Annotated in this window: 79 protein-coding genes, 1 tRNA gene and 2 pseudogenes (2 of these 82 cut by a window edge); 42 read left to right on the top strand and 40 right to left on the bottom strand. The window is 68.4% G+C overall.

From position 1 onward, the window contains the following. Both MNOD_RS17050 and flhA read right to left on the bottom strand, forming a co-directional pair. Positions 1 to 954: the 5' portion of a cation diffusion facilitator family transporter gene (locus MNOD_RS17050; protein WP_043751449.1), read on the bottom strand. The gene continues 24 nt to the left of window position 1, outside the view; only the first 954 of its 978 coding nucleotides appear in the window; its start codon is at positions 952 to 954; the stop codon falls past the left edge of the window. Positions 955 to 1,035: 81 nt separating this feature from the next. Further along, positions 1,036 to 3,150, bottom strand: a complete 2,115-nt coding sequence (gene flhA, locus MNOD_RS17045; protein ID WP_015930179.1) for a flagellar biosynthesis protein FlhA — start codon at positions 3,148 to 3,150, stop codon at positions 1,036 to 1,038. Positions 3,151 to 3,494: 344 nt separating this feature from the next. Here flhA and MNOD_RS17040 point away from each other — a divergent pair, with 344 nt between their 5' ends. Both MNOD_RS17040 and MNOD_RS17035 read left to right on the top strand, forming a co-directional pair. Beyond that, the gene (locus MNOD_RS17040) at positions 3,495 to 3,884 is read left to right on the top strand and encodes a hypothetical protein (RefSeq protein ID WP_015930178.1); all 390 of its coding nucleotides are present in this window, start codon (positions 3,495 to 3,497) and stop codon (positions 3,882 to 3,884) included. A 73-nt stretch (positions 3,885 to 3,957) separates the two neighbouring features. After that, positions 3,958 to 4,518 (top strand): annotated as a pseudogene (locus tag MNOD_RS17035) (hypothetical protein); the annotation flags it as partial. Between the two features lie 541 nt (positions 4,519 to 5,059). On the opposite strand, the gene MNOD_RS17030 reads toward MNOD_RS17035, so the two are convergent. Beyond that, positions 5,060 to 6,310 carry a hypothetical protein gene (locus MNOD_RS17030; RefSeq protein WP_157091489.1) on the bottom strand — a complete coding sequence of 417 codons (1,251 nt, stop codon included), beginning with the start codon at positions 6,308 to 6,310 and terminating at the stop codon, positions 5,060 to 5,062. A gap of 162 nt (positions 6,311 to 6,472) precedes the next feature. Here MNOD_RS17030 and MNOD_RS17025 point away from each other — a divergent pair, with 162 nt between their 5' ends. Beyond that, positions 6,473 to 6,682 (top strand): hypothetical protein, encoded by a 210-nt coding sequence (locus MNOD_RS17025; RefSeq protein WP_015930174.1) that lies wholly within the window; start codon positions 6,473 to 6,475, stop codon positions 6,680 to 6,682. A gap of 168 nt (positions 6,683 to 6,850) precedes the next feature. On the opposite strand, the gene MNOD_RS17020 is transcribed toward MNOD_RS17025, so the two are convergent. Next, positions 6,851 to 7,243, bottom strand: a complete 393-nt coding sequence (locus MNOD_RS17020; RefSeq protein ID WP_043751447.1) for a response regulator — start codon at positions 7,241 to 7,243, stop codon at positions 6,851 to 6,853. A 422-nt stretch (positions 7,244 to 7,665) separates the two neighbouring features. Here MNOD_RS17020 and MNOD_RS17015 point away from each other — a divergent pair. Together MNOD_RS17015 and MNOD_RS17010 are read left to right on the top strand one after the other, a co-directional pair. Continuing rightward, positions 7,666 to 7,755: transfer RNA gene (locus MNOD_RS17015), tRNA-Ser, on the top strand. Positions 7,756 to 7,865: 110 nt separating this feature from the next. After that, positions 7,866 to 9,128 (top strand): tyrosine-type recombinase/integrase, encoded by a 1,263-nt coding sequence (locus tag MNOD_RS17010; protein WP_015930172.1) that lies wholly within the window; start codon positions 7,866 to 7,868, stop codon positions 9,126 to 9,128. On the opposite strand, the gene MNOD_RS43480 is transcribed toward MNOD_RS17010, so the two are convergent. From MNOD_RS43480 to MNOD_RS41530, 30 genes and pseudogenes are all read right to left on the bottom strand, one after another. Beyond that, positions 9,068 to 9,277, bottom strand: a complete 210-nt coding sequence (locus tag MNOD_RS43480; protein WP_244424754.1) for a helix-turn-helix domain-containing protein — start codon at positions 9,275 to 9,277, stop codon at positions 9,068 to 9,070. The two genes, MNOD_RS17010 and MNOD_RS43480, sit on opposite strands and share 61 nt — an antisense overlap. 43 nt (positions 9,278 to 9,320) lie before the next feature. After that, a complete protein-coding gene (locus MNOD_RS17005) occupies positions 9,321 to 9,956 on the bottom strand; it encodes a hypothetical protein (RefSeq protein WP_015930170.1) in 636 nt (211 codons plus the stop codon). 188 nt (positions 9,957 to 10,144) lie between these two features. Next, complete coding sequence (locus MNOD_RS17000; RefSeq protein ID WP_015930168.1) at positions 10,145 to 10,453, bottom strand: hypothetical protein; 309 nt, start codon at positions 10,451 to 10,453, stop codon at positions 10,145 to 10,147. Further along, positions 10,443 to 10,697: a hypothetical protein gene (locus MNOD_RS16995; RefSeq protein ID WP_015930167.1), complete on the bottom strand. Its 255-nt coding sequence runs from the start codon at positions 10,695 to 10,697 to the stop codon at positions 10,443 to 10,445. The genes MNOD_RS17000 and MNOD_RS16995 overlap by 11 nt, the downstream gene beginning before the upstream one ends. After that, entirely contained in the window at positions 10,694 to 11,026 is a 333-nt protein-coding gene (locus MNOD_RS16990; RefSeq protein ID WP_015930166.1) for a hypothetical protein, read from the bottom strand. Before MNOD_RS16990 ends, MNOD_RS16995 begins: the two co-directional genes overlap by 4 nt. Then, the gene (locus MNOD_RS16985) at positions 11,016 to 11,357 is read right to left on the bottom strand and encodes a hypothetical protein (protein ID WP_015930165.1); all 342 of its coding nucleotides are present in this window, start codon (positions 11,355 to 11,357) and stop codon (positions 11,016 to 11,018) included. The genes MNOD_RS16990 and MNOD_RS16985 overlap by 11 nt, the downstream gene beginning before the upstream one ends. Positions 11,358 to 11,359: 2 nt before the next feature. Beyond that, positions 11,360 to 11,512, bottom strand: coding sequence for a hypothetical protein (locus MNOD_RS48090; RefSeq protein ID WP_015930164.1), 153 nt, complete (start codon positions 11,510 to 11,512; stop codon positions 11,360 to 11,362). Continuing rightward, positions 11,505 to 11,984, bottom strand: coding sequence for a hypothetical protein (locus MNOD_RS16980; RefSeq protein ID WP_015930163.1), 480 nt, complete (start codon positions 11,982 to 11,984; stop codon positions 11,505 to 11,507). The genes MNOD_RS48090 and MNOD_RS16980 overlap by 8 nt, the downstream gene beginning before the upstream one ends. Before the next feature lie 3 nt (positions 11,985 to 11,987). After that, entirely contained in the window at positions 11,988 to 12,542 is a 555-nt protein-coding gene (locus MNOD_RS16975; protein ID WP_015930162.1) for a hypothetical protein, read from the bottom strand. A gap of 49 nt (positions 12,543 to 12,591) precedes the next feature. Then, positions 12,592 to 12,915 (bottom strand): hypothetical protein, encoded by a 324-nt coding sequence (locus tag MNOD_RS16970; protein ID WP_015930161.1) that lies wholly within the window; start codon positions 12,913 to 12,915, stop codon positions 12,592 to 12,594. Between the two features lie 4 nt (positions 12,916 to 12,919). After that, entirely contained in the window at positions 12,920 to 13,054 is a 135-nt protein-coding gene (locus tag MNOD_RS49990) for a hypothetical protein (protein WP_280113496.1), read from the bottom strand. A gap of 525 nt (positions 13,055 to 13,579) precedes the next feature. After that, positions 13,580 to 14,062, bottom strand: a pseudogene (locus MNOD_RS49150) (DNA cytosine methyltransferase); the annotation flags it as partial. Next, positions 14,059 to 14,487: a hypothetical protein gene (locus MNOD_RS16960; protein ID WP_015930159.1), complete on the bottom strand. Its 429-nt coding sequence runs from the start codon at positions 14,485 to 14,487 to the stop codon at positions 14,059 to 14,061. The pseudogene MNOD_RS49150 and the gene MNOD_RS16960, both read right to left, overlap by 4 nt. Then, positions 14,487 to 14,927: an ASCH domain-containing protein gene (locus MNOD_RS16955; RefSeq protein ID WP_015930158.1), complete on the bottom strand. Its 441-nt coding sequence runs from the start codon at positions 14,925 to 14,927 to the stop codon at positions 14,487 to 14,489. Before MNOD_RS16955 ends, MNOD_RS16960 begins: the two co-directional genes overlap by 1 nt. Continuing rightward, on the bottom strand, positions 14,927 to 15,646 hold the full coding sequence (locus MNOD_RS16950; RefSeq protein ID WP_015930157.1) for an ASCH domain-containing protein: 720 nt from the start codon (positions 15,644 to 15,646) through the stop codon (positions 14,927 to 14,929). The genes MNOD_RS16955 and MNOD_RS16950 overlap by 1 nt, the downstream gene beginning before the upstream one ends. Then, positions 15,646 to 15,843 (bottom strand): hypothetical protein, encoded by a 198-nt coding sequence (locus MNOD_RS16945; protein WP_015930156.1) that lies wholly within the window; start codon positions 15,841 to 15,843, stop codon positions 15,646 to 15,648. Before MNOD_RS16945 ends, MNOD_RS16950 begins: the two co-directional genes overlap by 1 nt. Continuing rightward, positions 15,843 to 16,250, bottom strand: a complete 408-nt coding sequence (locus MNOD_RS16940; protein ID WP_015930155.1) for a hypothetical protein — start codon at positions 16,248 to 16,250, stop codon at positions 15,843 to 15,845. Before MNOD_RS16940 ends, MNOD_RS16945 begins: the two co-directional genes overlap by 1 nt. Before the next feature lie 2 nt (positions 16,251 to 16,252). Next, positions 16,253 to 16,699: a hypothetical protein gene (locus MNOD_RS16935; protein ID WP_015930154.1), complete on the bottom strand. Its 447-nt coding sequence runs from the start codon at positions 16,697 to 16,699 to the stop codon at positions 16,253 to 16,255. A gap of 10 nt (positions 16,700 to 16,709) precedes the next feature. After that, positions 16,710 to 17,168 (bottom strand): hypothetical protein, encoded by a 459-nt coding sequence (locus MNOD_RS16930; RefSeq protein ID WP_015930153.1) that lies wholly within the window; start codon positions 17,166 to 17,168, stop codon positions 16,710 to 16,712. 3 nt (positions 17,169 to 17,171) lie between these two features. Beyond that, a complete protein-coding gene (locus MNOD_RS41535; protein WP_015930152.1) occupies positions 17,172 to 18,083 on the bottom strand; it encodes a recombinase RecT in 912 nt (303 codons plus the stop codon). Beyond that, positions 18,080 to 19,030, bottom strand: coding sequence for a YqaJ viral recombinase family nuclease (locus MNOD_RS16920; RefSeq protein ID WP_015930151.1), 951 nt, complete (start codon positions 19,028 to 19,030; stop codon positions 18,080 to 18,082). The genes MNOD_RS41535 and MNOD_RS16920 overlap by 4 nt, the downstream gene beginning before the upstream one ends. Continuing rightward, positions 19,027 to 19,338 carry a hypothetical protein gene (locus MNOD_RS16915; RefSeq protein ID WP_015930150.1) on the bottom strand — a complete coding sequence of 104 codons (312 nt, stop codon included), beginning with the start codon at positions 19,336 to 19,338 and terminating at the stop codon, positions 19,027 to 19,029. Before MNOD_RS16915 ends, MNOD_RS16920 begins: the two co-directional genes overlap by 4 nt. Continuing rightward, the gene (locus MNOD_RS16910) at positions 19,335 to 19,853 is read right to left on the bottom strand and encodes an HNH endonuclease (RefSeq protein WP_015930149.1); all 519 of its coding nucleotides are present in this window, start codon (positions 19,851 to 19,853) and stop codon (positions 19,335 to 19,337) included. Before MNOD_RS16910 ends, MNOD_RS16915 begins: the two co-directional genes overlap by 4 nt. Next, positions 19,853 to 20,617 carry a type I restriction-modification system methyltransferase subunit-like protein gene (locus MNOD_RS16905; RefSeq protein WP_015930148.1) on the bottom strand — a complete coding sequence of 255 codons (765 nt, stop codon included), beginning with the start codon at positions 20,615 to 20,617 and terminating at the stop codon, positions 19,853 to 19,855. The genes MNOD_RS16910 and MNOD_RS16905 overlap by 1 nt, the downstream gene beginning before the upstream one ends. Before the next feature lie 2 nt (positions 20,618 to 20,619). Further along, positions 20,620 to 20,895 (bottom strand): hypothetical protein, encoded by a 276-nt coding sequence (locus tag MNOD_RS16900; protein ID WP_015930147.1) that lies wholly within the window; start codon positions 20,893 to 20,895, stop codon positions 20,620 to 20,622. After that, a complete protein-coding gene (locus MNOD_RS49145; protein ID WP_015930146.1) occupies positions 20,892 to 21,263 on the bottom strand; it encodes a hypothetical protein in 372 nt (123 codons plus the stop codon). Before MNOD_RS49145 ends, MNOD_RS16900 begins: the two co-directional genes overlap by 4 nt. Continuing rightward, complete coding sequence (locus tag MNOD_RS16890; RefSeq protein ID WP_015930145.1) at positions 21,263 to 21,676, bottom strand: hypothetical protein; 414 nt, start codon at positions 21,674 to 21,676, stop codon at positions 21,263 to 21,265. The genes MNOD_RS49145 and MNOD_RS16890 overlap by 1 nt, the downstream gene beginning before the upstream one ends. Then, entirely contained in the window at positions 21,676 to 21,933 is a 258-nt protein-coding gene (locus MNOD_RS16885) for a hypothetical protein (RefSeq protein ID WP_015930144.1), read from the bottom strand. Before MNOD_RS16885 ends, MNOD_RS16890 begins: the two co-directional genes overlap by 1 nt. A 518-nt stretch (positions 21,934 to 22,451) precedes the next feature. Then, positions 22,452 to 23,348, bottom strand: coding sequence for a hypothetical protein (locus MNOD_RS46750; RefSeq protein ID WP_157091487.1), 897 nt, complete (start codon positions 23,346 to 23,348; stop codon positions 22,452 to 22,454). Between the two features lie 167 nt (positions 23,349 to 23,515). Next, complete coding sequence (locus MNOD_RS41530) at positions 23,516 to 24,178, bottom strand: LexA family transcriptional regulator (protein ID WP_015930142.1); 663 nt, start codon at positions 24,176 to 24,178, stop codon at positions 23,516 to 23,518. A gap of 82 nt (positions 24,179 to 24,260) precedes the next feature. On the opposite strand from MNOD_RS41530, the gene MNOD_RS16875 reads away from it, so the two are divergent. Then, complete coding sequence (locus MNOD_RS16875) at positions 24,261 to 24,500, top strand: helix-turn-helix domain-containing protein (RefSeq protein WP_015930141.1); 240 nt, start codon at positions 24,261 to 24,263, stop codon at positions 24,498 to 24,500. A gap of 45 nt (positions 24,501 to 24,545) precedes the next feature. Here MNOD_RS16875 and MNOD_RS46745 read toward each other — a convergent pair whose 3' ends face one another. After that, positions 24,546 to 24,869 (bottom strand): hypothetical protein, encoded by a 324-nt coding sequence (locus MNOD_RS46745; protein WP_157091486.1) that lies wholly within the window; start codon positions 24,867 to 24,869, stop codon positions 24,546 to 24,548. Positions 24,870 to 24,962: 93 nt separating this feature from the next. Here MNOD_RS46745 and MNOD_RS16870 point away from each other — a divergent pair, with 93 nt between their 5' ends. The 8 genes from MNOD_RS16870 (at position 24,963) to MNOD_RS46735 (ending at position 28,952) form a co-directional block, all read left to right on the top strand. Further along, positions 24,963 to 25,229: a hypothetical protein gene (locus MNOD_RS16870; protein WP_015930140.1), complete on the top strand. Its 267-nt coding sequence runs from the start codon at positions 24,963 to 24,965 to the stop codon at positions 25,227 to 25,229. Then, positions 25,216 to 25,374, top strand: a complete 159-nt coding sequence (locus MNOD_RS46740; RefSeq protein ID WP_015930139.1) for a hypothetical protein — start codon at positions 25,216 to 25,218, stop codon at positions 25,372 to 25,374. Before MNOD_RS16870 ends, MNOD_RS46740 begins: the two co-directional genes overlap by 14 nt. Next, a complete protein-coding gene (locus MNOD_RS16865) occupies positions 25,371 to 25,850 on the top strand; it encodes a hypothetical protein (RefSeq protein ID WP_015930138.1) in 480 nt (159 codons plus the stop codon). The genes MNOD_RS46740 and MNOD_RS16865 overlap by 4 nt, the downstream gene beginning before the upstream one ends. Before the next feature lie 576 nt (positions 25,851 to 26,426). Further along, complete coding sequence (locus MNOD_RS16860; RefSeq protein WP_043748875.1) at positions 26,427 to 26,852, top strand: hypothetical protein; 426 nt, start codon at positions 26,427 to 26,429, stop codon at positions 26,850 to 26,852. A 107-nt stretch (positions 26,853 to 26,959) separates the two neighbouring features. Next, positions 26,960 to 27,382 (top strand): hypothetical protein, encoded by a 423-nt coding sequence (locus MNOD_RS16855; RefSeq protein ID WP_015930136.1) that lies wholly within the window; start codon positions 26,960 to 26,962, stop codon positions 27,380 to 27,382. Positions 27,383 to 27,385: 3 nt separating this feature from the next. Continuing rightward, positions 27,386 to 27,904, top strand: coding sequence for a RuvC family protein (locus MNOD_RS16850; protein ID WP_015930135.1), 519 nt, complete (start codon positions 27,386 to 27,388; stop codon positions 27,902 to 27,904). Further along, positions 27,901 to 28,545: an HNH endonuclease signature motif containing protein gene (locus MNOD_RS41525; protein ID WP_015930134.1), complete on the top strand. Its 645-nt coding sequence runs from the start codon at positions 27,901 to 27,903 to the stop codon at positions 28,543 to 28,545. The genes MNOD_RS16850 and MNOD_RS41525 overlap by 4 nt, the downstream gene beginning before the upstream one ends. Further along, positions 28,542 to 28,952, top strand: coding sequence for a hypothetical protein (locus MNOD_RS46735; RefSeq protein ID WP_015930133.1), 411 nt, complete (start codon positions 28,542 to 28,544; stop codon positions 28,950 to 28,952). The genes MNOD_RS41525 and MNOD_RS46735 overlap by 4 nt, the downstream gene beginning before the upstream one ends. Here the strand turns inward: MNOD_RS46735 and MNOD_RS16835 are convergent. Further along, positions 28,883 to 29,740, bottom strand: coding sequence for an IS5-like element ISMno12 family transposase (locus MNOD_RS16835; protein ID WP_015927380.1), 858 nt, complete (start codon positions 29,738 to 29,740; stop codon positions 28,883 to 28,885). The genes MNOD_RS46735 and MNOD_RS16835 overlap by 70 nt on opposite strands. Here MNOD_RS16835 and MNOD_RS16830 point away from each other — a divergent pair. The 11 genes from MNOD_RS16830 (at position 29,739) to MNOD_RS42375 (ending at position 38,629) form a co-directional block, all read left to right on the top strand. Next, the gene (locus MNOD_RS16830) at positions 29,739 to 30,146 is read left to right on the top strand and encodes a hypothetical protein (protein WP_050783353.1); all 408 of its coding nucleotides are present in this window, start codon (positions 29,739 to 29,741) and stop codon (positions 30,144 to 30,146) included. The genes MNOD_RS16835 and MNOD_RS16830 overlap by 2 nt on opposite strands. A 2-nt stretch (positions 30,147 to 30,148) precedes the next feature. Then, entirely contained in the window at positions 30,149 to 30,490 is a 342-nt protein-coding gene (locus MNOD_RS16825; protein WP_015930132.1) for a hypothetical protein, read from the top strand. Next, entirely contained in the window at positions 30,483 to 30,671 is a 189-nt protein-coding gene (locus MNOD_RS16820) for a hypothetical protein (RefSeq protein ID WP_015930131.1), read from the top strand. The genes MNOD_RS16825 and MNOD_RS16820 overlap by 8 nt, the downstream gene beginning before the upstream one ends. Further along, entirely contained in the window at positions 30,668 to 32,107 is a 1,440-nt protein-coding gene (locus MNOD_RS16815) for a replicative DNA helicase (protein WP_015930130.1), read from the top strand. The genes MNOD_RS16820 and MNOD_RS16815 overlap by 4 nt, the downstream gene beginning before the upstream one ends. 3 nt (positions 32,108 to 32,110) lie before the next feature. Beyond that, positions 32,111 to 32,632 carry an endonuclease domain-containing protein gene (locus MNOD_RS16810; protein WP_015930129.1) on the top strand — a complete coding sequence of 174 codons (522 nt, stop codon included), beginning with the start codon at positions 32,111 to 32,113 and terminating at the stop codon, positions 32,630 to 32,632. Next, positions 32,629 to 33,198 carry a hypothetical protein gene (locus MNOD_RS46730; RefSeq protein WP_015930128.1) on the top strand — a complete coding sequence of 190 codons (570 nt, stop codon included), beginning with the start codon at positions 32,629 to 32,631 and terminating at the stop codon, positions 33,196 to 33,198. Before MNOD_RS16810 ends, MNOD_RS46730 begins: the two co-directional genes overlap by 4 nt. A 367-nt stretch (positions 33,199 to 33,565) precedes the next feature. Next, positions 33,566 to 34,000, top strand: a complete 435-nt coding sequence (locus tag MNOD_RS16805; RefSeq protein WP_015930127.1) for a Ros/MucR family transcriptional regulator — start codon at positions 33,566 to 33,568, stop codon at positions 33,998 to 34,000. 105 nt (positions 34,001 to 34,105) lie between these two features. Further along, positions 34,106 to 34,642, top strand: coding sequence for a transcription termination/antitermination NusG family protein (locus MNOD_RS16800; protein WP_015930126.1), 537 nt, complete (start codon positions 34,106 to 34,108; stop codon positions 34,640 to 34,642). A 153-nt stretch (positions 34,643 to 34,795) separates the two neighbouring features. Further along, positions 34,796 to 35,176, top strand: a complete 381-nt coding sequence (locus MNOD_RS16795; RefSeq protein WP_015930125.1) for a hypothetical protein — start codon at positions 34,796 to 34,798, stop codon at positions 35,174 to 35,176. Next, positions 35,133 to 36,605, top strand: a complete 1,473-nt coding sequence (gene terL, locus MNOD_RS16790) for a phage terminase large subunit (RefSeq protein ID WP_015930124.1) — start codon at positions 35,133 to 35,135, stop codon at positions 36,603 to 36,605. Before MNOD_RS16795 ends, terL begins: the two co-directional genes overlap by 44 nt. Continuing rightward, positions 36,605 to 38,629: a phage portal protein gene (locus tag MNOD_RS42375; protein ID WP_015930123.1), complete on the top strand. Its 2,025-nt coding sequence runs from the start codon at positions 36,605 to 36,607 to the stop codon at positions 38,627 to 38,629. Before terL ends, MNOD_RS42375 begins: the two co-directional genes overlap by 1 nt. Here MNOD_RS42375 and MNOD_RS43470 read toward each other — a convergent pair. Next, positions 38,586 to 39,547, bottom strand: a protein-coding gene (locus MNOD_RS43470) for an IS630-like element ISMno11 family transposase (RefSeq protein ID WP_076611772.1) whose coding sequence is annotated in 2 segments (ribosomal slippage) — positions 38,586 to 39,208 and positions 39,208 to 39,547 — 963 coding nt in all. Because the reading frame shifts where the segments join, the coding sequence is not laid out codon by codon here. The genes MNOD_RS42375 and MNOD_RS43470 overlap by 44 nt on opposite strands. A gap of 124 nt (positions 39,548 to 39,671) precedes the next feature. Here MNOD_RS43470 and MNOD_RS16770 point away from each other — a divergent pair. From MNOD_RS16770 to MNOD_RS16695, 16 genes are all read left to right on the top strand, one after another. Beyond that, positions 39,672 to 40,034 (top strand): PBECR3 domain-containing polyvalent protein, encoded by a 363-nt coding sequence (locus tag MNOD_RS16770; RefSeq protein ID WP_210161793.1) that lies wholly within the window; start codon positions 39,672 to 39,674, stop codon positions 40,032 to 40,034. A 141-nt stretch (positions 40,035 to 40,175) separates the two neighbouring features. Further along, complete coding sequence (locus MNOD_RS16765) at positions 40,176 to 41,396, top strand: DUF2213 domain-containing protein (protein WP_015930122.1); 1,221 nt, start codon at positions 40,176 to 40,178, stop codon at positions 41,394 to 41,396. 53 nt (positions 41,397 to 41,449) lie between these two features. Beyond that, on the top strand, positions 41,450 to 41,893 hold the full coding sequence (locus tag MNOD_RS16760; protein WP_015930121.1) for a structural cement protein Gp24: 444 nt from the start codon (positions 41,450 to 41,452) through the stop codon (positions 41,891 to 41,893). Between the two features lie 60 nt (positions 41,894 to 41,953). Further along, complete coding sequence (locus MNOD_RS16755) at positions 41,954 to 42,907, top strand: DUF2184 domain-containing protein (protein WP_015930120.1); 954 nt, start codon at positions 41,954 to 41,956, stop codon at positions 42,905 to 42,907. Positions 42,908 to 42,965: 58 nt separating this feature from the next. Then, positions 42,966 to 43,307, top strand: a complete 342-nt coding sequence (locus tag MNOD_RS16750) for a hypothetical protein (RefSeq protein ID WP_015930119.1) — start codon at positions 42,966 to 42,968, stop codon at positions 43,305 to 43,307. 3 nt (positions 43,308 to 43,310) lie between these two features. After that, complete coding sequence (locus MNOD_RS16745) at positions 43,311 to 43,694, top strand: DUF4054 domain-containing protein (RefSeq protein ID WP_015930118.1); 384 nt, start codon at positions 43,311 to 43,313, stop codon at positions 43,692 to 43,694. Further along, a complete protein-coding gene (locus MNOD_RS16740; RefSeq protein ID WP_015930117.1) occupies positions 43,694 to 43,948 on the top strand; it encodes a hypothetical protein in 255 nt (84 codons plus the stop codon). Before MNOD_RS16745 ends, MNOD_RS16740 begins: the two co-directional genes overlap by 1 nt. Continuing rightward, complete coding sequence (locus MNOD_RS16735) at positions 43,948 to 44,319, top strand: hypothetical protein (RefSeq protein ID WP_015930116.1); 372 nt, start codon at positions 43,948 to 43,950, stop codon at positions 44,317 to 44,319. The genes MNOD_RS16740 and MNOD_RS16735 overlap by 1 nt, the downstream gene beginning before the upstream one ends. Next, positions 44,319 to 44,549, top strand: a complete 231-nt coding sequence (locus tag MNOD_RS16730) for a hypothetical protein (protein ID WP_015930115.1) — start codon at positions 44,319 to 44,321, stop codon at positions 44,547 to 44,549. Before MNOD_RS16735 ends, MNOD_RS16730 begins: the two co-directional genes overlap by 1 nt. Continuing rightward, complete coding sequence (locus tag MNOD_RS16725; RefSeq protein WP_015930114.1) at positions 44,549 to 45,556, top strand: phage minor head protein; 1,008 nt, start codon at positions 44,549 to 44,551, stop codon at positions 45,554 to 45,556. Before MNOD_RS16730 ends, MNOD_RS16725 begins: the two co-directional genes overlap by 1 nt. A gap of 92 nt (positions 45,557 to 45,648) precedes the next feature. Beyond that, positions 45,649 to 46,104 (top strand): hypothetical protein, encoded by a 456-nt coding sequence (locus MNOD_RS16720; protein WP_244424753.1) that lies wholly within the window; start codon positions 45,649 to 45,651, stop codon positions 46,102 to 46,104. Between the two features lie 25 nt (positions 46,105 to 46,129). Next, positions 46,130 to 46,333: a hypothetical protein gene (locus MNOD_RS16715; RefSeq protein WP_015930112.1), complete on the top strand. Its 204-nt coding sequence runs from the start codon at positions 46,130 to 46,132 to the stop codon at positions 46,331 to 46,333. After that, on the top strand, positions 46,324 to 46,758 hold the full coding sequence (locus MNOD_RS16710; RefSeq protein WP_015930111.1) for a DUF4128 domain-containing protein: 435 nt from the start codon (positions 46,324 to 46,326) through the stop codon (positions 46,756 to 46,758). Before MNOD_RS16715 ends, MNOD_RS16710 begins: the two co-directional genes overlap by 10 nt. A gap of 78 nt (positions 46,759 to 46,836) precedes the next feature. Beyond that, the gene (locus MNOD_RS16705) at positions 46,837 to 47,313 is read left to right on the top strand and encodes a hypothetical protein (RefSeq protein ID WP_015930110.1); all 477 of its coding nucleotides are present in this window, start codon (positions 46,837 to 46,839) and stop codon (positions 47,311 to 47,313) included. 35 nt (positions 47,314 to 47,348) lie between these two features. Beyond that, a complete protein-coding gene (locus tag MNOD_RS16700; protein ID WP_015930109.1) occupies positions 47,349 to 47,738 on the top strand; it encodes a hypothetical protein in 390 nt (129 codons plus the stop codon). Positions 47,739 to 47,818: 80 nt separating this feature from the next. Continuing rightward, the gene (locus MNOD_RS16695; RefSeq protein WP_015930108.1) at positions 47,819 to 48,118 is read left to right on the top strand and encodes a phage tail assembly chaperone; all 300 of its coding nucleotides are present in this window, start codon (positions 47,819 to 47,821) and stop codon (positions 48,116 to 48,118) included. A 21-nt stretch (positions 48,119 to 48,139) separates the two neighbouring features. Here MNOD_RS16695 and MNOD_RS16690 read toward each other — a convergent pair whose 3' ends face one another. The 3 genes from MNOD_RS16690 to MNOD_RS46725 all read right to left on the bottom strand — a co-directional run bounded on the left by MNOD_RS16690 (position 48,140) and on the right by MNOD_RS46725 (position 49,182). Continuing rightward, positions 48,140 to 48,433, bottom strand: a complete 294-nt coding sequence (locus tag MNOD_RS16690) for a helix-turn-helix domain-containing protein (protein WP_015930107.1) — start codon at positions 48,431 to 48,433, stop codon at positions 48,140 to 48,142. A gap of 5 nt (positions 48,434 to 48,438) precedes the next feature. After that, positions 48,439 to 48,801, bottom strand: coding sequence for a type II toxin-antitoxin system RelE/ParE family toxin (locus MNOD_RS16685; RefSeq protein WP_015930106.1), 363 nt, complete (start codon positions 48,799 to 48,801; stop codon positions 48,439 to 48,441). Positions 48,802 to 48,939: 138 nt separating this feature from the next. After that, the gene (locus MNOD_RS46725; protein WP_157091485.1) at positions 48,940 to 49,182 is read right to left on the bottom strand and encodes a hypothetical protein; all 243 of its coding nucleotides are present in this window, start codon (positions 49,180 to 49,182) and stop codon (positions 48,940 to 48,942) included. Between the two features lie 199 nt (positions 49,183 to 49,381). On the opposite strand from MNOD_RS46725, the gene MNOD_RS16680 reads away from it, so the two are divergent. Next, on the top strand, positions 49,382 to 49,521 hold the start of the coding sequence (locus MNOD_RS16680; protein ID WP_198157611.1) for a phage tail length tape measure family protein. 3,142 nt of this gene lie beyond the right edge of the window; 140 of the gene's 3,282 nt are visible here — the first part of the coding sequence; the start codon lies at positions 49,382 to 49,384; its stop codon lies off the right edge, out of view.

Raw genomic sequence — 49,521 nt, 5'->3', positions numbered from 1 at the left:
CGCGCAGGCCGGTCCGCCTGCAAGCTCCACCTGCAGGGTGACATGCGCGATGCCGAAGCGCTCGCGCAGCACCTGCGCGCACTCGCCGAGGAACGAGTTGCCGGGGTGGCCGCCCGGCATCACCAGGTGGGCGGTGAGCGCGGTCTCGGTGGTGCTCATCGACCAGACATGCAGGTCGTGGACCTCGGCGACGCCCGGCCGCTCGGCGAGGCAGAGCCGCACGGCGGCGGGGTCGATGCCCGGCGGCACGGCGGCGAGCGACATGGTCACGCTGTCGCGCAGCAGCCCCCAAGTGCCGGCGACGATCACCGCCACGATCACGAGGCTCACCAGCGGGTCGACCCAGCTCCAGCCCGTGAGCACGATCACGATGCCCGCCAGCACCACGCCCGCCGAGACGGCGGCATCCGCCACCATGTGCAGGTAGGCGCCCCGGATGTTGAGATCGTCCCTGCGGCCGGAGGCGAACAGCCACGCGGTGATGCCGTTGATGGCGATGCCCACCAGCGCGACGGTGATCACGGTCGGGCCCGCGACCGGCGGCGGGTTCGCGAAGCGCTGCAGCGCCTCCCAGGCAATGGCGCCCACCGCCACGAGCAGGAACACGGCGTTGAACAGGGCGGCGAGGATCGAGGAGCTGCGAAGCCCGTAGGTGAACCGCGCCGAAGGGGCCCTCCGGCCCAGCACCGCCGCCGCCCAGGCGACGACGAGGCCGAGCACGTCCGAGAGGTTGTGCCCGGCATCGGCGAGCAGCGCTACCGAGTCGCTGACGATGCCGAACACCGCCTCCACCAGCACGAAGCCAGTATTCAGCGCGATGCCGATCGCGAAGGCCGTGCCGAACCGCGCGGGCGCGTGGACATGCGCGTGGCCCGCATGGACATGCGGGTGGCCATGCCGATGGCCGGGGTGATCGTGACCATTGTGGTTGTGGTGCGCGTGGTCGTGTCCCATGCCGCCGAGATAGAGCGTCACGCAGCGTCAGACGAGCGCTGCCGCGGGGCGTGCGGCGGGAATCCCGCGGAGCCCACCCGGTCAGACCGATCCCACGGTCTTCAGCCGCGCCCGCGGATGGATCTCGGCCTGGCTCATCACCGGCGTCTCGCGCCGGAAGCGCTCGATGATCGAGCGCACGAAGGGCCGGGCCTGGACCGAGGTGACGAGAACCGGCATCTCGCCCATGCGGGCGGCCTCCTCAAAGCGGTCGCGGACCGTGGTGACGAAGTCCGAGAGCCGGGAGGGCTGCATGGCGAGGTGGCGCTCGTCCCCCTGGCCGATGATCGATTCGAGGAAGGCGCTCTCCCAGGCGGGCGAGAGGGTGATGATCGGCAGCACCCCGCCCGGGCCCTGGTACTGGGCGCAGATCTGGCGGCCGAGCCGGGCGCGGACATGCTCCACGATGTCGCGCGGGTTCTTCACGTGGCCGGCCACCTCCGCGATGCCCTCGACGATCGTCCCGAGGTCGCGGATCGAGACGCGCTCGGCGAGAAGGTATTGCAGCACCCGCTGGATGCCCGTCGTGGCGATCTGGCTCGGCACGATCTCCCGGAGGAGCTCGCCGTGCTCCTTGGGCAGCTCCTTGAGGAGCTTCTGCACCTCGACGTGGTTGAGGAGCTCGGCGACATGCGCCTTGATCACCTCGGTGAGATGGGTCGAGACGACGGTCGCCGCATCCACCACCGTGTAGCCGCGCAGCTGCGCCTGATCCCGCAGGGAGGCGTCGATCCAGGTCGCGGGCAGCCCGAAGGTCGGCTCCAGCAGGTGCTGGCCGGGGAGCTGCACCTGCCCGCCCATCGGGTCCATGGCCATGTACTGACCGGGGAAGATCTGGCCGGTGCCCGCTTCGATCTCCTTGACGCGGATGATGTAGGTGTTGGCGTCGAGCTGGACGTTGTCGAGGATGCGCACCGAGGGCATCACGAAGCCGAGCTCCGCCGCGAGCTGCCGCCGCAGGGCCTTGATCTGCTCGGTCAGCCGGTCCTGGCCGCCCGGGCCGTTGACGAGGGCGATAAGCGCGTAGCCCATCTCCAGCTTGAGGTCGTCGAGCCGCAGCAGGTCCGAGACGGTCTCCTCCTCAGGAGCCGCGGCCGCGCCCGGCGCTGCGGCCGCCTCCGGATCGGCCGCCTTCGGCAGCCTTGCGATGCGCCGCGCGAGGAAGGCCGCGCCGCCCGCGAGGACCAGGAAGGGCAGCATCGGGATGCCGGGCAGGAGCGCAATCAGCAGCATCACCGCCGCCGACATGCCGAGCGCCTTCGGGTAGTTGGCGATCTGGCGCCCGAGCGCCCGGTCGGCGGCCCCGCGCACGCCCGCCTTCGAGACGAGCAGGCCCGCTGCCGTCGAGACGATGAGGGCCGGCACCTGGCTCACCAAGCCGTCGCCGACCGTGAGGAGCGTGTAGGTCTTCGCGGCGGCGGAGAAGCCCATCCCCTGCTGCATCGTGCCGATGATGATGCCGCCCACCACGTTGATGGCCGTGATGAGGAGCGCCGCCACAGCGTCGCCGCGCACGAATTTCGAGGCGCCGTCCATCGCCCCGAAGAAGGCGCTCTCCTCCTCCAGCGCCTGACGGCGCGCCCGCGCGGTCTTCTCGTCGATGAGCCCGGCCGAAAGATCCGCGTCGATGGCCATCTGCTTGCCGGGCATCGCGTCGAGGCTGAAGCGCGCCGCGACCTCGGCGATCCGCCCCGAGCCCTTCGTGATCACCACGAAGTTCACGATGATCAGGATCGCGAACACGATGATCCCGATCAGGAAGTTGCCGCCCATCACGAAATGGCCGAAGGCCTCGATGACCTGGCCCGCTGCCGCCGTGCCCTCGTGGCCGTGGCCGAGGATCAGGCGCGTCGAGGCGAGGTTCAGCGCCAGCCGCAGCATCGTGGCGATGAGCAGCACGGTCGGGAAGACCGTGAATTCGAGCGGGTTCTCGATGAACAGGCCCGTCATCAGGATCAGCACGGACAGGATGATCGAGACCGCGAGCAGGAGATCGAGCAGGAGCGCCGGCAGCGGGAAGATCAGCACCACGAGGATGCCCATCACCGCGACGGCGAGCACGAGGTCGCTGCGCTTGGTCAGGCCGACGAGATCCGCTCGCGTCGGCACAGCGAAGGCGCGCATCGCCTCGAGCCCCGTCGCCTTCGCCTCGCTCATCGGCCCCCGCATCCCGACTGACACTCGGCAAGATCTGCCGGGTGCATGGTGAAGGATCCGTTAAGGGTGCCTGCCGGCGGCTTTCCTCCGCCCGCGCGCCGCAGCATTCCGCATCGATCATCTCGCGATCATGCGGCCCTGCTCTTCGCTGCTCCGCAACATTCAGAATTCAAGAGGGTGCCGTGTCGCAACAAAAAACAAGCACAAACCCGGAACCAGGACGGTCAAGTTTGGAATAGAGTCGTTGAACGACGTGCTTGCGCTGCGGGAGACGGCAAAAAACGGAACCAAGCGGCGGCGTAACGATTGAGACGGTACGCAAACAGGCAAACATCGAGGAGATCATGCGCACCACCCTGATCACTGTGGCGACCCTGAGCCTGCTCGGGGCCGGGATCGCGCAGGCCCAGACCACCGTCACCGGCGAGCCGGCGCGGGATGCCAAGCCCAGCACCCAGTCGCAGGGGCAGGAGGCCGTCACCCGGCCGAACACCGACACGGTCGACAAGAACGATCCCAGCACCACCGGCACGCTGACCAACGCCAAGCTCGAGCCCGGCGCCAACAGCTTCACTGAGGGGCAGGCCCGCAGCCGCCTGGAGAAGTCCGGCTTTACGGAGGTCAAGGATCTCAAGAAGGACGACCAGGGCATCTGGCGCGGCAGCGCGATGCAGGCGGGCAAGCCCGTCCAGGTCGGCCTCGACTTCAAGGGCAATGTCGCCGTCACGCAGTGACGCTGGCAGCGACGCAGGCTGCAATGGCTGACGCTGTCCGATTCTCTCGATTCCTCACATGATGGAGCGCCCCATGGCGACCCGTACCCTTTCGGCCCTGTTCGATTCCTACGATGACGCCGCCACCGCCGTGCGGAAGGTGGAGGCGGCCGGCGTGCCGCATTCCGACATCAGCATCGTCGCCAGCAACGAGGGCGACCGCTACTCGCGCCATGTCACGACCGGCCATGTCACGACCGACACTGGCGAGACCGCCCACAAGGCCTCGGACGGGGCAGCAGCGGGGGCGAGCATCGGCACCGTGCTCGGCGGCGGCGCGGGCCTGCTCACCGGCCTCGGCCTGATGGCGATCCCGGGCGTCGGCCCCGTCGTGGCGGCGGGCTGGCTCGTCTCGACGCTTGCCGGCGCCGGCGTCGGCGCGGCGGCGGGCGGCATCATCGGTTCGCTCACCGGCGCGGGCCTGAGCGAGGACGAGGCCCACACCTATGCCGAGGGCGTGCGCCGCGGCGGCACCCTGGTGACGGTGCGCGCCGACGATGCCACCGCCGACCGCGTCGCGGATATCCTGAAGGAGCATGGCTCGGTCGACCTCGACCAGCGTGCCCAGAGCTGGCGGAGCGAGGGCTGGAGCGGCCGCCACGACACGACCGGATCCTTCAGCAACCCCGCCCCGGTGGCGGGCGGCGAGATCGGCAGCACCGCCATCGGCGCGGCCGGCTCGACCACCACCGGCCTCAACACCGGCGCGGGCATCCCGACGGGCGGCATGCCCTACGCGGCGGGCGCGCCGCCGGCCGCCCAGGCGATCGACGCGGCGGTGGAACGCGACGGGCTCGCCGGCACCACGCGCGAGCGCCATACCGGCATGGAGGACGAGCTGCCACCCGCCCGCCGGCCGGCCGAGACCGACCGCCGCTGATCCGCGGTCACATCGGGAGGTCCGGCCGGGGGGCGCCCCGGCCGGACCTTCGCGCGTCCGGGGCGGGGATCAGCGCGGCCCGTACTGCATTGCCCCGTGACCGAGGGGCTAGTTCTCCGGCTTCACCTCCACGAGGCTGATCAGCACGTCTTCCGGGCGCAGTCCCGGATCGCGGGCCCGGAGCTTCGGTGCTGTGATCGTGCGCGCCCAGGACGACCGGCGGGAGATTCGCCCTCTGGCGCGCCGCACCGCGCCCTCAGGCGCGCTCGAGGTCGGGAGCGCGTTCGGCCTGCCGCCGCTCCCATCCTCCAAGGTGGTCCTGCATGCGCAGCCGCAGGCGCCGCGTATCCGCGGCGCCCTGACGGTCATTGTCTCGGCTTTCCATGCGGCGTCGGCCGGGTAGGGGGCGAGGCCAGATCCAGCGGCCGATGGCGGTTCCGAGCCGCCGGCACAGCAGGGCGGCGCCGAAGAGCCACGCCGCGCCGAGCCAGAGGGCCTGGAGGAGCGTCAACGCGACCGATCCCAGCACGAGCGCCGAGCGGCCGAGCAGGGCGAGGGCGGCGCGGCTGCGTGGGCCGAGCCGCTCCGAGAGGCGGCCCGCCCGGCGCAGGTCGTCGGCGCTCTCGGCCACCGAGAGCGCCTGGAGCGTGCCGCGCGTCCCGATCCGCGCCTGGAGCGCGGCGGCTTCCTCGCCGAGGCCACGCAGGGTCCGCAACGCCCCGGGCCGGAGGGCCGCCCGCACCGTCGTCTTGGCGGCCGTCAGATCGAGACGACCGAGGGCGGCAAGCGCGCCGCCGACCGCGCGGGAATCGACGAGGCCGTGCGTCGTGCGCGCGAGCGTCGCCTGGAGCGGCTTCGAGAGGCGCCCGGTGCGGGTCGCGAGCTTCAGGGCCGTCGCACCCGCATGGGCAGGCACGCTCGCAGCGGCGCCGGTGCCGAACGACGCCACCGTGACGCCCGTGAGCGCGAGCCCGACCGCCGAGAGGCCGAGCAGCACCTCGTCGTAGGGCTCTTGACGCAGGAGCTTGCCGCCCTCCGTCCAGAGGTCGCGCAGGTCGCCGTAGCCGACGAGGTCTCCGGCCAGCGCCCCGGCGAGGCCCGGCAGGCCCTCGCCCCGGCCGGTGGCGAAGCCCCGTGCCGCGTCGGCGACGCCGCGGCGGAGCGCCTCATCCTCCGCGGCAGCCAGGGCCGTGCGCCGCTCGGCCGAGACCGGCATGCCCTCGGCCTCCGCCACCGCCACGAGGCTTCTCGCCAGATCCGCGTCGCCGGCCGCGAGAGCGGCGTCGAATTCGGCGCCGAGACGCTCGGGCGTGGCGACGCGCCGCAGCCGGATCGCCGCGAGATCCGCGGGGTCCTCCGCGGCTGCCCGCAGCTGCCACGCGGTCCAGGCTTCCGGCAACACGGCGGGGCCGGCCGCGACCAAGGCCATGGCGCCTGCGAGCAGGGCGGCGCCCGCGACCATCCTGCGCGGATGCGGGCTGGCGGGCAGTGGCAGGGCGCACGGCATCGGGAGCGGCATCCGGAACGGTCCTCCGTTCCCGACAGATAGGTGTCCCGGAGCGCGGCCGCACGTGGCGCGGCCGCAACGACGGCGGGCCGCCCTCTGCCCGGCCCGGGATCGCGCGGCGGTCTTTACGGCAGCTTAACCCTGCGAGCGCCGAATGCGCCCATGCCGCACGATGCTTCCCCCTCAACCGACCTCTACGATCCGCTGGCGGATGCACGGGCGCTCCACGCCCGCATCGAGGCCCTGCGCGGCGTGATGCGGCTGCAGCTGCGCGCCCTCGACGGCCTCGAACGGCGGCTGACGCCCCTGCGCCCGGACGGACGGGAGGGGGCGGCACGGCTTCGCGCGCTCAAGGGGAGCGGGAAGCTGTAGGGGGTGTCGCAGCCCCGGGCGGTTTAAGCAGGGGAGCGGATGGCGGGAGCGTGGTGGACCTGCCCGAGATGCCGCAGGCCCGGTCGCGCCGACTGCGTCAGGCGGCGCTCGGCCTTGGCCCGGCCGGAGCACCCGCCGGGCTGTGGCTCGACGAGGCCGTGTCCGGCCTCACCCCCGCCCCATCACGGTCCTGAGCACGTCCAGGATATCGTCCCCGCGGCAGGGCCGGGCGACGAACTGCGCCTCCTGCGGCATCCGGTCGGGATCCGGCTTGGCGCGGCCGGACACGATCACGACCGGCAGCCCGGGGCGCAGCTGGACCGCGGTGCGTGCGAGATCGAACCCGTCCGTCTTGCCCGACAACTCGACGTCGGTGATGAGCGCAATGATATCGGGTCGGCTCTCCAGCAGGCTGATGGCCCGCTCGGCGGAGGCCGATTGCAGGGTCTCGAAGCCGGCCCCTTCGAGCACGTCGCTCAGATCCATGATGGTGAGGGCCTCGTCCTCCACCACCAGCACCACGGGCCGCTCGCCCGGCAGGCTCTCGGTCTCGTTCCCCACGGTCGACTCCCTCACGCGCTCGGCCCGTCCGGCCGGCACGCCCGGCGGGCGATCCATGCGGAGGGCAGGCTGACTCTGTGCCACCACCGATCCACCGCCGCGCCGCGCCGGCCGATGATCGAAACGAGGAGCGGCTCGTGCCGGTTGCAGGCCGCTGCCGCCCGGAGCCGCCGCCCAAGCGTGCGGCCCGGTCGCCTCGGCTCGACGAGGTGACCGGACCAAGGTCGGGCGGTCGGGCGGAGATGTCCAGTCCGGAGCCGATCTGGACTCCTGGCGGAGCGGCAGACCCGTGGCGCGATCGCCACAGCCGGGGCGCCGCCAGGGACGATTCCGACTGCACTCCCGCTTGCACCCGCCCGCGCGCCCCGCTAGAGGACTGCGTCCTGTCAGCGCTCGCTTCCAGCTAAGGCGCCGGCCGGGATGGAGAGGTGGCCGAGTGGTTGAAGGCGCACGCCTGGAACGCGTGTATACGGGCAACCGTATCGAGGGTTCGAATCCCTCTCTCTCCGCCAACAGTCAATTCACCATCATTCACTGACGGTGACCGACCGCACCCATCCCCTTGCAGATCAGCCACATAAGGCCCAATACCGTGCACCGACGGTGATGGTTCGGCACCACAATGGTGGGGCGCCGATGGGGCGAATGGTGGGGTGCGGTGGGGCGGGAGGTCAACAAGCTCTCGGCGCGGCGTGTCCAGACGCTGACGGAGCCCGGTCGGCACGCGGACGGCGGCGGCCTCTATCTTGTCGTCGATCCGGCCGGCGGCAAGCGCTGGGTCTTTCTCTATCGGATGGCCGGCAGGCGCCGCGAGATGGGCCTCGGGCCTGTCCTGTCCGTGCCGCTCGCCCGCGCCCGCGAGCTCGCCGCTGAAGCCAGGGCACAGGTCGCTGCTGGGGTCGATCCAATCGACGCCCGGCGCGCCCCACCAAGCGATGAGCCGCCACCCCACCGGATCACATTCGCCGAGGTCGCCGAGGTCTACATGACCGATCGCGAGCGGGCGTGGCGCAACGCCGCGCACCGCCGGCAGTGGCGCCAGACGCTCGAGGTGCAGGCGGCATCGCTCTGGGCGATGCCGGTCGCGGATGTCGACACGGAAGCCGTGCTGGCGGTGCTGCGACCGATCTGGCACACCAAGGCCGAGACGGCGCGCCGGCTGCGCGGCCGGATCGAACGCATCCTGGATGCCGCCCGGGTGGCAGGGCACCGCGGGTCCGAGAACCCCGCCCGGTGGAAGGGACATCTCGACGTCCTGTTGCCGCGAGCCGGTAAGCTCCAGCGCGGGCATCACACCGCGCTCCCATATAAGGAAGTGCCGGCCTTTGTTGCCGAGATCCGCCAGCGCGAGGCGCAGACCGCGCGTGCGCTTGAGCTGCTGATCCTCACGGCGGCCCGGTCCGGCGAGATCCGCGGCATGACCTGGGCCGAGGTGGATCTGGCGGGCGCGCTCTGGACCGTGCCGAAGGAACGGATGAAGGCGAAGCGGCCGCATCGCGTGCCGCTCTGTGCCCGCGCTGTCGAGATCCTGTCCAAACTGCACATGGAGTCCTCGGACGAGGACGGCCTGATTTTCCCAAGCCGCAATGACACGGCGCTGTCCGACATGGTGTTCGCGGCCCTGCTACGCCGAGCCAAGCACCCTGACATCACCGCTCATGGCTTCCGGTCGTCATTCCGAGATTGGGCGGCGGATGAGACTGACCATCCGCGCGAGGTGATCGAAGCGGCCCTGGCGCACATGGTGGGAGACGCCACCGAACGGGCCTACCGCCGCGGCGACGCGCTCACGAAGCGCCGCCGGCTGATGGATGATTGGGGCGCCTATGTCTGCGGCGGAGCATCCACGGCCGAGCCGCCAATGAGCGCGACCAGATCGCCGTGAGGGATCACGGTTGCGCGGCCGATCTTGCTGGAGCGCAGCTTGCCCTCGCGGATCAGCTTCCAGATCATGGAAGTGCTGACCCCCACCATGCCGGCCGCATCCTCAACCCGATGGGCCAGTGGCGTGATGGATGACTGCGCGCGCTTCACGGATCGCTCCTGTATTGGTGTTTCTCTCTGGCTGGGGATGCGCTCAGCCCTGCGCATGGGGTGGTTCTCCTCTGTCCTGCAGACCTCCCGCTCCTGCCGCGGGAGCGGATGGGGAGAGGGCGGCGCGGAGTTGGCGGGCCGCCTCCCGGATGTCCTTGGCGGCCTCCCGGCTTCGGGCGGCGACGGCCTCGGCGGTGATGTCCAGTCCGCAGGCCACCCGGGCAGCGGCAGCGGCCAGCGCGACGTGAGTGGTGGGCCTTGAGCGCATCTCCTCCGCGTTCGAGGCGGGCCGCTCGACGCGGGCCTCAGCCAGTGTGCGGATGCGGCGCCCCTCGCGGTCGTAACGCAGCTCTTCCGAGATGTACGGGGCCGGGCTGATCGTGTCTGTGCTCGGGGCGGGCCGCGCGGCGTCGATCATCGCGCGGTAGGCGGCGTAATCGCTGCGGTCCTCGCCAGTCTCGCCGGGCTCGGTCGAACCGGTGTTCTTCACCCGCCAGAAGGCGGCGATCATCTCGACTGTCGGCTCGCGCATGGCCGCGAGGGCGACCCGCGCATCGGGAATGAAAAACGACCAGATCGGGCGCAGCCGCCCATCGGCGCAGGGAAAGCACTCGTTGATGTCGTCGTGGCCGCGCTCTGTCGCCAACGCGCGCGCCACCCGCTCTACCATCTCACTCACGCTCGCCTCCCGTGCTCGGGGCGGCGAGGGCGGCGCGGCGAGCATTTCTGCGGGCACGCTTGGCCTCGGCTGCGGCCCTGTCAGCGGCAATGGCCTTCGGGCTCGGTGCGGTTCGACAGGGCTGCCGGGCGCCCTCACGTTCTATGAGAGCGCCGAGTGCGAGGCCGAGCACGGTCCGGATAGGGTCATCACGCATCGCGCGCCTCCTGGCTCGGGGCGGAGAGGGCAGACAGGGCGGCCTCGTAGGCTCGCTGCTGCGCGTCCCACTCGGCGACCTCGGCAGCATCTCCGACGTTGCCGCAGTCACACCGCTCGCAGTCACAGGGGCGCTCGCCGGTCGGCTTGAGGGCGGCAGCAACAGCCGCTTGAGCCACCCGCTGCCACACCGCCTTGCCCTCGGGCGGGAGGTCGTTCCAGGCCGGCGCCGCACCGCACGGCCCGAGCGTCATGTCGGCAAAGCGCGCCTCGTAGGCGGCGCGGGCGGGATCAACCGACACGGGCGCCTCCCTCGATGCCCGCGGCGGCCTCGATCGCCTGGGCCTTGATCCGCCGCCACAGGCGCACCGAGGCGGGCGTGCGGCTGTCCATGCGCCGGACGGCCCGGCGGTAGGCCTTGCGCCGCCGGGCGGGGATCCCGCTCCAATGCTCCTGGCAGAGCCATTCGCTCGCGCCCCAGGGCTGGAGCTTGCTGGCGTCTGTCATGCGCCGGCAGAACGGGACGCAGCAGGCGATGCGGATCATGGGCAGGCCTCCTCGGTCGACGAGGAATCCGACTTCACCATCGCGAAGCGGCCCGCAGCTTCGTTGCGCATCAGCCACCGCGCGAACGGCCGGCAGTTGATGACGGGCCGGTAGACGAGGCCGTCGAGCTGGTTGAACGGCTCCACAGTGCAGACGCCGGCGGCTACGAGCTCGTCGAGGGCGGCCTTTCCGCGTTCAGTCATGCGCGAGGGCGTCTTGAAAGTGAGCGTGCCCTTGCCCGGCTGCATGAAGCCGAAGTGGCCACCAGCCACGGCCTTGGCGTCGTCGCTGAGGCCGGAGAGGTGCGCGGGGATGCGCTCACCCGACATGGCGCACCTCCGGCATCTGGCCGAACAGGTCTCCCGTGCGGCGGCAGGGTCGCGCACGGCGTGGCGGAGGCGGGCCATTGTCGTGAGCCGTGCAGATCGGCTGCCCATCCCCGCCGTACCGCCACTGGTGCGGGTAGCCGCGCTCGCTGATGTCATGAGCCATGGCCCGCAGCGGGATCCGGCAGCGCGGGCGCTTGCGGCAGTCCGAGCACCAGGCGGCGGCGAAGATGTCGCCCTCGGTGCCGTTGCTGGGGCGGTAGGGCTCGCCTGCGCGATCAGAAAGGCGCGAGGCGTGCTCGGGCGGATAGATGGCGCGTAAAAGCTGAGCCACGGTCACACTCCCACCGTTGCCCCGCCGCGCCCGGCAGCGAGGTCGAGCCAATCGGCCATCACCGCCGCCGGCATCCGCCAGACGGTGGCGATCAGCAGTTCGACGGTCGCGGCAGCGATGCAGATGAGGTCGAGGAGGGAGAGACGGTCAGGCATGACTCACCTCCGCGGCCGCGGCGAGCGGCGCGGTCCGCCTGGTCGCGAGCGCCCGAACCACCTCCTCAAGCGAGATGCAGATGTCGGTGGCGAGGAGCGCCATCAGCTCGGGCTCCTCGCCATCCTGGGTGAGGATCAGGCACCGCTTGCCGGCGCCGCAGAACCAGCCGGCCTCCAGATGGGCGGAGCGCCCGCATGGCAGGACGAGGACGCAGGTGTCCGCCCACTGCATGCCCCGCAGGTCACTGACGAAGCCGCGGGCGGCGATCGGGTGCGTGGTCAGCAGGCGCCGGTACTCCGCAGCCGACCATGCCTCCCAATTCGGGTCGATCTCCGACCACGCGAAGCCCGGCACGCCATTGAAGGGGTTGCGGAAGTCGTAGACCTCGTGGCCCGCCGCGCGCAGTGCGGCGACGACCGCCGGCTGCTTCGGGTTGCGCCAGGACGAGGCGACGTAGATGCGACGGGACACTGGTCAGGCTCCTGCGGATGAGGGATCGGGGCGCCCTGATGGCGGGGTGAGGCGGGAGAGGGCGGCGGTCGCGAGATCGGGCGGCCAAGCCCAGATCTTCATGCGGCGCCCAGGACGGCCGGTGCGGGTGTCCGGTCCGCCGCCACCGCCCTTGCCGAGCAGGAGCCAGCCATCGAACCGGTAGAGGTCGCCCGTATGCAGGGCCTCGTCCTGATAGGAGACGGCGAGATCCCGCCCGTGGACCGCCGCCACGGCGGGGAAGATCATCTCGCGCCAGAGCCGGAGCATGGGCCGGCAGAGATCGCGGCGCGCCGCGCACAGGCGGGCAAGCTCGACGCACCGCGCCCGCGAGATGCCGGTCCGCCCAATCGTCTCGCGCACCGTCTCGCCAGCGGCAGTGACCGCGACCGGCTCGCCGTGTTCGAACAGGGCGTGATGTGCCTCGATTGCGTAGCTCGGGCGCGTGTAGGCGCCCATGCGATGACCCCAGCGGGTCAGGAGCCGGTTGAGGTCGGTCCGGTCGATGGCCTCGATGTGCGCGAGCGGAGGGACGAGCATCACGGCCGCTCCCCACCCTCTGCGCACAGGCCTGTGAGGCGGGCAGAGGTCATCGCACCAGCCCCTTGTCCCGCGCGAAGTCGAGCCACGCACAAAGCACCGTGCCGGCAAGCTCGTTGTCCGTCTCGCTCGCATGACAGGCGCGCTCGTATCCCTCGGCGCGCTCGATCTCGGAGAGGCACCATGCGCGCTGCTCATCCGTCATCGGCGGCAGATGTCGCCGGTCGCGATAGGCGCGCAGCGCCTTCTCGGCGGCTATACAGGCGCACAGGTCGAGGCCGAGATCCGGGTCGTAGCCCATGCCGGGACACCGGCAGGGCAGAGAGTCGCCGAGGACGTCGAAGGGCGTGGGCGCGCGGGCAGCGGAGGTCATCGGCTCACTCCGCAGCGAAGAGGGGGAGATCGGCGCCGGGCGCGGTGGCGTAGCCGGCGCTCAGGTCGAGGACGGTGGCGATGAACTCGGCCGCGACCTGCGCGACGATCGCGTTGCCGTAGGCGCGCAGGCGTCCCACTCGGGCGGGAGCCCCATGAGCCAGCGGGAATGTGCCGGGTTCAACTGGCCGGGCTTTCCCATCTCGGCAGGGGATCCACTCGGCGTCGGACCAGAATGAACGACCTGGTTGTTGAGCTGCTCGCCCTTCTTGCCACCGCCCCGCTCCGAGAAGCTCTTGGCGTTCGCGTGCCGATAGTCCCGGGCTGCCGGGGTGGCCCACGAGGCGCAGTGGTTCAGGGTTATGTTCCGGGTCGTGAAGTCCGGCCCCGGGTGCCGGAGCGCGTCCGTGCGCGTCGGCGTGGGCCAGGAGGCCAGTTTGGCCTCGCTGTTCAGACCAATCCCCCGCTTCCCGTCCGGCTGACGAGCCCCATTGGCGTTTGAGGAAATCGGCGTCGACCAAGCGGCCAGGAAAACCGCATCCTCCAAGCGGCTCTTGTGGTCGAGAGCCCGCTCCGGGTTGCCGGTCGCGTGCCCAGCTTCCACGCTCCGCGGCGTGGGCCACGAACCAGGAGCGCTGTCTGATGTGGGGCGCGCCGACGCCTGCAGCTGGCAGATCCGCCGCCGCAAAGGCGTAACCCGCACTCTCCAGGTCAGCCGAAACAAGGTCGAGCCATGCGAGCCCATCCGTGCTCGCAACCTGCTCTCCAAAGACGACTGCAGGACCGCACTCGCGGATGAGGTGGAACCAGGACGGCCACAGATGCCGCTCGTCAGCAAACCCATCTCCGCGGCCTGCCGTGGAGAAAGGTTGGCAGGGACAGGAGCCGGTCCAGACGGGCCGGTGCGCCGGCCAGCCAGCAAGGCCGAGAGCATAGTCCCAGACGCCGATCCCCGCGAAGAAGTGGCAGCGGGTGTAGCCGGCGAGGTCGCTGGGTCGGACGTCCCGGATGTCCCGCTCGTCCACGTCTCCGGGCGCAACAAGTCCGGTGGCGATGAGGTTGCGGATCCAGGCCGCGGCATACGGGTCCACCTCGTTGTAATAGGCGCGCCTGCCCGCGAAGCTGTCGATCACGAGATGGCTGCTCATGCGGCCCTCGCTGCGTCGAGGGCGTCTTCGCGCTCCCACTCGGCGACGAGCGCGTCCACGTCGACCGGCTCGGTGCCGGTGATGGCTTTGGTGCGCCACCACTCCCGGTCCGTCATGGTCGCCGGGCGCTCGCCCCAATGCACGAGCTGCCACAGCGTCTCCCACGCGGTGCGCTCGTTCCACTCGGGTTCGTAGTAGCCGGATACCTCGCCGGTCATCGGCGTGCCGGGCAGCGGGTGCCACTGGTGGTCGCACCTCCGAAGGTCGTCGTCTCGCTTCGGGCAGCCGCAGCGGATGACGAGCCCGTGATAGTTCTCACACCGTTCGGCGAGGAAGATGTCCGAGATCTGGTCGGCATAGTGCTTGGTCAGGATCTCGGCGGCCTGCTTGCTCTTCTTCTTGAGGATGCGGAGGGTCATAGGCATCAGGCGGCCCTTCCCGTCTGGAGGGCGTCGAGAACTTCGCCCGGCACGTCGAAGAAGCCGAGCTGGCCGCGGCAGGGCACGAAGGGCAGCGGTCGCGGATTGGTGAGCACGAAGCCGATGGGTCCGAAGAACCACGGAGACCCGCTGTCACGAACGCAGTCCGTGATGTCGACGACACCCACGATGCCGCCGCGGCGCATCCCGTTGTGCACCCGCGCCCGGCGGCGCAGGACGGTTTCGCGGTCCTGGCGCGAGATGGCGTCGAGCAGGTCCATCGCATCGTCCCACTCGTCGTCCGTCATGCCCTTTGCGGCATGGATCAGGACCGGGCCGCGGTAGCGGGTCGACCAGGAGCGGTTCTCGACGTCCTTGCCGTGGTGCAGGATCAGGTGTGCCCAAGGCTGCCGGATCGAGAGGGCCTTGGTCGGGAGGCGGTCCATCACGCAGCCCTCCCGATGTCGATCGCGTCGATGTTCTGCTGGATGACGCGGAAACTACTGGCACAGATCCATGGATTATCCGCCCAGGACTTGGCGCCGTTGATGCTCTCCCAGAGAGAGCGAAAGCTCTCGCGGAAGATGCGCTCCTCCGGCACGTAGCCGGGTCGCCCTTCGAGCGTCCCCCAACCGCAGAGCCACTTGTCGGGCGCGCTGTAGTCGCGGACGGCAAGCGCATGGTCCCAGAGATCGTGCTCGCAGCCCTCGGCTCGGGCGTCCTCCTCGCTGATGTCCTGCAGCCGCTCGACGCGGACGTCCGTGACGATCAGGGTGAGGCGCGAGGCCCACCGCGGCATGTGGATCGGCGAGCGATCCTTGATCCCAAGGCGCTCATCGGTTGCGGCGTACCGGATGCCGCACCAATTCGGCTTGCCGCCCGGGTTGATGTTGCGCGGCGGGATGCCGTCGTAGATGTTGCCGACAGCCCAGGTCTCCCGGACCCAGAGGCGGTCTCCGACCTGCCAGGGCAAGCGGAGCCGCTCGATCGGCAGTTCGGCGTCCTGCAGGAAGTGGCACCACTGCCCTTGATGCAGGCGGACCTCTCGGCCCTCCTGGTGCACCCACTTGTTCATGGGTTTGCAGAGGCGTCGCGTCTGCGTCTTCCGGCCGGCGAGGAGCGCCCTGATCATGGGCGCGCTGAAGATGATGGGACGATCGACCATCAGACCAGCCCTTTCTCGACAGCGACCCGCTCGGGCAGGGTGATGGTGGCGAGGCCGGGCATCGGATCGTCGCGGACGATTTCCACGACGCTCTTCGGCAGCCACACGGCCTTGCTCTTGTCGCCCTCGTGGACGAGCACGGCGAGGTCCGTCTCGCGGGCGATCTCAACGGTGAGGTCGACGAGGTCGGAGCGCATCACCGCACCTCCGCCGCCATCGCGACCGCGACGGGTCCCATCACCGTCCCGGGCCGCCGCATCACCGGCCAGTGGGACCTCACCGGGACCGCGCTGCGCGGCCGGACCAGCTCCGCCGCCCGGCTCTGGCGGATGGTCACCTCCTCGCCGCGCTCCAGCGCTTCGAAGATCGGGAGCAGCTGGTCAGCGTGGCGCTCGACCAGCGCGACGAGCCCCGCGATCGCGACCATGTCCCGCGCCTGCGCCTCGGTGTGCGCCGCTGCGACCCGGGTATGTGGCAGGCAGTCGTCTGCGCCCGCCACGAACCGGGCTGCGAGGAGGGCAACGTCACCCTGGTTGCGCGCCGCGATATCGGCGGCAAGGCGCAGCGAGGGGATGTCGAGTTCGCGGAGATCAGCAGCGCGCATGGTCAGGCGTCTCCCGGGATGGCGACGAGGCGGAGGGAGCCGCCCCAGATCGTTTCGACGTGCAGGTGCAGAGGGGCGAGCACCGCGTTGGCGCGGCGCACGAGCTGGGATTGCCGGGCATCGCTCATCGGCTTGCCGGGGCGGGCCGCAGCCATGGCCTCGGCGCGGCTCACCGCCAGCCCGACCCGCTCGCTGAACAGGAAGGCGAGCAGCTCGAACGTGCCGACGTGACGGAGGTCGAGGCGATGCCGGCCGCACCGGACGCAGCGATAAGCCTTGTCCAGCACCACGGCGCCGGGGTTGGCGAGCGCGGTGTCGTAGCCGCAGGCCTCCACGATGATGATCGTCGGCAGCGGTAGGACAGGCCGCTCGGCCGCCTCGCGCGCGGCGTAAGTGCGGCGCGAGCGGATGTTGTGGCGGTCGGTCTGGAGCGCGGTGGTGCTGAGCATCGCCGGGCCCTCAGAACGGCAGGTCGCCGGACTCGTCGCCGCGAGCTTCGTGGAGCGCAGTCCGGATGAGGTTGCGCGCCGCAAAGGCGTGCTCGATGCCGGGAGGCTGGCGGGTTGGATCGTCGCCGAGAGCCGCCCGAAAGCCCTCGCACCAAGCCAGCAGTTCCGACATCGCGGCCGTGAGCCGCTCGGCTTGGACGATGGTCATGCGGATGACGGCGAGCGGCTCGGTGGTCAGCGCCGGCTCCTCGCGCCGCGGGACGCAAGGCGCCTCCTCGGCCGCCACCGCGCGGACCTTGCTGATGCCGTAGGGCGCGGATCGGATTTCGGGGTGGGTGAGCACACCCACCATGCCGAGGAGCTCGTCCCACGCGAGGCCCGTGGCGTGCTGGGTGTTCTCGCCGTTCCCGATAGCGAGGTTGAAGTGCCTCGAGTCGTCGGCCGTGATCGTGATGGGGAGGGCGCGCATCGGTCAGGCCTCCCACCTGGACGAGCGGCGGCCCGTGCGCATGTCGCTCAGGGCGTCGTTGCCCGGGAAATCGTCTGCGGCGCCGCCCAAGGCCGGGTCGTGCCAGTCGCCGCTCTCGCCGACGTCGGCGCCCTGCGCGCCGGTTTCGGGCTCATCCTCGGCCGGAGCTGTCGCCGGGCCATTCCCGGGGGCCTCGGTATCGGTGAAGGCGTCCACAGCAGCCGAAGCGGTCGGCGGTGGGGCTGCAGCGAGCGCGTCGAGTCGCCCGGCCAACCCCCTAGGCGTGACATCGCGGGCCTGATCCGGCCCGCGCGGCGCGACCTCGATCTCGTCGTCCGCGTAGACGCCGAGCAACACGTCCGGGAAGTGCCGCCGGCAAAGCGCCCGACCCGAGAAGTAGGCGAGCTGCTGGTCGGGGTCCTGCTTCCACAGGGGCGAGTTCTTCGGCGTGATCTTGCCGAGCGGCGGGGAGAGGTAGTCGACCACCTCGTCCGGCTCGTCGGCGAGACGGGCCCAGGCGCGGCACCGCCGCTCGTCGCCGTCGCCTGTGTACTCGAACCGGATCCGGCCCTTAATCGGCGCGCGCTTCAGGATGACGGCCTGAACCAGCTTCGACTCGAAGGCGATCTGGTCGTTGACGAAGTAGGAGTTGTTCGCGACCGCGTAGGGCGACATCCCCCACTCGACGGCCTGGGTGCAGATCGCGAGGCAGGCGCCCGGGTTGCCACGCAGGTGCTTGCGGACGCCCGCTGACGAGACGGCCATCAGCTTGGCGAACTCCATCAGCTGGCCGGCATTGGCGAACGCGACGCCGCCGCTCTCGGCGGATACGGACAGGGCCGCGGTGGCGGCGGGATCAACGCGCTCGGCCACGCGGCGCTCGGCATCGGACAGGGTGAGGGCTCCAGCGGTCATGCGGCTGCCTTTCGGGGGGTGCGGATGGTGATGGTGGGGAAGAAGGTCGCCTGGACCGTGTAGGAGGCCCGGTGCTGGGTTTTGCGGACGATCAGCCGGCCGTCGCCGAGGGTCGCCTGGGTGTAGCCGGCGAGCTTCTCGATCAACTCGGCATCGAGGGCCTTCTTGACCTTCTCGGCTTCGCGGATTGTGACCGCCGCGGCGGCGCGCTCATCGACCAAGGCTGGCGCCCGGTTGTCGCCCGACAGGTCGAGCACCGGCAGGCCGTCATCTGGCGGGTAGAGCGCGGCGAGGGCATCGCCGTCGCGGCTGTAGTCGGCCGGCGGCGGCACGCCGTCCGCGACGCCCTGCCAGAAGGCGCGGACCTCCTGCACGAGGCGATCCCAGATCCCGGCGTGCAGCGGGATCTCGACTACGTGCAGATTGAGGTCGTGCCCGACCACGAGGAGCGCGACCGCCGCCCAGGCGGCTTTGGTCAGCCTCGCCTCGACAATCGCCTGGACGGCGATCCAGAGCGGCAGTTCGATCTCGCCGCCCTCGGTCCGCCACTTGTGCCGGAAGACGATATCGGAGGTCGTCTTCACCTGAATGATGCCCCGCCCGGGGCGCTCGGGATCGACGGCGTAGGCGTCCGGCGTGCAGCCGATCCGCAGCTCCGGGGCGCGCAGGTAGACATTGTTCGCCGGGGTCACCTTCCAGCGCGGCCGGTCCTCGCGCAGGACCTGCAGCGCATCGTCCTCGAGGAGTCGGCCCCGGCGCATCGCCAGGGTCTCGGTCGGATCCTCGGAGAGAAGCCCGGCCTTGAGCGCGTGGAGCTCGAAGCGGGTCGTGTACTCGTGGACCCCCAGCACGGCCCCCGCCACCGAGGCGGTGATGTCCTGGGCCCGCAGCGCGAGCCAGCCGGCGCGATCCTTTGCCGGGTTGATGCGGTGGCGCTCGATCTTCACGACGCGCCCCCGCCGACGCGCCGGAGGAAGTGCGCCGTCTCGGCCGACAGCGCATCGAGGTGGGCCGGGTCGAGCGGCGCCATGGCGCCTGCCGGCAGGACACCGGCCATCGCGTTGACCGCCGAGCAGATGATCTCGGCCCGCTCATGCACGATGGCCACCGAGGCGACCGGCATCGCCGAAGCGCAGGGCTTGCCCTCGGCGTCGACGATCATCCGGCCGGACCGCTCAACGACTGCCCACGGGGCCGGGCAGCCGAGCGCGCCGAGGTAGGCACGGAAGGTCTGGGAGGATTCGGCGGGCGTCACGACGCGCTCCTCTCGGCCCGAAGCCGATCGCGCAGGCGGATCTTCTCGACGAGCGAGAGGTGACCGGCCTTCAGGTTGCAGGGCTGGCAGGCGAGCGCTTGGTTCGCGATGTGATCCGGGCCGCTGTGCGTGCGGCTCAGGAGGTGCTCGCGCGTCGGCGGCAAGGTCTCGCTGAACGGCGCGTCGCAGTAGAAGCAGGTCGGGCCGTCGCGCTCGAGGAGTGCCCGGACAATCGGCTCGATCTTCGCGGGCGCTGTCTTGCCCGTCGCCGGGACGAAGCGCATCGCCTCGCCGCGCCGGAAGGTGGCGAGCGCCTCGGCAGCCTGCCCCGTCATGCGCGAGATCGGCTTGGTGTCGCTTCGGTAGATGATCGACACGCCCTGCGAGCCGCGGAAGCGGACCACTTCGTAGGGGTTGGTCGGCGCCAGGACCTCCGCGCCGTTGGCCGTGAGCCACGCGCGGAAGCGGGTCATCTCGTCGGGGCGCTTCGCGCGCGGAGTGCGGGCGGCGGCCATCACGACGCGCCTCCTGGCATGTCGAGGGCGACCAGCACGGTGTTGACGCTTGTGCCGGACGCCTTGAACGACCCCTCCGGCAGCGTCTCGACGGTGGCGTTGTGCTCGGCCAGGAAGTCGCGGAATTCGGCGACCTCGCGCACAGTCGAAAAGGTGATGCTCGCCGCCATGATGGCGATGAGCCGGCCGCCGGGCTTAAGGAACCGCACCGCATGGCGCACGTGGCGGATGTCCTGCCGCTTCGAGTACGGTGGGTTCATCACGACGCGGTCGTTGACCGGCGCAGGTGGCACGGCCACGAAGTCGCAGCAAGTGACGTCGAAACGTCCCGGCCCGATCTCGCTCAGCGCAAATGCCCGCTTCGGATCAAGCTCGAAGCATTGGACGTCAGCGCCCGCGTCCGCTGCCGGGATTGCCAGCGCGCCATTGCCAGCGCTGGGCTCCAGCACGAACATGCCAGGGTGAATGTCAGCTAGAGCGACGACGTGAGCGGCAAGCTCGGGCGGCGTGTCGAACTGCTGGAATTCTTGCCTGCGAGACGTGACCTCGCCGGTGAGCAAGATGGGCTCTATCGCGTCGGCCGCATCGCCGTCGAACAGGTGGGCCGCAGCCTTGCGGTTCCACTTTCCGCCCGCCGCCTGCAGCACGTTGTCGACGGCGGCGTAGAGCTTGCGATCGAGTTGCCCGAGATGCGCAAGCGACAGGGCGTTGCCGGTGCAGGTGGCGCGGTCGAGCACCGCCAGGACGTCGGGAGAGACGCGCATGGTCACGCCCTCCGCGCCTGCGCGACTGCCGCGTCCAGTTCGGGGATGATCACCCCGGCTGCGTGCCGCAGGACCTCCCGCACCTGATCCGCCAGGACCGGGTCAGCGAATGCAAGGAGCGCATCGATGCGCACCAGGTCGGTCGCAACGACCAGGAGAGCGCTGACGCTCTCCGCCGCCACCGCGGCGCGCCGCTGCGCTTCGAGGCTCGCGAAGGCGGGCAGGAAGCGTGCGTCGATCGGCCGACCGGTGCTGAGGCTGATGACGGAGCCGGTCATGACCGGCCCTCCGCCTTCGAGACGGCAGCCGTGCCCTTGCGGTGAAGCTCCTCGGCCTCCCGCACCATCGTGAACCACGCGTCCGGATCTTCCTCGTCCGGCTTCGGGCCACGTTCCTTGCAGTGGTCGATCAGAGACTTGAGCCACGAGAGAGGGCTAATCTCCGGGCAGTCTGGATCTCCGTGTAGTGCATCGAGCAGATCCGGCGCGGCTAGAATCAGGTTCGCGATCCGGCCCGCGTTCTTGGTCTCCTCGACTTCGATCGTCCCGCCATTCGATAGCCAGATGACCGTCGTGTCGGCGACGGGGTCGCCGTTTGCGTGTTCGACCGAGCCGAGCGACCAGGGAAGACTGTAGGGCGCGCTCATCAGCACCCCCGCCCGTGCGCCTGGAGGACGTATTCGCGGCGGCTTTCCTCGATGAAGTCGAGCTCGCCCGGGGCCGTCTCGGCCTCCTCGTTGGCGCACAGCCGCAGCCGCAGCGCCGAGGCCATGTCGTCCTCGTCGTTCGGGGTGAGCGCGTGCTCCTCAGGCGTCAGCAGCTCGAGGCGCAGGGTGTCGTAGGCGCGGCGGGCGGCGAAGGCCCGCTCCCGGACCTCGCGGATCACCGCGTCATCCGAGGCGCCAACCCGGGACAGCCCGGTGTCGCCGGCGTGGAGTGCGACGGTGACCTCGTCGAGGTAGCGCTCGGCGCAGAGCAGGGCGTCGCGGGCGGCCGCCAGCCGGGCAGCGACGAGGGACCGGGCGGTGATGCGCCTGGCGGGGAGGGTGAGGGCGGCCATCAGAGCACGCCCCCACGCACCGCGTTGACCAGCGCGCCGCCGCTCAGGGCCAGCGCGATGAGGATCGCCGCCGCGATGATGACGAGGCCCGTCGCGAGCCAATCGCGGTCCGCGGGCTCGCGCTGCGGCTCATCCTCGGGCAGCGGCCCGCGCAGGAACAGCGGCGGCTCGAAGGCGGGGAAGATCTCGGCGGGGAAGCGCGGCGCACGCGGGCGCGGCGCGGATGCGATCAGGTCGGGTTGGGGGCGGGTGAGCATGGCGGGCCATCCGTGGTGGATGGCTTAATGCTGTCACCAACCCGGTAACGGGTCAAGCACGCGTTTCCAACTAGGTGACAAAATTTGTCCGCGCGATGGTGACGCCGCAAACGAAAATGCCCCCCGCAAGGGCGGGGCTGTGGAGGAGACTGCTGTTGCGCAGAGCGGCTACGCCACAATAGCCTTGACCGCCTGCTCGATGCGCACGAGACGGGAGCTGGACTCATCGTTGTGAAGGATGCTGTCCCAAACATTTGAAGCAAATTGGATAGAGGAGAATTTATAACTGTCTTCTCAATCTAATGTCTTATGCGATAAATTAATGAATTTTAACTCTTGATTTACAGATGGCGACGCTCTATATTAACGCTATGAGCATGTGGACAGGCCGCGCAAAAGCTTGGCTTTCCGCCATCCTGGCGGGAAGCTGTCTTTGGCTTGTCTTACGGGCTATCAACAGTCAGAGTCAGATTGCGGCATTGTTTTGTGCCGTGCTGATTGGCGGTTGGGCTTGTTGCCTACTTCTTATCGAGCGGAAATGAGGTCTGCTCTCCTTGGAACTGCACAGGGGCGCCAAGAACCCGCCAGACGTTATAGTCCATTGCTTCCCAATGGCCGTCATTTAGTTCTTCGGTTACCTCAAGATCGACAGTCATCTCTACATTGCTTTTCATTACAATTGGAAATTTTCCTGACAAGACGGCATCAACAAATTGTGTATCGTGAACGGGGGCGCCGAACTCCTCCTTGCCAATGCGAAATTTCCATCTTCTTTTTCCAGGTACAAGAACCGGGCTTACAAGGATAACTTTTCTAATCCCTCTCGTAGTCCGGCGCTGGATAACTCTTTCGTTTCTTACGGCGCCACCGCTTCGACTTGCAAATTCGGATCGCGGGACAATGCTCGAAGGCTTTTTATTTCTATCTTTTGTTACCGCCACACCCTTAACAGCAGGGTCTTGAGACAGCTCCGCATATAGCCGCTCTGATGGCTTTTTGCCAGCATTGGCCTCTATCGCCCTTGCAACGAGATCTGCAATGTCTTTCTTGTCGTCGTCAGAGAGTTTTGCGAAATCTTTCCCGAATGCCTGCTCCCAAACATGATCTTCTATTTTTTCCACGACAAATCCAACCGCGCTTGTCCCAATCCAAGTTAAGCAAACAAATAAAACGGCATACAACGTCATCTCTTTCGGCCCCGCGGCTGAAAGAAATCTAACCTTTGTATTCAGAAATAGACTGCCCTCGGAACTGTCAATAAGTTCCAGTTTAACGTCGCTAAAAGGATCTATAAAGGCTGCAATTTCACGGACGGTTGCAGTCAGGGCAATTGCTGCACGGGCGGCCACCTCAAGATCCGCCTTTTGACCTTCTTCCAAATCAAGGTAGAGACTCAATTGGTCGGCCGACATCATCCTACCCCCAGATTGTTATGGATGGACTCGTAGCACGGCCAGAATATAGGTCAATAAAGACCGGAACCTCTCACGCGCCCCTCGGTGCAGCTGCTGCGTAAGGCCGCGAAGTCCGATGGCGAAGGGAGCACTGCTCACTCAGCCGCCTCGCCAATGATGCGCTTCAGCTACTGTGGTGCCTGCTTCGGCGCCGGAGCATCATCGTGCACGATCGTCACCTGCCTTCGCGGGAGGATGAGATAGATCATGGTGGCCTCGGCTATCTCCACATCCTCCATCGGAGAGGCGTTGTAGCTCTCCAGAGTGTAGAGATCGGGCTCGCTGCCACGCAGGACGCGCTTCAAATACCGGTTCCCGTCGGCCGTCTTCACTAGGGCCACGTCCCCGACCACCCGCGACACAGGCACCGGCTGATCAGTTACAATGATCAGATCTCCCGGATCGTACCTCGGCAGCATGCTATCACCCCAGACTTCGTAGGCCGAGAGACCGTCAGGTAGCGGAATGTTGATCCGGACGCGCACAGCTTCGTTTTGATGCACTTGAGTGACGTCGTTGTTGATATGACCGCCCGCCCCGACAAGACCGGCCACCCTGATATAGCTCGGACCAGCTTCTTCCATCAGCAACAATGCTGATGCCGAAACGCCCAATTTCGAGGCGATTAGTTGAGCGACAGGAGGGAGCAATTCTCGGCTGCCGTCTGCCCAACGATGGACGTTCTGCCGCGACGTGCCCAGCCGACGCGCCAGCTCGCTAGCGCTTACGCCGGACGCCTGCAGGGCTGCAGCGAGCCCATTTGGGTACTTCCCCTTCATAGAGCCGACCATGTCGCCTTTCCGGCAACAGCACCACGCACCGAGATGGTGACGAGCTCTTGCTTCGTATCCAGGATGGTGACATACTTGAGGCATGAAGCTCGCCGCCTACCTTGCCGATCGAGAGATCAAGGACTCCGACTTCGCTGCGCGGATCGGCGTCACGCGTCAGACGCTCTGGCGCTACAAGTCCGGCGAGCGCCGGCCTGAGTGGGACGTATTGGAGCGGATCTCGCGCGCTACGGACGGTCAAGTTACCCCCAACGACTTTCTGTCGGACGCGCCTACCGTCCCGTCTCTCCCCATCCCCACCATGGCGGAGGCGGCGCCGTGATCCGCCTCCTCCTCTCCTGGCTGGACCGGCGCATCGATGCGCGGATCAGCGCTCATCATCTTCGTTTGGCTGATGATCGCCTGACCGCGGAGCAGGTGGAGATTGAGCAGCGCGCTCGCGAATCTCGCGCTTTAGATCAGACAATTGGTCGAATGCTGTCTCGAATGACAGACGGCGCCGAAGATGGCCCACCGCACAACCAATGTCATAACCGCCCGTTTGCATCAAATCATCCTCAGCATCACGGAGCAACGCGATGACCATTCGTCGCTGGTCTCTATCGCATGCTATCCGGAAGATCATTGCCAACACGAGATTGAGTGCAGCGATTTCTGCCCTTGCGTCTTTATCGGTCATCTCATCTTCCATCGGTTCGGTTGGCGCCTCCGATGGTAGCAGTGCCGGGCGGCGTTCCGACCTGTTCCGCCGCCCGGCGTCTGCATTTGCTGTGGGAGGCGCCTGATGCGTGCCGCCCCGCAGCAGATCGGCCCCTTCCGCTACGCCACCATCGGCAACCGCGCCCGGGTGCAGGTCCCCTCCGCCGGCCCCTACGCCGACTGGCAGCTCGCTCGCAGCGAGGTCGCGCAGCTCCGGGACTGGTGCGACCGATTCCTCGACGGGGACGGCTGCTGCGCCGTCCCCGCCCCGACCGGCCTGCGCCTCGTCCGTGGCCTCTCTGCCGACGGCGACCGCCCCATGTTCGAGGAGGCCGGCGATGCGCGCGACTGATCTCCCGGCGATCCTCGCTGCCCATCTCGCGCTGCTGGCGCTGCTCGCCGGCGCGGTCGCGGGCGCCGCGGCGCTCCGGCCCGCCCGGGCCGTCCCCGTCGCGCCAAACGGCTCGGGCATCATCCTGCTGGAGCGCGGGTCATGACGGGCCCCGCACGGCTTCGTCCGCTTCAGGTGGATCCGCTCTCGGACGCCTTCGCGGCGGCCTATGAAGCCGGCGCCACCGTGGGTCAGGTCGCCGCCCTTCATCAGGTTAGCAAAGGCCGCGTCGCTCGCGCGCTGCGTCGCCGATGCGGCGTCCGTCTGCGGACGCGGTCCGAGGCGTCGGTGCTGGGCAACGCGAATTCGAGCTGGACGCGCATCCGGACGGAGCAGGCTCACGATCAACTGGCCGCCCTGCGAGCCGCGAACCAGGGCAAGCCCGAGAGAATTGCGGCATGCCTCGCGCGTGCCATTCACGCTCTGCGCGCTCGCGTCCGCATTGCCGGTCCGATGCCGGCCGATGCCCGCCGGATCGCTGCGGCCCACGCCGCCGGGCTGACCCTCGACGACATCGCGATGGTGTTCGGCGTCGGCCCGGTCGAGGCCGTGGCGGCGATCGCCGCACAGAGAGGGCGCTGACATGGCGTCCTCAACCAACATGCCCGCTCGGGCATACGAGACGGGGGGGCGCTTCGAGGGTGGCGCAGACGCCGGGAAACGTCGGGGGAACCCTCCTCAAGGAGGTGCGAGTAGCAGCCGCGGTGAACGTCGCCCTACCGACGTGACGGGCGGGAGAGACCGCCAAGCGCCCAGCCGGCTTCGAGACCTGTCGCTGGCTGGGCGCACCCATTCCGTTCGCGCCGGCCACCCAGCCCGCGCCCCGAGGCCCCTCGTGGGCGATTCCTCCCTGTCTGACCCCCTCTCCCCGTGCGGAGAGGGGGGCTTTTTGGGGCCGCAATTCCGACGTGCCGCGTTCGGCGGCATGTGCGCCCGCGCCTTGTACTCCCTTCCAGATCACGACCCTGGCGCGGGCGCTCCTCTTCTGCGCGACCGTCACAAGCCGGCAAGCAAAGCCGGTCGCGCCTGCGTATCTGCGTTTGGTCTCAACCCTCCTCATGTGTGGCCCCCGTCTCTTCGCCCAAGAAGAAGCACGGACGAGCCCCCATGTTCAGGAAGTCGGAGCGCCAAAAAGTGGTAGCCGCCCTCTCGATCGCCATGGAGATCGACGACGACAGCCTCGCGCAGGCGTGGACGCGTCGCCTTGAACGCCAGACCGCAGCACGTCTCGGGCGCCCCATCGACGAGGTCCGAGAACAGGTGGCCCGCGAAGTCGGCGGCGCCACCACCGCCGGGATGATCCGCAACGTCAGCGAGGGCCGGACCAAGGGCGTCCGGTCCTGGCTGTTCCGGCGCCTCCGCGCCCGCGTCATCGCCGACCTGCAGCACGAGTTGAAGGCGCTCACCCATGAGCTTGAGGTCGCTCATCTCGCCGGCCTGGACGTCGATCTGCGTGCGGTTGCGGAGGTGGAAGCGGATCTGGAGCGGGTCCGGGAGGCCCTCGCGCGACTGGTTCCCGCGCCTCTGGCAGCGAGAGCGCCGGCTGGAGCGGTTCGATCGCCGGAGGCGGTGAGCCGTGGCTGAGCGCGTCGAGCGCTCCCCTGCCGGCTGGGCCGATGAGACCTCCGATTCCTGAATAACCCTGGCGGCCCGGCGCCGCCCAACCGTGGAGCGACGTCGTGGCGGAGAGGATGAGCAAGGCCGGTGGCAAGACCGGCGTGCATCATGAGGTGCTGAAGACCCTGATCAGCCGGTGCGACGGGCTGAAGTCCGACATGGACGAGTCCCGCGGCGAACTCGGAGCGCTGATCAAGGATGCCGAGGAGACGCACGGTATCAACCGCAAAGCCTTCAAGCTGGCCCTGCAATGCAATCGCATGGAGCCGGACAAGCGCGCCGATTTCATCCGCTCGTTCCGCGACTATTGCAACAAGCTCGGGTTCAACGCCCAGCTCGACATGTTCGAAGACGACGAGACCGGTGAGACCGGGGCGGAGGAGCCGGCGGACGAGGGCGCCGCAACCGCGAAGGCGAACGCCGAGGCGATCAAGGAGGGCATCAAGCCCACTGGCTCCGGTCGGAAGCGGGGCGGCTCGGCCGAGGCGGTGCACTGAGCCATGGCCCTGCGCAAGATCCTCACTCTCGACCTCGCCACGCGCTGCGGCTGGGCCTGCGGCGCGCCCGGGTCGGAACCGACCTACGGGACGAAGGTCCTGCCCTCGACAGGCGAGGACATCGGGCGCTTCGCAGACGCCTTCAACACGTGGCTGCTCGACATGATCACGCTGGAAAACCCGGCGCTGATCGTGTTCGAGGCACCGATCCTCGCCGGCCAGACCACGCTCGCCACTGCGCGCAAGCTCACCGGATTGGCTTGGCACACCGAGTTCGTGTGCAGGGTGCGGGAGGTGCGCTGCAAGGAGGCGCACCTTCAGAGCGTGAAGAAGTTCTTCGCGGGGTCAGGGCGCGCAGACAAGGAGGCCATGATCGCAGCCGCTCGCCGGTTCGGCTGGGCGCCGAAGACCTCGGATGAAGCTGACGCGCTCGGGCTTTGGGCCTTCTCGGTTCATCAGGAAGCGCCGCGCTTTGCCTCTCGATTTGCCGTCGGTGGTCTTGCCCGGGCAGGTGTCGCATGAAGGAGGAATGGCGCCTCGTCCCCTCGCTGCCGATCTATGAGGCATCCTCCCTCGGCAACCTCCGGCGCGTCAGCTCGGCCTGTGCGGATGGCAAGCCGCTCCAGATCAAGGGAACGGTGTTCAGCAATGGATATCGCTACCTGCAGACCACCTTCGGGCAGCCCAAGGGTAAGAGGCTCGCGGTCGGTTTTCATCGACTCATCTGCGAGGCGTTCCACGGCCCATCGCCGTTTGTGGGCGCGATCCCGCGCCATCTCAATGGCGATCCGCTGAACAATGTCCCGGAAAATCTCGCATGGGGAACGGCGAAGGAGAACGCCGCCGACCGGAGACTGCACGGCCGCGATCTCCTCGGCGAGAAACACAGATCGGCGAGGCTCGTCGACGAGCATGAGGTTATCGCCATCTTCGTGCTTCGCCGACGCGGCCTTACGGGAGAGGAGATTGCTGACCTCTTCGGTATGAACCGCAATTCGGTGAACAAGGTGCTTGCGCGAACAGCGTGGGCGCATGTCGACGTGCCGGAATCGCTGCTCCTCGGCGCGGCGGAGGCACAGCAGGCATATTGCGGCCGTGCTCCTCGGCACGCCGGCCGCTTCCTGGCCGGTCCCCTCGGCGCCCGACCGCTGAGGGCCGCATGAAGACGCGCGACCACCGAGCGGTGATGGCGAGCCGGCGCGAGCCGCCTGACAGCTTAGAGTTTTTCCCGACGCCTCCCTGGTCTACTCGCGCGCTCTGCGAGCTGCTGCGGGCTCGCGAGATCCCGCTTTACGCGCTCCACGCATGGGAGCCCGCCTGCGGACAGGGCCACATGGTCGGGCCGCTGGGCGAGTATTTCCAGCACGTCGAGGCGAGCGACATCTTCGATTATGGGCGCGGCTTCCGCGTCCATGACTTCCTTCAGGAGGGCGAGAGCGCGCTGCGGCCAGCCTTCGTGGTGACGAACCCGCCCTTCTCTAAGAGTCCGTTGGGAAAGGGTCATTTCATAGTGATTGACGCGAGAAGCCGAGTTATAGAGGCGAAAAGCATAGCCGCCGCCGAGATGTGAAGCAGCGTATCGTAATCCAGCTTGAGACGGCGCGACACCGTGAGAGCGCCGATGCTTTGCTCAATCCGCCATCGTTTCGGCAGAAGCACAAAGCCCTTCCCAAATTGCGGCCGTACGACCACTTCCACGACACGGCTCGTGCCAGCCTGAACCGCCTCAATGAAACGGGCCTTGTACCCACCGTCCACCACGATTGTCTTGATCCAGGGACAGAGACGAACCAAGCGCTTGACGAGCGGGATCCCGCCCTCTTGATCCTGAACGTTGGCCGGAGTGATCATCACCGCAAGCAGGCGTCCGTCGCTGTCGACCGCCAGATGCCGCTTGCGCCCCAGCACTTGTTTCGCCGCATCGTACCCGCGCTCGCCTTGCGGGGCGTCACACTTCACCGCCTGGGCATCCACAATCGCCAGCGTTGGACTGGCTTCTTTCCCGGACTTCTCACGATCCCTCATCACGAGATGATGGTTGATCCGGTCCATGTGGCCGCCATCGGTGAGCAACCGCCAGTAATCGTAGCAGAGACTGGCGGGCGGCAGATCCTTTGGCATGGCATCCCAGGGAATGCCGTACCGCTGCACGTAGCGGATGCCGTTCATGATGTCCCGAATAGGATAGGTCCGGGGCCGCCCGATCCCCTCCGCGACAGGAAGCAGTGGCTCCAGGGTGAGCCACTCGTCGTTCGTCATATCACTCGGGTATCTCTGGCTGCGACGATCATAGCGCGGCCGATTTGCAGCGGTCCAGACCAAGGAGGGGCCATTCATCCATTCGAGACGAGCAGACATGCTCTATCATCCCGCATTTTCTCTTGGCCACCCTTTCCCAACGGACTCTAAGGCGGTCGATTTCGTGGAGAGGGGGCTGGCGATTGCCACGCGCGGGGTCGCCGTCTTGGTCAGGACGTCCTGGCTGGAAGGTGGCGAGCGCCACCGCCGCCTGTTCGCCGAGCGCCCGCCGACCATCGTGGCGCAATTCTGCGAGCGCGTGGCCATGACGAAAGGCCGATGGGATCCGTCTGCCACGACGGCGACCTCGTATGCGTGGTGCGTGTGGCTTCTCCGCAATCGCTCGCCACGCGCGGAGTTCACCTGGATCCCGCCCGGGACCCGAGCCCGCTGCACGCGCCCGGACGATGCCCGCCGCTACGGCGTTCAGGCGGATGCCCCGCTGCTCGCTTTGGCGGAGGCCTGACCATGGCCGAGCCCTACAACCCGAAGCATCCGACCCGGCCCGTGCCGCTCGCGCGCATGGCCGAGTGCATGGCCTTCGCCATCCTGCGCCACCCGCTCGGGTATTGGTCCTATCTCGGCCGCTTCGCCGACAACCCGACCTTCAAGCTGCCGGACCACTGGGCGTGGATCGACATTCCGGACGCGCTTGAGGACGCCGCGCACCTTGTTGCGGATCTGGCGAAACTCGCGGCCTTCCTGCCCGGCGGAGAGCGCGAGGTGCGCCGGATGATCCACGGCCGCATCGAGGAGCTCGAGGCGGCAGCCGAGGCTGCTCGCCAGACGGCGGAGCGCCGCCATGGGTGAGGTTATCCATCTCTGCCCGCGGCCGGACGCCCGTGAGCGCGAGGCGTACGACGCCTTTCGCGCCTCTCTGCAGCGCGCTCAGTCCTCAGGGCGGCTCGTCGACATGCGCGTCGCTGTCGAGGCCTTCGACGCGTGGATGGCGGTGAGCCGCGAGCTTGAGAACGAGCGGGGGCGGCGATGAGTGGCCGCATCGTCCCCTTCGCAGCGCCTGCGCTCGACGAGACGCTCCCGCACAGTGTGGAGACCGAGCAGGCCCTGCTTGGCGCAATCCTGGTCAACAACGACGCGCTGGCGCTCGTCTCGGTACTCGTTGGCCCCGAGCACTTCTTCGTGCCGGAGCACGCCACGATCTTCCAGCAGGTCGCGGCCATGGTGAGCGCCGGCCTCAATGCCAATGCGCTGACGCTGAAACCCTACCTGGGCGACGCCGATCTCGGCGGCATGACGGTGAGCCAGTACCTCGCCCGCCTCTCGGCCGAGGCGTCCACCGTGTCTGGGGCACCCGGCTACGCCCAGATCATCCGCTCGCTCGCCACCCGCCGCGACCTCATCAAGGCCGCTCGACGGATGGAGGAGCGCGCCCGGTTCGGCGGCGTGGAGGTGACCTCCGACGAGATCATCGACGAGGTCGAGGCCAAGCTGCAAGAGATCCGGCTTGACGTGTCGCGCCTCACGGCGCCGCGGAAGGGCTTGCAGCAGATCACGGACACACTGCTGGCAGCGATCGCGGCCGCGCGCAGCGGGACGTCCTCCCCGGTGCCGACGAGCGGCTTCAAGGACATCGATCGCGCCATTGGCGGCGGACTGCGAGCGGGCCGGTTGATCGTTCTCGCCGGCAGGCCCGGCATGGGGAAGACGATCCTCGGCCTCGGGATCGCGCGTCGAAGCGCCAAGAGCGGGGCTGGCGCGGCTTTCTTCAGTCTCGAAATCGATGATGAGGAGCTGGGCGCGCGATGCATCGCCGATATGCTCGCTCGGTCGCAGTACCCGCTGGCCTATCGCGACATCCTCGCGGGTCAGGAACTCACCGACGGCGACGTTGAGCGCATCCAGACCGCGGCACTCACCCTGGAGCGCCTGCCGCTCCACCTCGATGCCGAATCCGGGCTGACCATCGCCCAGATCGCGGCGCGGGCGAAAGCTGTCCAGGACCACTTCCGGAAGGCGGGCACGCCGCTCGGCGTCGTCGTGATCGACTACCTCGGCCTCGTGTGTCCGAGCGATCGCTACCGCGGGCAGAAGGTAGACGAGGTCGGCGAGATCGCGCTCGCCTGCAAGGAGATGGCAAAGAAGCTCGGCGTGTGCGTCGTGCTGTTGGCGCAGTTGAACCGCGGTGTGGAGGGGCGCGAGGACAAGCGCCCGCTGATGTCCGACCTGCGCGATTCCGGGAACATCGAGGAGCACGCCGACGTGGTCGGACTGCTCTACCGCCCGCACTACTACACCGTGAATTCCCCGGGCTTCAGGGACGGTGACCCCGTGATTGTCGACCGGGCCGCACAGCAGGAGCATGTGCTGCATCTTGGTCTGGGCAAGAACCGCCTCGGGCCGACCGGCAATGTCGAGCTCTGGTGCAGCGTCGCGCGCTCGGCCGTGCGCGATGTGCAGCGGTGGTGAGCGATGGCGTTCGGCATCGACAAGCTCGCCACCCAGATCGCCGAGATGGTCGAGGCGGAAATCCGCTCCTCGTTCGACGGATCTGCTCGTTCAATAGACAGCCCGATTGAGCGGCTGTTCCTGGCGGCAATCCTCGGCCTGTGCGCGCACGTTCCGAAATATGAGCAGCTCGGCCTTGGTGGCTGCGACCGGGTGCCTGACGCCGCAGACTTCAATCATCGCGGTTACTTGCTGCTCGGCCGGCAGGTGCGGGTACTCGACTGGCCGGCCGACTTCCTCCTGTCGGTTCAGCGCATCGAGGACGGCGCTGTGTTCCGGGTCGTCGTCGAGTGCGACGGCCATGAGTTTCATGAGCGGACCAAGGAGCAAGCCGCTCGAGATCGATCCCGCGACCGTGCGCTGCAGGCGCGCGGCTGTGTGGTGATGCGCTTCACCGGCTCGGAGGTCTACCGGGATCCGGTGCGGTGCGCGTGTGAGGCGCTCGATTGGTGCCTTGCCCGCATGACGGAGGTGCCGACCACATGACCGGCACCGTCTATGGCAAGTGGTACTGGAGCGATTGGCTGTCCGACCCCGGCGTGCGCGCGTCTTCGTACGCCGCCCGCGGGCTCTGGATGGATCTGCTCTGCATTGCGGCGACGGCCGACCCGACCGGCTACGTCGTCTTGAACGGCCGACCCCTCATCGCATCAGACATCGCCCGACTGACCGGCGGTGACGCCTCTGAGGTGGAAATCCTTCTCGACGAGCTAGCACGGAACGGCGTCTTCACCCGCGACAGGCACGGCAGGATCTACAGCCGCCGCATGGTCCGCGAGGCCAAGAGCGCGAAAATCTCGCGCGAAAACGGCAAAAAGGGAGGTAACCCAAACCTCAGAAAACAAAAGGGAATTCCGGACCGGGATAACCCCCCGGATAAGGGGGGCCTTAACACCCAGAAGCCAGAAGCCAGAAGCCAGCTAGCGCTGGCTGCGCGCGCGAGACCCGGAAGAGGGTGGCTGAGGCGTTCAAGGAACTGGCCCCCCAGCGCCTTGTGCCAGACACCAACCGCGTCGCGGTGTGGCTGGCTCAGGGTTACGAGCCCGAGTTGATCGTTGCCGTCGTTCGTGAAGTGCTGGCCCGCAAGCCAGACGTCGGGTCCTTGAGTTACTTCGATAAACGACTATCCGAAGCGCGAACGAGCGGCAAAACGCTACATCGGACCGAAGATCCGAATGGAGAGCCACGAATAGACTTCGGGGGCGGATTTGTCTGGCCGCGAAGTAGTGTTGAGAAGGCCATTGCGAACTGGCAGGAGGATCCGACGCGCTGGCCGGAATCCGCTCTTGGCCCACCACCTGGCGCGCCCGGCTGCCGCGTACCACCCAACCTCCTGCCGCAGAGCCTGCACTGACCCCGAATCCCGCCCCACCGCGGGCCAACCCGGGCGGCCGAGCCGCCCCACACCGGAGACCGACCATGTCCGACACGCCCACCACCACGCCCGACCACCACGCCGGCCTGACCGCCCGCATCGTCGGCGCCTACGTCGCCCACACCGCCGTTCCCCCTGCAGAGCTGCCCGGCCTCATCGCCTCGGTGCATGGCGCGCTCGAGGCGCTGAGCCGACCGGCCGAGCCCGAGGCGCCCGCCCTCGTCCCGCCCGTGCCGATCCGCAAGACCGTCACGCCCGACGCGATCATCTCGCTGGAGGACGGCAAGCCGTACCGGACCCTGGAGCGCCACCTCGCCGGTCGCGGCCTCACGCCCGAGCAGTATCGGGCCAAGTGGGGCCTGCCAGTCGACTACCCGATGGTCGCGGCGAACTACGCGGCGCATCGATCGGAACTCGCTAAGGCCTCGGGGTTGGGCCGGCATGGCGCCCGAACCGGCCTTCCGAAGATCGCCGCCTGAGGCCCTATCGGCCGGCGCTGCGGTGCCGGCCTGATCCAGCCATCGGGGCGCGAGATGAGCCGCAAGCGTGGGAACCGGAAGCGCCGCAGGACGGAGGAACGTCGCATGATCGACCAAGCCAAGACCTGGTTCGTCGTCCAGACCGGCCCGGCGCGGGAGCGCCGCGTCGTGGAGCTCCTGGCGCGCGAGGGCGCCGATACCTGGCTGCCGCTCTTCCGCGTCACGACCGTCCGGCGGGGGCGCAAGGTCGATGACTTCGAGAAGGTCTTCGCGAGCTACGTCTTCGCCGGCCTTGACGAGGAGACGATGCGGCGGCGGGGCACCTCGGTGCTGTTCGACTGCGACCATGTGTTGGACGTGCTCGGCGTCGACAGGCCGCTGCCATTCCCGGCTGATGCACTGCAGGTCCTCGCCGATCGGCTGGCAGGTCATAACCGCGACGAGACCGAGGAGGGTAGGCGCCGCACCGAAGCCGCGAAGATCCAGGTCGGCGAGATGCGGAGGATCATCAACGGCCCGTTCATGAGCTTCTTCGCCGAGGTCGAGGAGGTGCTGTCGAACGGAATCATCAAGGCTGGTGTGCGGATCTTCGGGCGGATCACGCCCGTAGAATTCACACCCGATCAGCTGGATGCCGCTTGACTCTGGGACAGCGTTCTGAATCCATGCGCGCGGATGACCGGATTGTGAGCTGCGCTCCTCAGAGGGTGTGCCTGCCGGCCCAGGTGGCGGATGTGCCGACCACCGCGAAGGGCGGATTCTGCGTCCGCTTGAAAACAATCAAGGCATTTCAAGATGGCGCACGGCGGTAGGCGCGCCGGTGCCGGGCGTAAGAAGGGCTCCATCACGCGGCGGTCGCAGGAGATCGTCGCCCGCGCATCGGCCGAGGGCATATCGCCCCTCGAAGTGATGCTGACCGCCATGCGCCGCCACGCGAAGGCTCGGCGCTGGGATCAGGCCGCGGCGCTCGCCAAGGATGCTGCCCCCTACATGCACCCTCGCCTTCAGGCGGTGGCCCACACTGGACCGAACAACGGGCCAATCCTCACCGCCGACCTGACCAGGGCCACGAATGAGCAGCTTGACGCGCTCGAAGCTCTCCTCGGTCCGCTTGCCGGCACCGCCGGCGGTGATGCTGAGGATGGTGAGGGAGGAGAGGGCCCGGCGGACGGCTGAGGCCCAACGGCAAGCCCTCGACCGCGACGCCGAGGTCATCCGGGCCCGCTGCCAATCCCTCGCCGGGTTCGTGCGCGAGGCCTGGCACGTTCTGGAGCCCAACGCCCCGCTGATCTGGAACTGGCACCTTGACGCGTTCTGCGTCCACCTCGAGGCGATCACGGCCGGGCGGCTGAACCGGCTCCTGATCAACGTGCCGCCCGGCTCGTCGAAAAGCCTCGTCGTCTCGGTGATCTGGCCGGCCTGGGAGTGGGGCCCGAAGGGGCGGCGCTCCCTGCGCTACCTCGCCACCGCCTTCAACGACGGGCCGGTGACGCGCGACACCCGCAAGATGCGCGACCTCGTCCTGTCGCCCTGGTACCGCCGCCTGTGGCCCGAGGTCGTGTTGAGCCGCGCCGGCGAGACGAGTTTCGCGAACAGCTCGACGGGGACCCGCGAGGGCGTGCCGTTCGGATCGCTCACCTCGCAGCGTGGGGACAGATTGCTGATTGACGATCCCCATAGCACGGAGACCGCCGAGAGCGCGGCCGAGCGCAACCGGACCACCCGCAAGTTCCGCGAGGGCGCGATCAACCGCCTCAACGACCAGGAGCGATCGGCGATCGTGGTGGTGATGCAGCGCCTGCACGAGGACGACATCTCGGGCACGATCCTGAAGCTCGGCATGGGCTACACCCACCTCTGCCTGCCGATGGAGTTCGAGCCGGAGCGGCGGTGCCGGACGCCCTTCTTCGTCGACCCGCGGACGCAGGACGGCGAGCTCCTCGACCCGGTGCGATTCCCGCGCGCCACCGTCGAGGCGCTGAAGCGCGATGCCGGCTCCTACGCCTACGCGGGGCAGTACCAGCAGCGCCCGGCCCCGCGCGAGGGCGGCCTGTTCAAGCGCTCCTGGTTCTCCGTCGTGCGCGCCGCGCCGGCGGGCTGCGTCTGGGTGCGGGCCTGGGACCTCGCCGCCAGCGAGGCCAAGCAGGGCAGCCAGCCCGCCTACACCGCCGGCCTGAAGCTCGGGCGCGGCCCGGACAAGCGGCTCTACATCGCGGACGTGCGCCGGGATCGGCTGTCGCCCGGCGGGGTGGAGCGCATGATCGTCAACACGGCCCAGCAGGACGGCCGCGACTGCCGCATCTCGCTCCCCCAGGATCCTGGGCAGGCCGGCAAGGCCCAGGCGCAGTATCTGATCCGCCAGCTCGAGGGCTTCGTCGTGCGGGCCACGCCTGAGAGCGGGGACAAGGTCACCCGGGCCGAGCCGGTCTCCGCCCAGGCCGAGGCGGGCAACATCGTGCTTGTCGAGGGGGCCTGGAACGACGCCTTCCTCGATGAGGTCGCGTCCTTCCCGAACGGCGCCTTCAAGGACCAGGTCGATGCGCTGTCGCGCGCCTTCGGCGAGGTCGCGAAACCGGCCTACGGCATGCTGGCGGTGACCGGCTGATGTGGCTCGTCGACAACCTCTTCAACCTGATCTCCGGCCTCGGCACGGCCAAGGACAAGACGGTCGGCAACGTCCACGTCTTCGTCCCGCGGCCCCTGCCCGAGATCCAGGCGGCCTATCGGGGCAACTGGATCGCCCGCAAGGTCGTGGACGTGGTCGCCTTCGACATGCTGCGCGAGTGGCGCGCCTGGAAGGCGGAGGATGCGCAGGTCGAGGCGATCGAGGCAGCGGAAACCGCGCTCGGCGTCCGGCAGAAGCTGCTCGACGGCCTGCGGATGGCCCGGCGCGACGGCGGCGCAGCGCTCCTCATCGGTGATGGAGCGTCGGATCCGGCGCAGCCATTGGTGCCGGAGCGCCTGGGCAAGGGCAGCATCCGCTACCTCCACGTGCTCGGCCGGGAGGAGATCACGCCCGGCGAGCCGGACCGGGATCCGGCCTCGCCCTGGTTCGGGGAGCCCGTGTCCTGGCAGCTCGTCAGCGCGACGCGCGGCCAGCAGGCGATCCACCCCTCCCGCGTGGTCCGTCTCATCGGCGCGCCCATTCTGGAGAGCGTGCAGAGCGCGACCGAGCGGGGCTGGGGCGACAGCGTGCTGCAGGCCGTGTTCGAGGCCGTGGACCAGGCCACGTCTTCGGCCGCCTACGTCAACGCCATGCTGCCCGAGGCCAAGCAGGACGTCATCAGCGTCCCGGGCCTGTCGCAGCATCTCTCGACCGAGGAGGGCACCCGGCGGCTCACCGACCGCTTCGCCTACGCCGCCCGGATGAAGAGCATGTTCGGCATGCTCCTGCTGGAGGGCGATGGGAAGAGCCCCGACGGCGAGGTGTTCGAGCAGAAGCAGATCAGCTTTGCTGGCCTGCCCGACGTGGTGCGGCTGTTCCTGCTCATCGCGGCCGGCGCGGCCGACATCCCGGCGACACGCCTGCTCGGCCAGTCGCCGTCCGGTCTCAACGCCACTGGGGACAGCGACACCCGCAACTACTACGACCACGTGGCGGCCCGGCAGAAGGTGGAGCTCACCCCGGCGATCCGCCGCCTCGACGAGCTGCTGATCCGCCACGCGCTCGGCGCCCGTCCGCCCGAGGTTTGGTACGAGTGGAACCCGCTCTACCAGCCGACCCAGAAGGAGAAGGCCGACGCCTTCAAGACGGTGGCGGACGCGGTGGCGGTCCTCGCCAAGGCTAAGCTCGCGCCTCTGGAAATCCTCGCGCAAGGCACCAAGGGCGCCGCGGTCGACAGCGGCCTCTTCCCGGGTATCGACGCAGCCTATGAGGAGCACGGCGACGCGCCGCTGACCGAGGGCGAGCTCGACGCCGACCAGTTCGGGCCGGACGGCCAGCCGGCCGAGGGCTTCACCGGCACCGGCAACGTGGTCCCGCTCCGCGGCCGAGTGGCCGGCGGCCAGCAGGTTGCCGATGCCGCGCCCCGCACGCTCTACGTCAGCCGCAAGCTGCTCAATGGCGCCGATCTCCTCGCCTGGGCGAAGAGCCAGGGCTTCACCGATCTCTATCCGGCCGGTGAGCTCCACGTGACCATCGCCTACAGCCGCCAGCCCGTGGACTGGATGGCGGTCGGCCCGACCTGGCAGGGCGCCGAGCTCAAGGTCGAGGCTGGCGGGCCGCGCCTCGTCGAGCGCTTCGGCGATGTCGTCGTTCTGCTGTTCTCATCCAGCGAGTTGCGCTGGCGCTGGCAGGAGATCCGGGACGCCGGCGCGGCGTGGGACCACCCGGACTACCAGCCGCACGTCAGCTTCGCGCTCTCGGCCGACGGCGTCGATCTGGATCAGGTCCAGCCCTACAACGGGCCGCTCGTGTTCGGGCCGGAGATCTTCGAGCCGATCACCGAGAACTGGCGGGCAAGGCTCGCCGAGGACAGCCTGGGAGGTGGGCCGAACGCCACCCTCCCTTTTCGGGACGCGTACAACCCGAACCAGCGGCGTGACGCGCGCGGGCGGTGGACCTCTGGCCTAGAGCCGCTCCCGATCAGGTTGAAGCGTAAGCATCATCCTCGTATCCAGCAGCTGTGAAGTAGTTGCGGCACTCAGCCGGCGAGAAGCATTTGAAGGCTTGGTGGATCGCCGCCCAGAGTTCACTGACACTGCGGGCCGCCGCCCTGCGCAACAGCGCTTTCAGCTTGGCGAAGGCCTGCTCAATCGGGTTGAACTCAGGTGAGTACGGAGGAAGATAAAGCAGCCGGGCCCCGGTTGCCGCGATCGCCTCGCGCACGCCGGCCACCTTGTGAGCGCCCAGATTGTCCAGGATCACGGTGTCGCCGGGTCTCAGGGTGGGGACCAGGGTGTCGGTCACGTAGGCGCGGAAGCGTTCGCCCGTCACAGGGCCGTCCAGCAGAGCGATCGCGTCAGGCCCGCTCGTGCGCAGCCCGGCAATCACAGTGGTGGTTTTCCAGTGCCCTGCGGGTGCCGCGAGGCGGCAACGCTCGCCGCGCGGGGCCCAGCCGTAGCGGCGGACCATGCTGGTGGTGGCGGCGGTCTCATCCAGGAACACCAGTCGCTCCGGATCCAGCTCAAGCTGGCCGGCAAACCACGCCTCACGAGCCGCCTTTACATCCTCCCGCTCCTGCTCAGCTGCGTACGTCGCCCTTTTTTCCGCGTGATGCGGTGCCGGGCGAAGAAGCGCGACAGGCTACTGCGGCTGACCGGAACGCCTTGCTCCTGGAGCGTCTCGCAGAGCTCATGCAGGAAGCTCTGCGGGTGGGCTTGGTAGGTCTGCAGGATGAGCTCGGCATGAGCCTCGATGCGCTGCGAGCGCTGGTCGCCGCCCATGGGCTTGGGCGTGACATCTCCCTGGCCCTCCTGCTGCCTGGACCAGCGGCTGACGCTGGCCACGCTGACCCCGAAGCGCGCGGCGGCCTGATGGCAGGAGGCGCCTTCTGCAACGGCCGAGACGACGCGCTGGCGCAGGTCGACAGACAAAGCTGAGGGCATGGGCCACCTCCGTTGAGCCGCCCCCCCGGGGACCGGCCAACGCGTTGCCATCACCACGGTTTCAACCCGCTCGGACCCCGCTCTAGCCCAACTCCTCGAGGCTGTTGGCCAGCCACGTTCCGGCGTGCTGCGCGCCTCGTTGGGTCGGGTGTCGCGGTCGGGCGAAATCGGCAGATTGACTAACATCGACGTTCGAGGCTTCCGGCACTCGATCTCACAGGATGGTATTAGCCACACGCTGAAGAAGCATGGCAATGCAAAAGCTGAGGCAGCGCGCGGCCAAGTCGCCATCACACAGCTGGATTTCGCACTCGCTCGCGAGATCGTTCGGCAGCCGGACAGACTCTTGCCGGGTGACCCGAACCCAGCGAATGGCCAGCCGCGAATCATCATTGAGAAGTCGATCCGCGGGCGAACCTATACCTACATCGGGGAGGTTCAGCGTGCGAAACGACGGATCGAGATGGTGTCGATGTGGAAGAGGTGAGGTGTCGCGATGCTCGATGCCTGATCCGAAGATCCCCCCGAGCTTTACGTCCAAAACGGCTCGCGACTGACCCAAATATAGCGCCGCAGCGTCCGCGCTTCAACAACGCCATCCGCCGGCGGGCCTTCAGGCAGGATCCCCATGCAGTTCTTCGATCACCTGTCGCTCGGCGAGGCCGCCGAGATCGCGAACGCACGCGAGATGCGCAACGGCTCGCTCGTCGTCCAGGCCAAGGCCGCCCAGGGGGGCAACGTGCAGCTCTACCAGGGCGCCGAGGTGGGCAAGCCCGAGATGCCGATCGTCCGGATCTACCGAGACGCCGACGAGGTATTCCGGGCCGATTCCCTGCGCACCTTCGGCCACAAGCCGGTCACCCTCGATCACCCGTCCTCCCCCGTCACCCCGGCCACCTGGCGGAGCGTGGCGCGAGGGCACGTCGGCGAGGAGGTGCTGCGCGACGGCGAGTTCGTCCGGATCCCGATGCTCATCGCGGACCAGGGCGCCATCGAGGCCGTCAAGAACGGCAAGCGAGAGCTGTCGGTCGGCTACACCTGCGACCTCGACTTCACCCCCGGCACCACCCCGGATGGGCGGCCCTACGACGCCCGCCAGACCAACATCGTGGTCGATCACGTCGCGATCGTGGATCGCGGGCGGGCCGGCCCCGACTGCCGCATCGGCGATCAGCACCCCGCCGACGTGAAGACCATGCGGGTGCTCTCCGACCAGCAACAGCAGAGGGATGCCATCCCCATGAAGACCCTGACAATCGACGGCCACACCGTCGAGATGAGCGACGCTGCGGTGGTCGCGGTGTCCGGCCTGCAGAAGCAGATCGGCCAGCTGACGACGGACAACGTGTCGCTCACCACGCAGCTGAACGAGGCGAATTCGACCCACGCCCGGGCGATCGAGGCGAAGGATGGCGAGCTCGCCGAGGCGCGCAAGACCATCGAGGCCAAGGACGGCGAGATCGCGGTCCTCAAGAAGCAGGTCGAGGATGCGGCCCTTACGCCCGATAAGCTGGCGGCCGCGGTGGCGGCGCGTGCCAGCGTCATCGACGTGGCCAAGAGCGTGATCGGCGCGACCTTCACGGATGCCGGCAAGACCGACGCCCAGATCCGCCGCGAGGTCGTGTCCGCCCGCCTCGGCGACAGCGCCAAGGATCTCACGGACGGCGCGGTCGAGGGCGCCTTCCTGGCGATCGCCAAGGACCACAAGCCGGCCGATCCCCTCGCCCGCACCATCGCGGACGGCATCAAGCCGGCCGGCGGTCAGAACGTCCTCGCGGACGCTTACGCAGCGAACGTCGACTATCTCACCAACGCCTACAAGGAGCGGCCCGGTCAGGCGGCGCAGTAATCCAAGGCCATTCCTCGGCCATGTCCAGATCATCCCCAAGAGGAGCGCAGTAAATGCCTGCGGTTCAGACCACGTATCCCGGCGAGATGGCCCCGGCCTTCGAGGGCATGATCGCCTCCATGGAGCCGGGCGGGATCATCTCCCGCGTCATCGAGTCGGCCGGTGGGATCGGCTTCGGCAAGCCGGCCTTCCAGGGCGCCGATGCCAACGGCATCGCCGCCACCGGCTCGGTGTTCCGCGGTGTCACGGTCGCCGATCACTTCCCGCTGGCGAACGCCACGGGCGACCTGCACCCGAAGGGCGACACGGTGTCGGTGATGGAGCGCGGCACCGTCTGGGTGAAGGCCTCCGGACCCGTCACGGCCGGCGCCCCCGCCTACCTGACCGCTGCTGGCGCCTTCACGGTCACCGCCACGGACAACACGGCGCTGCGGGCCGTGTTCGACAGCAGCGGCGCGAGCGGCGCGCTCGTCAAGCTGAAGCTCAACCTCCCCTGATCCGACGCGAGCCGGATCTCCCCACCCACAATCGAAGTCAATCGCAAGGAGAGACTGACCATGCGAGGCCAGTTCTTCACTGATGCCGACATGCGCCGTGCTCTGGCCTTCCTGGTCAGCCAGCAGACGTTCATCGAGCCCCAGGTGTATCGGACGCGGTACCCCGAGATCCGCTACCCGCGGCTTGTCCCGGTGGACACCAACGCCCCCGAGTGGATCCCCTCGGTCACCTACTTCTCGCTGGATCAGGTCGGGGCCGCCAAGTGGATCACCGGCCAGGCCAACGACGTGCCGCGGGCCGACGTGCTCCGCAGCCAGTTCGAGACCACGGTCTCGATGGCCGGCATCGGCTACGGCTACGACCTCGAGGAGCTCGGCAAGGCGCAGCTGATGAACATGAGCCTCTCGGCGGACAAGGCCGCGGCCGCGCGGCGTGCCTCCGAGGAGTTCATCGACCGGGTTGCCCTGTTCGGTGACCCGGCCAAGGGCTACAGCGGCCTCGTCAACAGCCCGGCCGTCACCCAGGGTTCGGCGGCTCCCACGGGCGCGGGCGGCAGCACGCGCTGGGCCGATAAGGATCCGGAGCTTGTGCTGGCCGACGTCAACGGGCTGCTGACCGGCATCTTCACCGGCTCCAACACCGTCGAGCTGGCGGACACGGCGCTGCTGCCCTACGAGCAGATGATCGCGCTGAGCCTGCGGCGCATCGACCAGTACAACCAGATGACTCTGCTGGACTGGATCCAGCGGAAGAACGTCTACACCATCGAGACCGGCCAGCCGCTCAACGTGTTCGGCGTGCGCGGCCTGGAGACGGCGGGCGCCGGCGGGACCGCCCGAATGGTCGCGTACCTGCGCGACCCGGAGGTCGTGAAGCTCTGGATGCCCATGCCCTTCCGGTTCTTCCCGGCGTGGCAGACCGGGCCCTTCCGCTTCGACGTGCCCGGCGCCTTCCGCCTGGGCGGCGTCGACATCCGGCGCCCCGGCGCTTTCCGCTACCTCGACGGGATCTGAGCCGCAAGGCGCCCCAGGCCCCTGAGTGCGATCCGAGGACCATCCGAGAGGACCCGCAATGGTAGAGATCACGAACCGGGCCCTGGGCCCGCGCATCGTCTGGGAGAAGGGCGAGCGGGGCAAACCCGTTCAGCGCACCCTCCGGAGAGGCGAGACCGCCGACGTCCAGCTGCATAACCCCGACGATCCGATCCTGAAGGTCTGGGTCGAGAAGGGCGAGATCGTCCTGGGCGAGGTGGTCGAGAGCGACGAGGCCGCCGGCTCGGAGGACGCCGAGCTCGATCAGCTCACTGACGACGAGCTGCGCGCCTACCTCACCGAGCGCGGCGTTCAGGTCGGGAATTGGGGCCGCCGACGCCTCCTGACCGAGGCCGAGCGGGCGAAGGCGGCGCAGGGCTGATCCATGGCCTATACGCCCCCGACCGCCGCGGACTTCAAGCTCCGCTTTCCCGCCTTCGACGCCGTGCCGGATCAGCGGATCGCCGGGTTCTTGGAGGACGCGGCGTCGGTGGCCGACGACGGGTGGGCTGACACGGATCGGCGCAAGGCCGTGATGCTCCAGGCCGCCCATGACATGACGACCCGCGGGATCGGCACGGGCGCCGAGGCGGAACTGGCCGCAGCCGGCGCGCTCGGATTCACCTCGTTCCGCTCCGGCCAGCTGCAGCTCGATCGGTCGGGAACCGCCGCCGCGGCCTCGGCTAACGGTGCCCTCAGCCAGACCGCCTACGGGCGCGAGCTGCTCGACCTGATCCGCTCCCGCTTCCCGGCCGTGCTGGTGGTGTGATGCGAATTTCGGTCGACGAGCGCGATAGCGGCTACCGCACCCTGCTGCAGTGGGGCGGCCCGCCTGCGGCGATCAAGGTGACCCTGAATGGCCAGGAGGTCTTCCGGTGCATCACCGCCGACGAGGAACTCGGCGAGGTGCTTGTCGGGGTCGTGGATGGGAATGGCCATCCTGTCGTCGATGGCAACGAGGTCCGCCGCGAGTGGTGGCGCGGCGTCGTCAAGATCGATATGCCAGAAGTGATGTTCGGCTGATGGGCCTGCTCGACGGTGGCCTCGCGGGCGTGTTCGGCGCGGCCTTCTCCTGGATGTACGTCGACGCCGTCTATGAGGTCGACGGGCCGGCGTCCGGGCCGAGCTACGACCCAACGCCGGGCGCGCCACAGACCTTCCCCTGCAAAGCCCAGCGCGACGAGTGGACCGCCTACGAGCGCCAGGGCGGCCTCGTCGCGGCGAAGGATTGGAAGGTCATGGTGCTCACCAAGACCCTCGACGTCCAGCCTGTAGAGGGCGGCCGGATCACGATTGGCGGGCAGACCCTCACCATCGCCTCGTCCGGCGGCAGCGCGCCAGCCGTTAGCTCCGACCCGGCGGGCGCCGCGTGGGTTCTGAGGTGCCGCCTCTGATGCGCGTTCTGATCGTCCCCGACCCGGGTCGCGATGGCCATCGGGCGGCCGAGGCGGCCGCCGAGGCGATCCGCGCGGTCGTGCCCTGCGAGGTCGCCTTGCTCATCATCTCCCCGTCCGCGAGCCGTCCCGGCCCGGCGGTGTGCCGCGAGATCCTGTTGGCCCAGGACAAGACCGCCCCGAGCCACTGCGCTGTCTGCGGGCTCGGCCCCTGCCGGGAGCGGGCGTGATGGCTCGGACACCGATCCGCATCCCCGATCTCGTCGCCAAATGGGAGCCGGAGGTCCGCAAAGCCTTCGAGGAGAGCATTCGCACGATCCGCAATCCGGCCAGAATGGCGCGGCTGGTGGAACTCGCGGAGGCGAATGACGTGGACGGCATCCTGGCCGAACTCAAGATCAACCCGGCCTCGTTCCGCCCGCTCGATCGCGCCATCTCGGACGCTTACGAGGCAGGCGGCGAGAACGCCGCTGCGGGCGCGAAGGTGCCGGGCCAATCGCGCTTTGTCGTGCAGTTCGACATGCGCAACCCCACCGCGGAGGGATGGCTGCGCTCGTATTCCAGCACGCTCATCCGCGAGATCACCGACGACCAGCGCGTTCTGATCCGTGATGTTCTCGCTGCCGGCACCGCGGCGGGTCGCAACCCGAAGGCGACGGCGCTGGATCTCGTCGGCCGCATCAACCCCGCCACAGGGCGGCGTGAGGGCGGCGCGATTGGTCTGACGGCGAGCCAGGAGGGCTGGTGCCGCCGCTACGCGGAGGAGCTTGCCAGTGGCAATCCGGCGGCGCTGACGCGGAAGCTCAGGGACCGCCGTTTTGACGGCGCAGTCACGAAGGCGATCAAGAGCGGGCAGCCGATTCCAGCCGAGACGATCACCAAGCTGGTCGCCGCCTACCGCAATCGCGCCCTGCGGCACCGCGCCATCACCATCGCCAGGACCGAGACGCTGCGGGCGATGAACGCGGCAGCGTTCGAGTCGGCCCGGCAGATGATTGAGCGGGGCGAGGTGAGCGAGGCGCTGGTGTCGAAGGTGTGGCACTCGGCCAAGGATGAGCGCGTGCGCCATACCCACAGCGTGCTCGACGGACAGCGCGTGCCGTTCCGCTCGATGTTTCGGTCACCTTCTGGCGCCTTCCTCGCCTATCCGTGCGATCCGGCGGCCCCAGCAGAGGAGACCGTGTGCTGCCGGTGCTGGATGTCGACGGCCGTCGACTTCTTTGCGGGGCTCACCTGATGGCGAGCTCCGGACCCACCGCAGGCGTCTTCCTTCGTTCCGGACGAGCGTCGCAGGGGCAGGCCCGGTTTGCTGCCGACGTGGACGCCTGGGTGCAGCAGACCAAGGCGCGCATGGATGCCGTGTTCCGGACGGCGACCCTGCGCCTGATCCAGCTGATGCAGACCCCGGGCAGCTACGTGCCCCTGGATACCGGCGCCCTGCGCGCCTCGCTTGTCGTCGTGGTCAACGGCCCGCCGCCGCAGCCGCGCGAGGAGGAGCCCAAGCACCCCACCACGACATGGGATGAGAGCATGGTGATCAGCACCATCGCCACCGCCCATGCCGGCGACGTGATCACTGCGGCCTACACCACCGCCTACGCGCGACGGCTCGAGTACGGATTCGTTGGCCAGGACAGCCTGGGCCGCAACATCAATCAGGCCGGCCTCGGCTGGACCCGGCGCGCCGCGCAGCAGTGGCCCCGCCTCGTCGAGGAGGCGGCGCGGGACGCGCAGGCGGCGGTGGCGGCGAATCAGGCGGGCCAGAACCGTCCTCGTCGTCGGTGATCAGGCAGCGGATCCGATCTTCGCCATGCTCCATCGCATAGACCAGCGCGAGCTGCATCGTGACGAGGGCGGTGCGGGCGGCTTCCATCAGGGTTCGGCCCCGCACCGTGACCGGCCGGCCATGGCCAAGCGCCTCCAGGGCTGCGTGCAGCCGCTCGTGCACGTCTTCATCGGTGAGCGGGTGGTCGGCGGGATCGGACATCGCCGGGAGCGTAGCACATGGCCGTGACCGGCGTTGAGGCTCGGATCTACGACGCACTGGTCTGGTACGTGTCGCAGCAGACCTTCGACCCGGCACTGAGGGTGGCGATGCCGGGGGTCGCGTTCACGCCAGAGCAGGGCAAGCCCTTCCTCGCGGTCGACTATTTCCCAAATACGTCGCGCCTCGACGGTTTGCCCTTCGACAGTGACGTGACCCACCTTGGGCTGTTTCAGCTCTCGGTCGTGTGGCCGGCGGGCCAGGGCTTCGTGAAGCCGCTTCAGGTCGCCGCCCAGGTCCGCCAAGCGTTCGCGGCTGGCACGCGCCTTTGGCGCAACGACCTCACCGTCTGCATCGACGAGACCCCCGAGGTTGCCGGGCCCATCGACGACGCCCCCTGGGTGCGCTTCCCGGTGACCGTCCGCTGGCGCGTCGGCGTCCCCGCTGCCCCCTGATCCGCCCCCCGAGTTCGGGCTCAGCCCGTCCCTACCGCCTGAGTGCGGTCTCTCACCATGTCCCAGGAGGGCACCATCATGTCCGGGTTCACGCCGTCCAACGGCTCGAAGCTGTTCATCGGGCCGAGCATCGACATCGACACCATCGACGCCGTCGATGATCTCTCCGGACTGGCCTTCACCGAGATCAAGGGCCTGAAGGATCTCGGGTCCTTTGGTGACGAGGCCACGTCGATCACCTCGAACCAACTTGGGAACAGCCGCACTCTCAAGGCCAAGGGCACCAAGGACGCTGGCACGCCGTCGTTCGTGGTCGATCTGAAGGACGGCGATCCGGGTCAGGAGGCGGCGATTGCCGCTGCGGCGACCAACTTCGATTACGCCTTTTATATCGAATACCCGAACAAGAAGACAGCGACCGGGACCAACGGCAAGCGTTACTTCGCCGGGCAGGTCATGTCCTGCCGCGAGAACCCCGGCGCGGCCAACAATGCCATCACCATGAACATCAACGTCGGCATCAACACGCCGATCTACCGCGTGGCGGCGACCTAAGCCGACCGTGAAGGGAAACGGAGGACCGAGGGATTATGCTTGATCTTGCTGACTATGATCTGGATGCCGAGGCCACGCGCGGCGCCGAGATGACCGTGCACGACCCCAAGACCGGCAAGCCGACCGATGCCGTCCTGCGAGTCATCGGGCAGGAGTCGGCGCAGTACCGGGCCAACCTGCGCCGGATCCGCGACATGGTGGCGGCCGCGCCCGAGCGGGAGCCGGCCGACGAGGACACCCAGCTGATGCTGTCGCGGGCCCGCAACGCGGCGGCGGCCATCACCGGCTGGACGAACATCGGCTTCGGCGGCTCACCGATCGAGTTCAGCCTCGAGGCCGCGATCGAGCTCGGCACCAAGCGGCCCTGGTTCGCGGATCAGGTGCTCGGCTTCACCGCGATGCGGGGAAACTTCGGGCGCGGCTGACCGAGCGGCTGTGCGCCGAGGTCCGGCGCATCACCCTCGCGCAGACCGCGAAAGTTCCCCTCGCCAAATCCCTAGAGCGGGTGCCGCCCGGCGGCGCCTACCTCTGGGACGTGTTCTGGGAGCTGGAGGAGACGCGGCAGGCGGGTTGGGGGGCCCTCTCCTTCACCTACCAAGAGATCGACGCCTACTGCCGGACCATGGACGTCCGGTTGCGGCCCTGGGAGGTGCGGATCATCCTGGCGATGGACCGCGCCCGCCGCGCCGCCTTCCCCAAGCCCGACGACCCCGAGAGACCCACCGTCACCCGGCTGGCATCCGCCTCGGACGTGGACGCCTTCGAGCGGGCCTTTGACCGCTTCGGGACGGTGATCGATGCGTGAGCCAGGGAGGGGCGGGAGTGCTCAGGCCGCCCGAAGGGCCCGCTCGACTGCCTCCGGCTCGCGCTCGATCACAAGGAGAAATGCGCGTGTTGCCCCCTCGGGTGTGGCGCGGCCCTGCTCCCAATCCCGCACCGCGCCGATCGAGAAGCCATAACGGTCGGCGAACTGGCCCTGGGTGAGCCCAAGACGCTTACGCAGGCCACGCACGTCGATCGAGGAGGGAACGTGAATGCGGGCCTCGCCGATGTCACCCTGCGCGATCGCAATGGCTTCCTCCAGTCCGGCCTTGATGTCTTCGAACACTCGCTTCGTCATCTGTTTCACTCCACTGCCCGCAATGGCCGCACCTTCGCGCGGTATGTCTCAACCAGGATCTTCGTCAGCTTTGCCAGATCGTTCCGCTCGGCCTTGCTGAGGTTCGCCTTCTCGCCTTTGGAGTAGATGGTGATCAGGAAGACCGGCAGGTCCGGCCCGGTGAAGAAGGTGATGACGCGATGGCTTCCGCTCTTGCCCCGTCCCTCTGCGCCGAAGCGCACCTTCCGCACCCCACCGGTCCCGGCGATGACATCGCCTGCGTCCGGGTGCCGAGCGATCATCGTGACGAGCGCAGCGCGATCGGCCTCCGTCATGCCGCTCGCATCGGCGCGGCGCAGGAAATGAGCGGTTTCGATGACGGTCTGCATGATAAGAAACTACGGGCTGGCCGTAGTTGTGTCAAGCGAAAAGTGCGGTCTGGCCGTACTTAGTGAGTGGCTTGCAGCCCATCTGTGCCAAGGGCGAGGCGGTGTGATCCGCCTCGCTCCCAAGTTCAAGCCAGAATGCTATTTGGCGGGCGGGCTTATAATCGACATGGCGTCGCCTTTTTCTGAATTGATACAAACCGTTCTTACATCGTTGTAAATTGTTCGCCTCCCCGCCGTTATATTGCGAAAATCATAATCTTTATACATAGCCTTGTACGCCTTCTCGGCGGCGTAACATGCGTCAATTGTATCGAACTGAGCGGATCCGCTCGTCAGATCGCCATTTGCTCCTATCGCTATCCAGAGAAGCACCCACTTCATGACTGACCTCGCTACTCTCGGCCTCGCGATCGACGCGCGCCCTGCCGTAGAGGCAGCAACCGCGCTCGGCAACCTCCAGCAGGCCGCTGGCGGTGCCGAGTCCGCCGCGCAGGCGCTCCAAGCGAGCGCGGCGCGGGCCGGGGCTGCGCTCACGCAGACGACGACCGGGGCACGGGCGGCCGCGACCGCGCACCGGGATTTGGCCGCCCAGATCAGCGCGGCGGGGAGTAATCTCGGGAACTATGTGACCCGCCAGGGCGAGACCACCCGGGCGGTCAATGACACCACCGCGGCGCTCGCGCGTCAGGCGGCCGGCTGGAAGGCGCTCGGTGAGGCGGG

It is taken from the genome of Methylobacterium nodulans ORS 2060, from assembly GCF_000022085.1.
Classification (GTDB): Bacteria; Pseudomonadota; Alphaproteobacteria; order Rhizobiales; family Beijerinckiaceae; genus Methylobacterium; species Methylobacterium nodulans.
Note: the sequence above shows the minus strand (reverse complement) of the source record. Positions and strands in the feature narration are given on the sequence as shown.

Bases quoted from the DNA above. Each gene is read 5' to 3' on its own strand.
- flhA (WP_015930179.1), bottom strand. From the start codon at position 3,150: ATGAGCGAGGCGAAGGCGACGGGGCTCGAGGCGATGCGCGCCTTCGCT.
- MNOD_RS17040 (WP_015930178.1), top strand. From the start codon at position 3,495: ATGCGCACCACCCTGATCACTGTGGCGACCCTGAGCCTGCTCGGGGCC.
- MNOD_RS17030 (WP_157091489.1), bottom strand. From the start codon at position 6,310: ATGCCGTGCGCCCTGCCACTGCCCGCCAGCCCGCATCCGCGCAGGATG.
- MNOD_RS17025 (WP_015930174.1), top strand. From the start codon at position 6,473: ATGCCGCACGATGCTTCCCCCTCAACCGACCTCTACGATCCGCTGGCG.
- MNOD_RS17010 (WP_015930172.1), top strand. From the start codon at position 7,866: ATGGTGGGGCGCCGATGGGGCGAATGGTGGGGTGCGGTGGGGCGGGAG.
- MNOD_RS16995 (WP_015930167.1), bottom strand. From the start codon at position 10,697: ATGATCCGCATCGCCTGCTGCGTCCCGTTCTGCCGGCGCATGACAGAC.
- MNOD_RS16990 (WP_015930166.1), bottom strand. From the start codon at position 11,026: ATGTCGGGTGAGCGCATCCCCGCGCACCTCTCCGGCCTCAGCGACGAC.
- MNOD_RS48090 (WP_015930164.1), bottom strand. From the start codon at position 11,512: ATGCCTGACCGTCTCTCCCTCCTCGACCTCATCTGCATCGCTGCCGCG.
- MNOD_RS16975 (WP_015930162.1), bottom strand. From the start codon at position 12,542: ATGCTCGTCCCTCCGCTCGCGCACATCGAGGCCATCGACCGGACCGAC.
- MNOD_RS16970 (WP_015930161.1), bottom strand. From the start codon at position 12,915: ATGACCTCCGCTGCCCGCGCGCCCACGCCCTTCGACGTCCTCGGCGAC.
- MNOD_RS16960 (WP_015930159.1), bottom strand. From the start codon at position 14,487: ATGCCTATGACCCTCCGCATCCTCAAGAAGAAGAGCAAGCAGGCCGCC.
- MNOD_RS16955 (WP_015930158.1), bottom strand. From the start codon at position 14,927: ATGGACCGCCTCCCGACCAAGGCCCTCTCGATCCGGCAGCCTTGGGCA.
- MNOD_RS16950 (WP_015930157.1), bottom strand. From the start codon at position 15,646: ATGGTCGATCGTCCCATCATCTTCAGCGCGCCCATGATCAGGGCGCTC.
- MNOD_RS16945 (WP_015930156.1), bottom strand. From the start codon at position 15,843: ATGCGCTCCGACCTCGTCGACCTCACCGTTGAGATCGCCCGCGAGACG.
- MNOD_RS16940 (WP_015930155.1), bottom strand. From the start codon at position 16,250: ATGCGCGCTGCTGATCTCCGCGAACTCGACATCCCCTCGCTGCGCCTT.
- MNOD_RS16935 (WP_015930154.1), bottom strand. From the start codon at position 16,699: ATGCTCAGCACCACCGCGCTCCAGACCGACCGCCACAACATCCGCTCG.
- MNOD_RS16930 (WP_015930153.1), bottom strand. From the start codon at position 17,168: ATGCGCGCCCTCCCCATCACGATCACGGCCGACGACTCGAGGCACTTC.
- MNOD_RS41535 (WP_015930152.1), bottom strand. From the start codon at position 18,083: ATGACCGCTGGAGCCCTCACCCTGTCCGATGCCGAGCGCCGCGTGGCC.
- MNOD_RS16910 (WP_015930149.1), bottom strand. From the start codon at position 19,853: ATGGCCGCCGCCCGCACTCCGCGCGCGAAGCGCCCCGACGAGATGACC.
- MNOD_RS16905 (WP_015930148.1), bottom strand. From the start codon at position 20,617: ATGCGCGTCTCTCCCGACGTCCTGGCGGTGCTCGACCGCGCCACCTGC.
- MNOD_RS16900 (WP_015930147.1), bottom strand. From the start codon at position 20,895: ATGACCGGCTCCGTCATCAGCCTCAGCACCGGTCGGCCGATCGACGCA.
- MNOD_RS49145 (WP_015930146.1), bottom strand. From the start codon at position 21,263: ATGAGCGCGCCCTACAGTCTTCCCTGGTCGCTCGGCTCGGTCGAACAC.
- MNOD_RS16890 (WP_015930145.1), bottom strand. From the start codon at position 21,676: ATGGCCGCCCTCACCCTCCCCGCCAGGCGCATCACCGCCCGGTCCCTC.
- MNOD_RS16885 (WP_015930144.1), bottom strand. From the start codon at position 21,933: ATGCTCACCCGCCCCCAACCCGACCTGATCGCATCCGCGCCGCGCCCG.
- MNOD_RS46750 (WP_157091487.1), bottom strand. From the start codon at position 23,348: ATGATGTCGGCCGACCAATTGAGTCTCTACCTTGATTTGGAAGAAGGT.
- MNOD_RS41530 (WP_015930142.1), bottom strand. From the start codon at position 24,178: ATGGTCGGCTCTATGAAGGGGAAGTACCCAAATGGGCTCGCTGCAGCC.
- MNOD_RS16875 (WP_015930141.1), top strand. From the start codon at position 24,261: ATGAAGCTCGCCGCCTACCTTGCCGATCGAGAGATCAAGGACTCCGAC.
- MNOD_RS46745 (WP_157091486.1), bottom strand. From the start codon at position 24,869: ATGGAAGATGAGATGACCGATAAAGACGCAAGGGCAGAAATCGCTGCA.
- MNOD_RS16870 (WP_015930140.1), top strand. From the start codon at position 24,963: ATGCGTGCCGCCCCGCAGCAGATCGGCCCCTTCCGCTACGCCACCATC.
- MNOD_RS46740 (WP_015930139.1), top strand. From the start codon at position 25,216: ATGCGCGCGACTGATCTCCCGGCGATCCTCGCTGCCCATCTCGCGCTG.
- MNOD_RS16865 (WP_015930138.1), top strand. From the start codon at position 25,371: ATGACGGGCCCCGCACGGCTTCGTCCGCTTCAGGTGGATCCGCTCTCG.
- MNOD_RS16860 (WP_043748875.1), top strand. From the start codon at position 26,427: ATGGAGATCGACGACGACAGCCTCGCGCAGGCGTGGACGCGTCGCCTT.
- MNOD_RS16855 (WP_015930136.1), top strand. From the start codon at position 26,960: ATGAGCAAGGCCGGTGGCAAGACCGGCGTGCATCATGAGGTGCTGAAG.
- MNOD_RS16850 (WP_015930135.1), top strand. From the start codon at position 27,386: ATGGCCCTGCGCAAGATCCTCACTCTCGACCTCGCCACGCGCTGCGGC.
- MNOD_RS41525 (WP_015930134.1), top strand. From the start codon at position 27,901: ATGAAGGAGGAATGGCGCCTCGTCCCCTCGCTGCCGATCTATGAGGCA.
- MNOD_RS46735 (WP_015930133.1), top strand. From the start codon at position 28,542: ATGAAGACGCGCGACCACCGAGCGGTGATGGCGAGCCGGCGCGAGCCG.
- MNOD_RS16830 (WP_050783353.1), top strand. From the start codon at position 29,739: ATGCTCTATCATCCCGCATTTTCTCTTGGCCACCCTTTCCCAACGGAC.
- MNOD_RS16835 (WP_015927380.1), bottom strand. From the start codon at position 29,740: ATGTCTGCTCGTCTCGAATGGATGAATGGCCCCTCCTTGGTCTGGACC.
- MNOD_RS16825 (WP_015930132.1), top strand. From the start codon at position 30,149: ATGGCCGAGCCCTACAACCCGAAGCATCCGACCCGGCCCGTGCCGCTC.
- MNOD_RS16820 (WP_015930131.1), top strand. From the start codon at position 30,483: ATGGGTGAGGTTATCCATCTCTGCCCGCGGCCGGACGCCCGTGAGCGC.
- MNOD_RS16815 (WP_015930130.1), top strand. From the start codon at position 30,668: ATGAGTGGCCGCATCGTCCCCTTCGCAGCGCCTGCGCTCGACGAGACG.
- MNOD_RS16810 (WP_015930129.1), top strand. From the start codon at position 32,111: ATGGCGTTCGGCATCGACAAGCTCGCCACCCAGATCGCCGAGATGGTC.
- MNOD_RS46730 (WP_015930128.1), top strand. From the start codon at position 32,629: ATGACCGGCACCGTCTATGGCAAGTGGTACTGGAGCGATTGGCTGTCC.
- MNOD_RS16805 (WP_015930127.1), top strand. From the start codon at position 33,566: ATGTCCGACACGCCCACCACCACGCCCGACCACCACGCCGGCCTGACC.
- MNOD_RS16800 (WP_015930126.1), top strand. From the start codon at position 34,106: ATGATCGACCAAGCCAAGACCTGGTTCGTCGTCCAGACCGGCCCGGCG.
- MNOD_RS16795 (WP_015930125.1), top strand. From the start codon at position 34,796: ATGGCGCACGGCGGTAGGCGCGCCGGTGCCGGGCGTAAGAAGGGCTCC.
- terL (WP_015930124.1), top strand. From the start codon at position 35,133: ATGCTGAGGATGGTGAGGGAGGAGAGGGCCCGGCGGACGGCTGAGGCC.
- MNOD_RS42375 (WP_015930123.1), top strand. From the start codon at position 36,605: ATGTGGCTCGTCGACAACCTCTTCAACCTGATCTCCGGCCTCGGCACG.
- MNOD_RS16765 (WP_015930122.1), top strand. From the start codon at position 40,176: ATGCAGTTCTTCGATCACCTGTCGCTCGGCGAGGCCGCCGAGATCGCG.
- MNOD_RS16760 (WP_015930121.1), top strand. From the start codon at position 41,450: ATGCCTGCGGTTCAGACCACGTATCCCGGCGAGATGGCCCCGGCCTTC.
- MNOD_RS16755 (WP_015930120.1), top strand. From the start codon at position 41,954: ATGCGAGGCCAGTTCTTCACTGATGCCGACATGCGCCGTGCTCTGGCC.
- MNOD_RS16750 (WP_015930119.1), top strand. From the start codon at position 42,966: ATGGTAGAGATCACGAACCGGGCCCTGGGCCCGCGCATCGTCTGGGAG.
- MNOD_RS16745 (WP_015930118.1), top strand. From the start codon at position 43,311: ATGGCCTATACGCCCCCGACCGCCGCGGACTTCAAGCTCCGCTTTCCC.
- MNOD_RS16740 (WP_015930117.1), top strand. From the start codon at position 43,694: ATGCGAATTTCGGTCGACGAGCGCGATAGCGGCTACCGCACCCTGCTG.
- MNOD_RS16735 (WP_015930116.1), top strand. From the start codon at position 43,948: ATGGGCCTGCTCGACGGTGGCCTCGCGGGCGTGTTCGGCGCGGCCTTC.
- MNOD_RS16730 (WP_015930115.1), top strand. From the start codon at position 44,319: ATGCGCGTTCTGATCGTCCCCGACCCGGGTCGCGATGGCCATCGGGCG.
- MNOD_RS16725 (WP_015930114.1), top strand. From the start codon at position 44,549: ATGGCTCGGACACCGATCCGCATCCCCGATCTCGTCGCCAAATGGGAG.
- MNOD_RS16715 (WP_015930112.1), top strand. From the start codon at position 46,130: ATGCTCCATCGCATAGACCAGCGCGAGCTGCATCGTGACGAGGGCGGT.
- MNOD_RS16710 (WP_015930111.1), top strand. From the start codon at position 46,324: ATGGCCGTGACCGGCGTTGAGGCTCGGATCTACGACGCACTGGTCTGG.
- MNOD_RS16705 (WP_015930110.1), top strand. From the start codon at position 46,837: ATGTCCGGGTTCACGCCGTCCAACGGCTCGAAGCTGTTCATCGGGCCG.
- MNOD_RS16700 (WP_015930109.1), top strand. From the start codon at position 47,349: ATGCTTGATCTTGCTGACTATGATCTGGATGCCGAGGCCACGCGCGGC.
- MNOD_RS16690 (WP_015930107.1), bottom strand. From the start codon at position 48,433: ATGACGAAGCGAGTGTTCGAAGACATCAAGGCCGGACTGGAGGAAGCC.
- MNOD_RS16685 (WP_015930106.1), bottom strand. From the start codon at position 48,801: ATGCAGACCGTCATCGAAACCGCTCATTTCCTGCGCCGCGCCGATGCG.
- MNOD_RS46725 (WP_157091485.1), bottom strand. From the start codon at position 49,182: ATGAAGTGGGTGCTTCTCTGGATAGCGATAGGAGCAAATGGCGATCTG.